The following is a 51,241-nucleotide window of genomic DNA, read 5'->3' on the forward strand; positions in this document are numbered from 1 at the left end:
TATCGCTATATACAGGCTTAAATATCTTAAACAGAGAAGATACCAACATTTCCACCGCCGAAGACCCTGTGGAAATTAACTTAGAAGGCATCAATCAGGTTAACGTCAACAATAAAGTAGGCTTAACCTTCGCTGCCGCCCTGAAATCTTTCTTACGTCAAGACCCTGATATTGTCATGGTGGGTGAGATTCGTGATCTTGAAACTGCAGAAATTGCAATTAAAGCTGCCCAAACAGGTCACATGGTTTTATCTACCCTACACACCAACAGTGCGCCAGAAACTTTAACGCGTTTACGCAACATGGGCGTTCCTTCCTTTAACATCGCAACTTCGGTAAACCTCGTCATTGCACAGCGTTTGGCACGACGCCTATGCCCGCATTGCAAAGCTCCTTCCGATATTCCAAAACAAAGCTTATTGGAAATGGGCTTTACTGAAGCCGATTTGAGCAATCCAGAATTTCAGGTCTATCAACCTGTAGGCTGTTCTGAATGCCGTGAAGGTTATAAAGGACGTGTTGGTGTTTATGAAGTGATGAAAGTCACACCAGAAATTTCTAGAATTATTATGGAGGATGGTAATGCCATCCAAATTGCTGATGCGTCAGCAAAATCGGGGTTTAACAATCTGCGTCGTTCGGGGTTACTTAAGGTCATGCAGGGGGTGACTTCATTGCAAGAAGTCAATCGTGTGACCAGTGAATAGTTGTAAAATTTAAAATAAGGATAAATACGCATGGCTGTCAAAAAAGCACAGATGATGCCCACCTTCGTTTATGAAGGGATTGACCGCAAAGGGGCTAAGTTAAAAGGGGAAATTCCAGCGCGTAATATGGCCTTGGCAAAGGTCACATTGCGTAAACAAGGGATTACCATCAAGACGATTCGCCAAAAGAAAAAGAATATTCTTGAAGGCTTAATGAAAAAACGGGTGTCGACATTAGACATCACTATTTTCACGCGTCAGCTTGCCACTATGATGAAAGCAGGTGTGCCTTTGGTACAAAGCTTTGAGATTGTTGCCGAAGGTCTTGAAAACCCCGCCATGCGTGAAGTGGTTTTAGGCATTAAAGGTGAAGTGGAAGGCGGGAATACCTTTGCTGGCGCATTGCGTAAATATCCTCAATATTTTGACAATCTGTTCTGCTCTTTGGTTGAATCTGGTGAACAATCGGGTGCACTAGAAACCATGCTGGATCGTGTTGCGATCTATAAAGAAAAGAGTGAGTTACTCAAACAAAAAATTAAAAAAGCCATGAAATACCCTGCAACGGTCATCGTGGTGGCTGTGATTGTGACCATTATTTTGATGGTAAAAGTTGTACCTGTATTTGAAGAGTTGTTTAGCTCTTTTGGTGCAGACTTGCCTGCCTTCACTAAAATGGTGGTCAACATGTCACAATGGATGCAGAAATACTGGTTTATTCTGATTATTGTGATTGGGGTCATGATTGCAGGTTTCTTGGAAACTAAAAAACGCAGTAAAAAATTCCGTGACTTCTTAGACAAAGCGGCACTGAAAGCGCCTATTTTTGGTGACTTGGTCTATAAAGCCATTATCGCGCGTTATAGCCGTACTTTAGCCACTACTTTTGCTGCTGGTGTACCCTTAATTGATGCTTTGGAATCGACCGCTGGGGCAACCAATAACGTGGTCTATGAAGAAGCGGTGATGAAAATACGTGATGATGTCGCGACAGGACAGCAGCTACAATTCGCCATGCGTGTCACCAATAAATTCCCTTCTATGGCGGTGCAAATGGTCGCCATTGGTGAAGAATCAGGTGCGCTAGATGCCATGCTGGATAAAGTCGCAACCCACTATGAAAACGAAGTCGACAACGCAGTAGATGGCTTAACCTCAATGATGGAGCCGTTGATTATGTCTGTCTTGGGTATTTTAGTGGGTGGTTTAGTTGTCGCCATGTACCTTCCAATCTTCCAAATGGGTTCTGTGGTTTAATGCAAGAATTAATCGCGTATTTGATCCAAAATCCAACTGCGCTCTATATCGCAGTTGGACTTTTTAGTTTATGTATTGGCAGTTTTTTGAATGTGGTGATTTATCGCACCCCAAAAATGATGGAACAGGAGTGGCGTAACGACTGCCAAATGTTGTTACATCCTGAACAAGCCATTATTGATGAAAGTAAAATCACCCTCAGCAAACCTGCATCGACCTGTCCCAAATGTCACAACCCAATTCGTTGGTATCAAAATATTCCTGTGCTGAGTTGGTTGGTATTACGCGGTAAATGTGGCAACTGCCAAAACCCGATCAGTATACGTTATCCACTGATTGAGGTATTAACTGCTATTTGCGCTCTGATTGTGCTTGCGGTATTTGGCCCAACCGTACAAATGCTATTTGGCTTGCTACTCACTTATACCTTGATTGCGCTCACCTTCATTGATTTCGATACACAACTCTTGCCAGACCGTTATACCCTGCCTTTGGCTGCACTGGGTTTGGCCGTCAACAGCTATGCCATCTATACCTCACCAACCTCGGCAATTTGGGGCTATGTGATTGGCTTCCTATGTCTATGGGTGGTGTATTACCTATTTAAAATCGTCACAGGCAAAGAAGGCATGGGCTATGGCGACTTCAAGCTCCTTGCCGCTTTAGGTGCATGGATGGGGCCGATGATGTTACCCCTGATTGTGCTGCTATCGTCCTTAGTTGGGGCGATTATTGGCATTATTCTGTTAAAAGTACGTAAAGAAAATCAACCCTTTGCGTTTGGTCCGTATATCGCCATTGCGGGCTGGATTGCCTTTTTATGGGGCGAGCCAATCATGAAAGTATATTTGGGACAATAAGGACAGCACATGCGTTTTGTTTTGGGTCTAACAGGAGGAATTGGCAGTGGCAAGTCTGCAGCCAGTGCGTGGTTTGAGACCCAAGGCATTGTTGTGGTCGATGCAGATGTGGTTGCACGTGAAGTAGTCGAAAAAGGACAGCCTGCCTTAAAGCAAATTCGACAACACTTTGGCGATTGGGTTTTACTTGAGAATGGTGAGCTTGATCGTCGTGCCTTACGTGAACACATTTTCAAAGAACCAAGTGCACGACAAGCACTTGAAAAAATCACCCACCCTGCAATTCGTGAATCGATTATTCAACAATTAAATGCTGCCAATAGCCCCTACGTGGTTTTGGTTTCACCACTCTTGTTTGAAACCAATCAACATCAATTGACCCAACATACATTATTGATTGATGCTACTGAAGCACTACAAATTCACCGTGCCTCACAACGTGATGGTCAAACGGTTGAGCAAATTCATAAAATTATTCAAGCACAAATGCCACGTGCTGAAAAACAACGCCTAGCCGATGACATTGTGCTGAACGATGGGCATTTAGATCATTTGTATAGCAAACTTGAAGTATTGCATCAGCAGTATTTAAAGCGAGCGATGCAGTAAGCAAATTAATCTGACTGTTTTTTTTGCTGTTCAAGTTGGGCTTTTAAGCTGTCAGGTCGTGCCCACCAACGCCAAGGTTGCAAAGCGCCAATCCCCATACCCATCAAGCCACATAAAATTGCCAGACTCAACGGCTCGCCCAATAAAGGGACAGCAAGAATCGCAGCAATAAACGGCGCCAAGGTCACAATACTACCAGTTTTGAATGCCCCCAAACGCTTAATTGCCTCGACATAGCTAAGTGTTGCGATGATTACCACAAATACCCCATGAAAAACAGTTTGCAGCAATAAATGAATCGGTTCGGGTGCGGTGAGTTGTTTCGGGAAAAACAGTACGTAAATCGGGACATAGACGATTGCCGACCAAATTGCGACACCTGCCATAGCATGCCAAGCGGAGAGCTTCCATTGTCTTAATAAAACCGTAAACACACCCCACCAAATAGCGCTGATAAAAAACAGTCCATCCCCAAGTCCAAAGGCAACACCTGTTTCTTGATACATCAGCGCACTCATACCCGCAATGGCGGTCAGCATAATTACAATACTGATCCATGTATGGCGGTCAAAAGGCACTCGAAATAACATCCAAGCAGCAATGGCGGTACAAACAGGAATACAGCCATTCAAAAAAATGGCAGCATGCGCAGCAGGTACATAATGAAAAGCACTATACGCAGTCAGGCAATAGCCCACTCCACCAATCATTGCCAAAATAAAAGGCTCTTTTTTCCATAAAAATGCCGTATCTTTTTTCCAGATAAGAATCGGCATTAAAATACAAAAAGCCAAAGCAAAGCGTAAGGCGGTAATATCCCAAGCACTGATCTGCCATTGTGCATTCAGCCGAGCAGTTAGGGTAAAACCACCCCAAATGCACATGGTAACAAGCACCAAAGCATAACCTTGCTTTTGGGGAGATAGACGAATCACGGTGTTGAAAGCATCAATAAAATAGCAAATACAAAATCAGCAATTAAGCCTGACGCTGACGACAAGCTTCATACAAGGCCATACCTGTTGCAACACTGACATTCAGACTTTGCAGATTTCCTGCCATTGGAATAAATACGGTTTGATCACATTGTGACTGGGTAATTGGGCGTAAACCTGTATCTTCTGCGCCCATCACCACGCATACTGCTGTGCCTGTAAAGTCAAATTGCTGAATTGGCAAAGCTTTTTCATCCAGCATCGTACCCACCACGCGCACATTAAACTCTTGTTTCAAATGCGCCAAAGTACGTGCCAAATTGGTCACTTGGATAAATTTGACTTTTTCTGCACCACCTGCAGCTACTTTGCGTGCAGTTGGGGTCAAACTTGCTGAACGATCACGCGGCACAATCACGGCAGTAACCCCCATCGCAGCGGCAGTACGGATACACGCACCCAAGTTATGCGGGTCGGTGACTTGGTCGAGCGCCAAAAGTAAAGGCTTGCTATCAGCCTGCAACAAGGCATCCAAGTCTTTTTCATTCAGAGTTGGATGTGGGCGTACTGCAGCCACCACTCCTTGGTGAAAAGGCAAACCTGCCAGTTTTTCCAAGCTGTCACGGCTGGCTTTTTGCACACTAATGCCAAATGGTTCGGCAAGTTCTAAAATCTTTTGTAAACGCTGATCATCACGCCCTTTTAAGGTAAAAAGAGTTAAGACGCGCTCTGGCTCAAGCTCCAATAATGACTCCACCGAGTGAACGCCATAATAATATTCAGGTTTTGCCATGAACGACCTCTAATTAATGCACCAATAAACCAGCGAAAACGAAAAATCCTGCAAAGCTGACTTTACAGGATTTCAATAAGATCTAGTTTAACCGATTCGGGTGAAAATTTCTTGATTCAATTCCGCTTGATTGGGTGCTCAAGCAGGAGAAAAATGAAATCTTAATTCAATACCCTATTATCGGCTGATTAGCCTTCTAAGTGGCACACGTAATCGAGCACTTCATCGGTTTCGATGCTGAAACGGCTATTGCCAGGCACATAGAACGATTGACCCGCGCGGAATAATTCACTTTCTTCGCTATCGGCAATTTTGACACGACATTCACCTGAAATAATTTCCATACGTTCAGGTACATGCGTTTCGAAAGTCAAGGCTTGTTCAGTCGGTAAAATTACCCCTAAGGTTTTTTTGGTACCGTCTTCAAATTGCACCGTGTGACTGATGCATTGCCCACCAAAATAGACATTCGACTTTTTCACAACTGATACATGATCAAACTGAGCTGACATGCGTATTCTCCAGGTAACGCGTTTTTATATTTTTGACTGATGTAGTTTAATTCTGTCCTCAGAACTAATCAATCTGTGTTTACAGTGGGCTTTGCGTAAATTGAACAATGTTTCAATACGCAGCATGCAACACGCTGACAGCACAGTCTAAGCCAATGCCAGAGGCATGCAAAGTACTCTGCTCTAGATTCTTCCCCACTAAAGTGCTAAATCTGAATGTGAAACAGATCACGAATAGTATCTATATCGTTTAAGTTCCACCATATCAAGCAGCACCGAAAACTCCCCAAGTGAATATACTGCAATTTAATGACCATCCAATGAAATGATCAAATGATCATGTGTTTTATATATGATGCTTATCGGGTACATTTTTTGTTGTTTGCGCTGCAATTTAAGCTAGAATTAAATAGAAGAAAATAACAGCCTTGTTATGGCATTTCCAAAACTTGACTCTCTTTCACTGACACTTTTCGCAGCTTGGATGCGTTTATGCTGACTCATTTAACACTGATTAACTTTGCCCTTGCCGACCACTTAGCACTGGATATTGAAACAGGTTTTAACGTTCTGACAGGGGAAACAGGTGCAGGTAAATCCTTACTTTTAGATGCGCTCTCTGCCTGTTTAGGTGAACGTACCGATACCAATTATGTACGTTTTGGCTCAGATAAAGCCGATGTGACCGCGAGTTTCAGTTATCAGGACAATAGCCCTGAAGCACAATGGCTAAAAGAACATGAATTAGATGATGAGTCTGGTGAAATCCATTTACGTCGGGTAATTTTTGCCACAGGGCGCAGCAAAGCATGGATTAATGGTCGTCCAAGCAGTTTGGCAGAGCTGAAAGAAATTGGACGCTTACTGGTACAGTTATACAGTCAGCACAGTCAGCAACAATTGCTCGAACCGCCTTATCCAAAGCACTGGCTTGATCGTTATTATAATTTTTATACCCCTGCCCAAGCAGTACGTGATGCTTATAGTACCTGGCAAAAAAATATCCGACAGCATCAGGCGGCGCTGGATGCACAGGCAACTCGCAAGCAGCGCATCGAAACTCTAAACTTACAGCTCGAAGAACTCGAAGAACTGGTACAAATCGATTATAAGGAGATTGAACAAGAGTTTGATCGCCTAAGCCATCATGAACATATCATGCAGGATTGCAGTTATAGCTTAAATGCCTTAGACGAAGCCGAGCAAAACATCACTCAGGAAATTGCTTCGATTATTCGCCGCTTGGAATCGCATGCGGGGCGCAGTGAGCAATTATCGGAAATTTATAATTCATTGTTAAATGCGCAAAGTGAATTAGATGATGCGACAGCCAATTTACGTCAGTTTATTGATCGTCAAAGCTTTGATCCAGAGCGCATGGAAGAACTGAATCAGAAGCTGGAAGTTTTTCATCGTTTGGCACGTAAATACCGCACTCAGCCTGAATTACTGAAACAAGAGTTCGATACTTGGCAAGCCGAACTCACGGCTTTACATGAACTGGAAGATCCTGAAACTTTGGCAGAACAAGTAGAAGTGGCACATCAGGACTTCTTAGCCAAAGCACAACATTTAGATGATATCCGTCGTGAAGCAGCTGCACCGCTCGCTAAACAACTAACCGAGCAAGTTAAACAATTGGCACTGCCTGAGGCACATTTTGAATTTAAATTTGAACCTTTAGAACAAGTTTCTGCGGAAGGGTTAAGTTTTATTCAATTATTGTTTACCGCCAACAAAGGTATTCCTGCACAGCCATTGGCACGCGTGGCTTCTGGTGGTGAATTATCGCGGATTGCCTTGGTTATGCAAGTCATGAATGCCGAAAAAACCGAAGCCGAAGTCTTGGTTTTTGATGAAATTGATGTCGGGATTAGTGGTGGTACCGCAGAAATTGTGGGGCGCTTACTCGCAGGTTTGGCGCAACACGTTCAAATTTTATGTATTACCCACCAAGCACAAGTGGCAGCACAGTCTGATCAACACCTTTTAGTGAAAAAGCGTCAGACCGACCCTGCCAGCAGCACCATTGTTGAATTAGAAGAAGATGCGCGTATTTTAGAATTGGCACGCATGACAGGCGGCGTTGAAATTAATGACACCACCCTGCAACACGCCAAACAATTACGCCAATTGAAGTTTCAACAGGCTTAAAAACCAACGCTGTCACAAAAAGAGCTTGGTGAAATCACAAAGCTCAAGTAACGTGTATCCTAAAGGAATAGGTTTTTCTAGAAGCAACTGTTTTTAAGGAGAATTGCTTAGGTGACTAAACAATATCTGACGCATCGCTGTCTCATAGCCCCGCCCGATATGAATGATGAGTTTTTTGCAAACACCGTCATCTATTTGGCACGTCATGATGAAGACGGTGCGCAAGGCATTATTATCAACCGTCCATCGGGTATCCAAATCAAAGAATTACTCAATGATTTAGATATAGACGCAGATAATGTGCATCCTCACGAAGTTCTACAAGGTGGTCCATTACGACCTGAGGCAGGTTTTGTTTTACACACAGGGCAGCCAACTTGGCATTCATCTATCGCTGTTGGTGAAAATGTCTGTATCACCACCTCTAAAGATATTTTAGATGCAATTGCCCACAATGAAGGCGTTGGACGCTACCAAATTGCCTTAGGCTATGCCAGCTGGGGCAAACAACAACTCGAACAGGAAATTGCTCGGGGCGATTGGCTGATTTGCGAATCCGACATGGACTTAATTTTTAATTTACCTTATGACGATCGTTGGGATGCCGCTTATCGTAAAATGGGCGTAGATCCAACATGGTTATCTTCAGAGATTGGTCATGCCTGAAACAACACAAGCCCAAACCATTATGGCATTTGACTTCGGTACGCAAAAAATGGGCATGGCTGTGGGGCAGGCACTAATTGAAAGTGCGACCCCACTCGCCCTCTTCCCCATGAAAGATGGCATTCCACAATGGGAAAACTTGCTGAAAATCATCAAGCAACATCAGCCACAATTATTTCTAGTGGGCTTACCTTTAAATATGGATGATAGCGAGTCGGAACTGTCTACCCGTGCACGTAAGTTTGCCAGACGCTTACGCCATCAAAGCAATATCAACACCCTAATGGTCGATGAACGCCTAACCACACGTGAAGCACGTGATGAGCTTGATCATTATCAAGCCCAAGGGCTTGGCAAAAAGCTCGCAGCCGACAGTCTTGCCGCAGCACTATTGATTGAAAGCTGGTATCGTGAGCCTCACGGCATTCAGCCTTAAATCCTGTTTCTGAATAGATAACAACGACAAACGAAAGAATTGGGATATTGATCGTTAGAATGCCTAAGACCATCTTTAAAAAGTCTATTGGTCTGGCGATTTTTTGATATAAAGTGACACCATCCTTTTGGTGTGAATGGGTAAATCCGCATGGCACTGTCTAGCTTTGGCAAGATTCTCACAGTCTTAGACTTATTTTCAACCGCACGTCCTGTCATTAATGTAGATACCATTAGTGAGGAACTTGGTTTATCTAAGCCTACCAGTTACCGCTATTTAAAAGAGTTGGTTTCAGCAGAGTTGTTGCAGCGCATGAGTGGCACATCGGGAGATTACACCCTTGGGCCAAAAATTGCGGTATTGGATTTTATCTCTCGCACGACCGATCCTTTGGTCACCATCAGTATTCCGTTTATGAAAAAAATTGCGGAACGTACAGAATTTTGCTGTTTATTGACCCAACTCAATCAAGATTCCTGCATTGATGTGCATCACGAAATCTTTAAAGATACGCCTTTGCTGTCTTATGGTCGCGGCTGCCCACGTCCTGTTTATGTCGGCTCATCGCCAAAAATTATTATGGCGCATCTGCCTAAAGCTAAAATTTTAGACTATTACCAGCGTTTTTCTACCGAATTGGCACAAGTCAATTTTGCACAAGATGAAGATGACTTTTTGCAGCAAATGCGCAAAATCAAAAAACAAGGCTATTATTTTTCTAACGGCGAACTTGATGCAGAAATTGCAGGTTTATCTGTACCGATTCGTTTTTCATCTAAAGATGCACCTTATGCATTGACGCTGCTGGCATCTAAAAACCGTTTTGAATTTGTCAATTTGCAAAAACTGATTGAAATTTTGCAGGACAATGCAGAACAAATTGAAAAACAGGTGGAAGTACTGAATACCAGTTTTAGTATAGAACTCACTTAAAGATTTAGGTTGTTGATACCTTAAAGCACTGAATTTAAATACAATTAAAATTTATTCCTGAATAAGGATTTAGAGTGCTAAATCAAGTTTTATTCAATAGCCGTGTGAAAATAGCGAAAGGTCAGATTAATTCTGGGTTGTATAATTTTATTGGACTTCATTAAGGCATGTTTCCAATAGTGTTGTGTCGTGCCACGCATGACCAACAACTGACCGCTGTGCAACAGTAGCTCAACCTTGTTGGCGCGGTGTTTATGCTGAAAACAAAATTTACGGGTTGCCCCCAAACTCAAAGATGCAATGACAGCGTGTCTGCCTAAATTCGGCTCATCATCACTGTGCCAACCCAAGCCCTGCGTACCATCTTGATATAAATTGGCCAAACATGAATTAAAGGGATGCCCGACCCATTGTTCAATTTGCTGTTTCAATCGCCACAAAGCAGGCTGCCATAGCAGTGCCTGCTTAACTGCTCCCGAATAACGATATTGATACTGCTCATCGCCATACCATGCCACTTGGCGCTGTGTCCGATAATACTGACCAAAGAGCAGACCTTCATCAGGCTGCCATGCCAAATGTTGCAGAAAATACTGCAAATAACGCTCACTATGCTCCGCACTCAGCACCAAACCATAGTCCTGCACAATGCCGTCATAAGGCAGTACGTTGTCACAACGCACAGGTGCAAACAATTCTAGATTCATGGTCATTCCTATGCTGAATAGCTTATTGTTTAATCTAAAACAAGGATCAGGACTGCTCACAAAATGACACAGCTTTTTGGCTTGTGAGTCGTGAAGTTCATCCTTAGACTTAAAATCATCGTTCTTATAACAATAATAGCTTATGAATTTATGGCATTTATTTCAAAAATTGCGTCCCTTCGTTCGACCTTATCGGCTCTTGGTGATTGCCACCTTAGTTTTAACGCTCATCGGCTCGTTAACAGCTCAAGTCAATGCACTGACTTTACAATACGCTGTTGACCGTATTAACGCCTTAATTGAGGCAGGACAGGGGCTGTCTGCAGGCTGGCACATTTTAATCACCATTTCAGCCATTTTGCTGGGTAAAGAAATCATCAATGCTTTTGTGCAGTTTGGACAGAAGTTTTATGGTGAAAAACTACGCATTTTTGTGTCACAAGATTTGGCACAGGGCATTATTGAGAAATTTTTACGTTACAGACTGGCCTTTTTTAATCAGGACAACAACCAAGCAGGTAAATTACAAACACGTATAGATCGTGGCATTGGTTCGCTCACCCGCTTAGTGCAAATTTTCTTTATTGATATTTTGCCACTCTTTACCAGTGCAATTGTGGCTTTGGGCTTAATGTATTATGCCAATTTTTATGTGGGCTTGGTCGCGACACTCATTGTGCCTATTTATTTTTGGCTGACCTATCAGCAGGCACAAAAACTAGGAAGCTGGCGACGTAATTTACGTGATGGACGTGAGAAAAAAAGCCAAGGGATTCTCAGCATCATCAACTCAATTACCGTGATTAAATCATTTAACAGAGAAAGCATCGAAGCAGAAAAACAACTCACCCTGCAGAAAAAACTGACCCACAATCAAATGCAGACCCGCCAAACCAGTTTTTTATTTGATGGTTTAAAAAGCTTTATTGAACAAATTGGCGTGGTGCTGATTATTATTTTAACTGCTTATTTTGTGTTAGATGGACAAATGAGCATCGGCATGATCATGTATCACGTGTTGCTGTTTGGCAATGTTTCTGCCCCAATTCGCTCATTACATCGTATTTATGATGAAGTCAATGATGCAATGATCTATTCAGAAAGCTTCTTTCAAATTTTGGAAGCCGAGCATGAAATTGAGCCAAGTGGTACGCTTAAACCAGTTATTCGAGGGCAGTTTGATCTGCAACAGGTAAACTTTTTTTATCCGAATGGACATCATGCACTCAAAGACATTCAAATGCAGATTCAGCCCAATAAAATTACCGCATTGGTGGGATTGTCGGGAGCAGGAAAATCTACCCTGATCAGTTTATTAGATAAATTCTATGAACCACAACAGGGAACAATTCAGCTCGATGGGATTGATATTAACCACATCGACACTCAATATTTGCGTGACCATATCGGCTTGGTTTTGCAAAAAAATCATATTTTCCAAGGCTCTATTTTTGAAAATATTCGTTATGGCAAAACTGATGCAAGCTTGGAAGATGTGATTCTGGCAGCCCAAAAAGCCTCTATTCACGAACAAATTTTGCAATTGCCTCAGGCTTATGACGCAGATGCCCTCATGCTTTCAGGCGGTCAACAACAACGGATTGCCCTTGCACGTATGTTCCTGAAAAATCCACCTATTATTTTTTTAGATGAACCGACTGCTAGTCTGGATGCCATTGCAACCGAACAAATCAAACAAAGCCTCGATGAAATTAAACAAGGGCGTACGGTCATCATCATTTCACATAGCTTATCGCAAATTATTGATGCCGATTACACCTATGTCATGAAAGATGGCAGGATTGCGGAACATGGCGAACATGATGCGCTTTATCATCAAAATGGGGTTTATAAAGAAATTTTTGATGCGATGGCAAAAAGTTTAAATATTGAAAAAATTGCCAAAACTTATGAGGATGATGCCGAGGAAGAAACCCATAGTTAATCAAAAAGTGCTTCAATCAGAAGCACTTTTTAATGAAGAATCACGATATTTAAGGTTGTTTCAAATATGGCCATGCCGCTTTTAAATAAATAAACATCGACCAAAGCGTTAGAATTACAGCAGTATAGAGCAACAAATAAGCCACCATTTCCAATGGTTGCCAGTTCAATAAGAACACTGAAATCGCAATCATTTGGAATGCTGTTTTATATTTCCCCACTGTAGACACCGCCACACTGGTACGTGCGCCGAGTTCAGCCATCCACTCTCGTAAGGCAGATACGGTAATTTCACGGGAAATAATTACAATCGCGGCAAAAGCCATAGAAATAGTCGGTTGCCATTGCACTAAAACAATCAATGCCGCAGCGACCATAAGTTTATCGGCCACAGGGTCTAAAAAGCGCCCAAATGCAGAGGTCTGATTCAAAGTACGTGCCAAATAGCCATCAAACCAGTCGGTCACAGCAGCAATCACAAAAATAGACGTCAAAATAATATGACGCGTCATGCCACCATCATAACCATTTACGCCCATTGCAGGCGGCCAATACGCCACCAACAAAAAAACAGGAATCAAGGCGATTCGAGCCAAAGTTAATATATTTGGAATGTTCAGGATACGACCTGTTGTCATAGACACCGCCAATGTTTCCCCTCTTTACGCTGCATATTCACAAGTTTTTTGAGGATTTGTCATCGTGAATAGGCTTCACTTTATACGAAATGCTAGTAGGTGTCACTAGGCAAACACGGTGATGGTCTGTCGGGCAATCGCTATTAGCCGATCCTGATCATCCCATAAGTGCGCATATTCTGTGGCATAACCACCGCTAGCATGATCGGTAAAAACTTTATATTTCATCCAATCTTGCAGCTGATTTTGCAAAGGATTGACATAGGTCACATGCCAAGTCAGTGAACTGGCAGGAGCGAGCTGCTCAAACATCGGCAGTACTCCAGGCGGCCACATATCAAAAGCCACCATCAAATCGGCAATGGTCATGGCACGATTCGTATGCTGTTTTGGGTTAAAACGCATCCAGCCTGCAAAATCAGGTTTATGACTAGCAGTAAACGGATATTGTCCTTCAGACCAAACCAAATCCATCTGCTGAAAACATTCAGGTGCTAAAGGATGATGCTGTGTAACAGGCAATTCCGTTGCAGGTGGAAAATTGGGCGCAGTACGTTCTTGTTGCACCACAATGCTGGATTCACGTGCCGCACCAAAACTGGCAATTAAAATGCTTTGTACTGCATCATCCTGCCATAAACGAACTTCGACACTGGTCACAGATTTGCCTTCACGCAGAATTTCCGCCGTGAGCCGTGCCCGACCTTGTTGCACAGGTCCGACAAACGTGACACTGCTGCTTAGCAAGCGCTTTTTCGGATCGGCAATACAAAGCTGGGCTTTTTGCATCATCAAACCTGCCACCAATCCACCATAAATAGTGCGCCCCTGTAACCACCCAAGCGGGATGTCTATCCATTCTTGCTCGGCAATGGCTTGATAGGTCTGTAGCAACGACATAGCTTTTCCTTAAACAATGTTGTGGTTGATATTACAGGGTTTCGATCTGATGTGAATGTTCAATGACGACAGAGTCAATGCACTTTTTTGCTATTTACCTTTGTAGAAAATACTGCTTTTTATGCAGTAAATAGGGTCTGTTGACAATTCGTCTATGTTTGCGACGTGAGAGATATATCTCGCAAGATTTTTAGCTAATATAAGGCATGAGGCAGGAAATTTAGTCATTCATGCAGCACTTTATAAATCGTACGCGCCATTACTTCACCCAGTCCGGGTACTAAAGTCAACTCTTTTTCAGAAGCTTTCAGGACACCTTGTATGCCACCAAAATGGGTGAGTAAATCACGACGACGTTTTGGCCCTAAGCCCGGAATCACTTCAAGTATTGATGAGCCACGTTTTTTATCGCGCTTGGCACGGTGCTTGGTAATTGCAAATCGGTGTGCTTCATCACGTACCTGCTGAATCAAATGCAGCGCCTTATGATCTTCAGGCAGCTGAATTTTGCTGCCATCGGTAAAATGTAGCGTTTCTAGACCAGGTTTGCGTCCTTCGCCTTTGGACACCCCAATCATAAAGGCATCCAATCCTAACTCCTGCATGACCTCCATCGCCATATTCAACTGCCCTTTACCGCCATCAATCAGCAATAAATCGGGCAGCATGGCTTTTTTATAACGGCGCGTTAAAGCTTGGCGCATGGCAGCATAGTCATCTCCAGCCTGAATATCCTGAATTGAAAATTGTCGATAATCACGTTTGCGAATACCACCACTGTCAAATACCACGCAAGATGCCACAGTGTCTTCGCCCATAGTGTGCGAAATATCAAAACATTCAATCCGATCAATCGGGCGTCCAACCACTTGCTCTAACTGATGAAAACGCTCATTTAATTCAAAGTGATTGGCGAGTTTACCTTTAATGGCATGCTGCACATTCATTTGTGCCAATTCTTGCCACTCGGCACGGGTTTCACGCACTTTATGTTTAATTTGAATTTTTTTATCGAAGTGTTGCTGTAAGGCTTGTTCCAACTCTTTGCAATCTGCCACTTCCACATTAACAATCAATTCCGCTGGAATTTCATCGGCCACCTGAAAGTAAAAGTTGGCAATAAAATCGGCCAACATTTGCCCCAAATCATCGCCCAACATATCAGGAAAATAGCTTTTACCGCCCAGCATTTTGCCATTGCGCACATGCATAATTTGCACACAGGTCACACCTGCCTGATAAGCAATTGCGATAATATCGGCTTCGCCTTTGAGTTTATAAATGGCTTGCTGTGCCTGCACATCACGCAACAAAGCCATACGGTCACGGTAAAAGACTGCTTTTTCAAATTCCAACGCTTCGGCTGCAGCTTCCATTTTAGCAATCAATTGCTGATTCAGTTCTTTACTATCGCCCTGTAAAAATCGAATCGAATTATTAACATCTTCTTTATATTCTTCGGGCGAAATCAATCCTACACACGGTGCCGAACAGCGTTTGATCTGATATTGCAAACACGGACGCTGCCGTTGAGCAAAATAACTGTTTTCACACTGCCGCACATTAAACAGTTTTTGTAACACCACCAAAGTATCGCGGGCATTGTACGCACTCGGATAAGGCCCAAAAAACTTGCCTATCTGATGCTTGCCTTTGCCGCGTCCACTGGCAATACGCGGATAAGGCTGATCTGCCGACACAAAAATATAAACATAGGACTTATCATCGCGCAGCATAATATTGTACGGTGGACGATGCAGCTTAATCAGATTTTGTTCAAGCAATAACGCTTCAGTTTCGGAACGCACCACCAAAGTTTCAATATCATAAATACGCGCCACTAAAGCCTGCGTTTTAGGATGCTCGATGGTTTTGACAAAATAACTCGACACTCGGTTTTTTAAATTTTTGGCTTTGCCGACATATAACAACTCCCCGTCTTTACCCAACATACGGTAAACCCCTGGCAATTGGGTCATATTTGCCAAAATTTTCTCGATATGCTCACCTGCGTTTGGGTTCACGAGTCATCCTATTCTTGCTACATTCTTTACATGATGTGCTGCTTTATCTGATTTTTTCAAGCTTTATCCTGTGGCATAGCGCATGATCTATCCACTAAAACGATCAGCTCAGTGCTAAAAACGATCAGTCGGCAACACAAGATTTGCTATGCTCAGGCATCTTGTCAGCAGAAGGAAAGTGCAGGATGACGACCGCACCACACGGCATACCGACCATTCAATCCGCAACGTCCCAGCCGATCAGTACACATCAGTATGTATCCGCCAAAGACCGTTTGATTGGCAAGCCGCGCTTTCATTTTGAACCTACACAAGTCATGCAATTGTTACGTCAACGGATTATTGGACAAGATGCAGCGCTGAATGAAATCGAAAAAATGCTGTATGTGGTCAAGGCCGATTTCTCCAGCACAGAGCGACCACTTTCAGTGACTTTAATGCTTGGCCCGACAGGTGTTGGCAAGACCGAAACGGTGCGCCTGATTGCCGAAGCCATTTATGGTCGCCCCGATGCCTTCTGCCGCATTGATATGAATACCTTGGCGCAGGAACACTATGCGGCTGCACTCACAGGCGCGCCTCCTGGCTATGTCGGCTCTAAAGAAGGCCATAGTTTATTTGATGAAACTGCGATTGCAGGTTCGCACACCCGCCCAGGCATTATGCTGTTTGATGAACTGGAAAAAGCCTCAAGCGAAGTGATACGTGGCTTAATGAATGTGCTAGATACAGGCAAACTGACCCTGACTGCAGGCACCAAAACCATCGACTTTCGCAATTGCATGATTTTTATGACCAGCAATGTGGGTGCTCAAGCCGCACAACAATACTTAGATAAATTGAATCTGTTGCCGCAAAAAGTACAACAACTGTGCTTAAAACGCATGCCCACACAACGGATCATTGAAAAAGTCATGCAGCGTAAATTTGACCCTGAATTTTTAAATCGGATTGACCGTAGTTTGCATTATCAAGCGGTATCTGCTGATGCCCTGCCGCAATTGGTTGAAATTGAATTGGAAAAGTTAAACCATCGCCTGCAGCATCAACAACGCCAAGTCCAACTGACTGCAGCAGCTAAAGCCTATTTTTATCAGGGGCATGATATTCGTTACGGCGCACGGCATTTGGGGCGCAAAATTCGTACCGAACTTGAGCCTATTTTAGCTTTGTATTTTTTAAGTCATCCTGAAAAATCGGAAATATGGGTAGATTGCAGTGCAAATCAATTGCACCTCAAAATAGAATAAAGCCGCGACTTATACTGCGTGAATCTTGAGAATGCCACTCTGCTCATCCTCAAAGTTTTGATGCTTATTTTTGCTTAAAAAGCCTAGGGTCTGTTGACAATTCGTCTATGTTTGCGACGATGCATATTTTTTAGCTGATATAAGGCATGAGGCAGGAAATTTAGTCATTCTAAATGACTGACTCATAACGCAATAGCAGCAAAAAATATGCTCGTCCTGAAAGGCTGTGGCTAAAACTTTCTCAGATTGCGTTATGAAACTTGGCAATAGTCTCGCTATTCCCTGCGTTTCATGCCTGATCTGCTCAGTTTTAGCCTACAGCGCAAGCCATTTATGAAATGTCAACAGACCCTAGGGATTAGTCGGTAATTTCCATTCCCAAGGCTTGACTAAATTTGGTCTGATCTTTAGGTGAAACCAATACAAATTTTGGCTGCCCCGCTAGAAGATAATCAATTTTTAAACGCTTCAGCGACAAAGCAGGTGACGCTACCGAATTATTGGTTTTAGATATTTTTTGAATACTGTCGCGTGGAATGTCCCATTTTAAAAACATGCAACGGATCTGCAAGCGTTCTGCATCGACCTGATAGCGCGTATTGAACACAGGCCACCACAACACAAAAATGGTAATGAAATACACCCCTGTGTGCACAGGAAATGCTGGCATCGTGCCTTTGGCGTACATGGTCAGCAATAACTGAATCAATAGACCAGACATACAAATCACAAAAGCCAAAACCCACCAATCTTTTTTAGAACGAAACGTTTGCATAAAAATTCCCCTATTTACTTCATTCTATACATAAAAGTAGGTCTGGATTAAAGCTCGTTGCTGAAATTGCTCAAAAATGTCATAAAAAAACGCCCCGAAAGGCGTTGTGATACTCTAAAACACATAAGGGCGAATAAAAATTAAGAAGAAAATCCCGAGCATTAAAAACCATTTTAAGAAATAGTACACACGACTATTTTTAGCTTTTAAAGCCTTGGCTTTTAAACGCACTTGATAGACATAGCCAAAGACTTTATTTAAGCCACCCGTCTGATCGCCTGCTTCATTCGGAGAGCTTGCTGCGGTCATCACATTTTTGCCAAACCAGTGATTAAACTTTTGCATCCAGCGAGATTTTAACGGACGCTCGACATCGGCAAAGAAAATAATACGGTTTTGAGAAGTGCCATTTTCAGCATAGTGAATATAGGTTTCATCAAACACCACACTTTCACCATCACGCCATGAATACCGCTCACCATCGACATCAATAAAACAACGGTCATCATTTGGTGTCATCAATCCCAAGTGGTAACGCAATGAACCTGCATACGGGTCGCGATGACGCACTAAACGACTGTCGGGCGCTAGTTCAGTAAACATCGCCGCCTTAATGCTAGGCAAAGTTTTTAATAATGCTGTGGTTTTTGGACATAATTCTGCTGCTGATGGATGCGCGGAGTCATACCATTTTAAGTAAAAGCGCTTCCAGCCTGTTTTAAAGAATGAGTTAAAACCCAAATCATCGTAAGTACTTGAAGCTTTAATACCACCCTGTTCATATAAAGCTTTGGCTTCATCACGAATCATTTCCCAATTGTCATCCAAAACCTTTAAATCTTGAAAGTGCTGGGTGTCGATATACGGTTGATTTGGTACTTTAGAGAACAAATACATTAAATAGTTGATCGGTGCGAGGATGGTAGAATGGTCAAAAAACTGACGATAAAAACTATGACGCACCTTGCCGCGCTGTTGAATATACAGCGCTGAAGCGATAAAAATCGCCAAAATAATCCACTTCAACATAGAACAACCTAAATTGCTGAAAACAGCTAAAATTCAAAATGTCGCATATTCTACTCAATTTCAGCGCATGAGGTCATAGCAGAAAATAGAACACAGCATTGCAAATCGCTATCCCCCCTATCCAGCTTCACGCTTTAAAACATCACCATCCAAACGATGGATTTACTTTTCTGTCCAAAACAACCCACTGATAACATCTATTTATCAAGCTTTTCTAAATCGAAAATGCAATACAACCTGATTAAAAATAAAAGAGAAAACAATCACTTTCATCTTGCTTTAAACATAGGATTTTAAAATCGGGTCAAAAAGCAATTCCGCGCTATGAGAAAAATCATGACCCTTGCGTCACGGCTTGATACAACTTGCTATATTTTTTTTCGATATAGTTATCGTAAGATTACCGAGGCATATATGTGTGCAGGACTATCGCACACGCTTCATAACATCAACTTAGAAGTCCTCCAAAATAAAGGAGATCAGGCATGATCCACGCTGGCAATGCCATTACCGTCCAAATGCTTTCGGACGGAATTGCAGAATTCCGCTTTGACTTACAAGGTGAGTCGGTCAACAAATTTAACCGTGCAACGATTGAAGACTTTAAAGCTGCGATTGAGGCTGTTAAAGCAAACAATGAAGTGAAAGGTTTAATCGTCACTTCTGCGAAATCAACCTTTATCGTGGGTGCAGACATCACCGAATTTGGCGCAAACTTCGCTCAAGGCGAACAAGCCATTGTGGATTGGGCATTGCCTGTTCACGACATCTTCAATGCTTTTGAAGATTTAGAAATTCCTAAAGTTGCTGCAATCAATGGTATGGCATTGGGCGGTGGCTTTGAAATGTGTTTGGTATGTGACTACCGTGTCATGTCAGACCAAGCACAAGTGGGCTTACCAGAAATCAAACTCGGTATTTTCCCAGGCTTTGGTGGTACGGTTCGTTTAAGCCGCGTTATTGGTATCGACAATGCGGTTGAATGGATGGCAATGGCCAACCCTAAACGTCCTGATGCTGCACTTAAAGACGGTGCTGTAGATGCTGTAGTTGCTGCAGATCAATTACAAGCGGCTGCGCTTGATTTGGTTAAACAAGCCATTGCAGGTCGTTTGGACTGGAAAGCAAAACGCCAAGAAAAATTAGACCCAGTGAAATTGAACCCACTTGAACAAATGATGGCGTTCAACACTGCAAAAGGTGCGGTATTAGCCAAAGCGAATCCTGCACAATACCCTGCACCAAAACTCATGCTTGATTCTTTACAAGCAGGTGCAAGCTTGCCACGTAATGACGCACTCAAAGCGGAAGCGGAAGGCTTTGCTAAAGCTGCGGTAACGCCACAAGCAGGCGCGTTGATTGGCTTGTTCATCAACGACCAAGTGGTGAAGAAAACTTCTAAGAAATATGAAAAAGGTGCACACCCTGTCAACCAAGCGGCTGTTCTAGGCGCAGGTATCATGGGTGGTGGTATTGCTTACCAAGCGGCAAGCAAAGGCACACCAATCATCATGAAAGACATTGGTAATCCGCAACTTGCTTTGGGTATGAAAGAAGCCAATGGCTTATTGACCAAACAAGTTGAACGCAAAAAGTTAACCCCTGCAAAAATGGGTGAAACTTTGGCACGCATCCGCCCAACTTTAAGCTACGACGAGTTTAAAGAAGTAGATATCGTGATTGAAGCCGTGACTGAAAATCCGAAAGTCAAAGGCATTGTGTTGGCTGAAACTGAAAAATCAGTACGTGAAAACACCATTATCGCGTCAAATACATCTACCATTTCGATTACACGTTTGGCAGAAAACCTACAACGTCCAGAAAACTTTGTCGGCATGCACTTCTTTAACCCAGTGCACATGATGCCATTGGTGGAAGTGATTCGTGGTGAAAAAACTTCACCTGAAGCAATTGCGACCACTGTGGTGCTTGCTCAGAAAATGGGTAAAACACCAATCGTAGTGAACGACTGCCCAGGCTTCTTGGTGAACCGCGTATTGTTCCCTTACTTTGGTGCATTTGACCTTCTATTGAAAGACGGTGCTGACTTCCAACAAGTCGACAAAGTCATGGAAAAATTCGGCTGGCCTATGGGTCCTGCTTACCTAATCGACGTTGTTGGTATCGACACGGGCGTTCACGGTGCAGAAGTCATGGCAGAAGGTTTCCCAGACCGCATGAAGCCAGACTACAAAGGCTCAATCCAAGTCATGTACGAAAACAAACGTCTTGGTCAAAAGAATGACGTAGGTTTCTACAAATATGAATTGGATCGCAAAGGCAAGAAAGCCAAAGTGGTTGATCCAACTGCATACGAGCTTGTAGCATCTGTGGCAACATCTGAAAAACGCGAATTTGATGCACAAGAAATCATTGACCGTATGATGCTAGCGTTCTGCAACGAAACTGTACGTTGCTTAGAAGACAACATTGTGGCAACACCATCTGAAGCAGATATGGCGATGATTATGGGTGTAGGATTCCCTCCATTCCGTGGTGGCCCATGCCGTTACATCGACCAAACAGGTGTTGCTGAATACGTTGCGCTTTGCGACAAGTATGCACACTTAGGAAAAGCTTATGAAGCGCCACAAATGTTGCGTGACATGGCTGCTAACAACAAAAAATTCTACGGTTAAGGAGCAACGTGAATGGCTACTTTAAATCCACGTGACGTTGTCATCGTTGATGGCGTACGTTCTGCAATGGGTAAAACCAAAAACGGTATGTTCCGCAATGTACGTGCTGACAGTCTATCGGCTGAATTGGTTCGTGCTTTAGTTGCTCGTAACCAGTTCGATGTCAACGAAGTTGAAGATGTGATCTGGGGCTGTGTGAATCAAACCCTAGAACAAGGCATGAACATTGGTCGTAATATTGCATTATTGGCTGATCTTCCAAAAACAGTTGCAGGTCAAACTGTAAACCGTCTGTGTGGTTCTTCAATGCAAGCTATCCACACGGCTGCGGCACAAATTGCAACCAATCAGGGTGATATTTTCATCATTGGTGGTGTAGAGCACATGGGCCATGTGGGCATGATGCACGGCATCGACATCAACCCTGCTGCATCTAAGCACTATGCCAAAGCATCAAACATGATGGGCTTAACTGCTGAAATGTTGGGTCGCATGAACGGTATTTCTCGTGAAGAGCAAGATGCTTTTGGTGTGGAATCACACCGTCGTGCATGGGCTGCAACGCAAGAAGGTCGTTTTAAGAACGAAATCATTGGCATTGAAGGTCATGATGCAAATGGCTTTAAACAGCTGTGCGACATCGACGAAGTGATTCGTCCAGATGCTAACCTTGAAGCATTCCAAGCTTTACGTCCTGTATTTGATCCGAAAGGCGGTACCGTAACTGCGGCGACATCTTCAGCATTGTCTGATGGTGCTTCTGCTATGTTGCTTATGTCTGCTGAACGTGCACAAGCATTAGGTTTGAAACCACGTGCGGTGATTCGCTCTATGGCCGTTGCAGGCTGTGATGCAGCAATCATGGGTTATGGCCCAGTACCTGCAACGCAAAAAGCACTTAAACGTGCGGGCTTGTCAATTGCAGACATTCAAACCTTTGAATTAAACGAAGCGTTTGCTGCACAAGGTCTATCTGTTCTAAAAGGCTTAGGCATTTATGATCAGCAAGATCGTGTGAACTTGAACGGTGGTGCAATTGCACTCGGTCACCCATTGGGTTGTTCAGGTGCGCGTATCACCACCACGTTATTGAACGTGATGGAACAACAAGACACGCAAATTGGTCTTGCGACCATGTGTATCGGTCTTGGTCAAGGTATCGCGACAATTATTGAGCGTGTGTAAAAAGTCTTCGTAATAAAAAAATCCTCGCATCATGCGGGGATTTTTTATTTTGTTGTTTTGAGCTGTTCTAATTTTTAAATTTTATTCTTTTGCATTGTTATCTTGAAGACTAGATGGCTGATCAGTTGTGATTTACCTGCACGGCTTAAACCAACAACTCCCCCATCAACCATGTCATATAGCGTTCTTTATCCATAAAGTCTGGGGCGCTGCCTGTATCCAAGCAATAATATTGTTGATTAAATTCAATCACAATTTGTTCAGTCTGATGCCAATCTTCAACCAAACGAAAGTGCTGATTAAAGAAGTAACGGTTCTTGCCCCAATTATTTAAATTTTCGAGTTTCGGGTAGTTTTTATTTTCTAAGAATTGCAAATACAGTTGTTGAATATCATCAAAGACTTGAATGCTGTTCATATTGGACCTGCCTAGCTGAGCAATTAAATCAACAGGCACAGTTTAGGCAAGAGATTTGAACGGCAGATGACATTCTTTTGACAATTTGATGTAAGGATTTGCCAGACCTTACAACTTGCTTTCCAGTGCCCGCTGATGCTGCTGAGTGATCTCTTGCATTTGCGTATTGAGCTGCACCATCTCTTGATATACCGCATTAAATTCTTTCAAGGCTGCATCTTCATAGAACATGAAGGTATTGTTTTTGAGCTCCCATTTATTGTTTTTTAAAATTGCAAACAACACATACGCCTTACCCAAATTTTTCTTTTCCAATTCAAATAATGCGTGTCCTTGGTCATTATGGCGGCTTTCTAGCAAAGATTCTGCTAAATGACGGCGCAAATTATGATTGATTTCAAGATTCTCAATCTGCTCCAAAGCCATCGCTTCATGCTGTTCTAAATGTTCCTGATACAGCTCTACCATGGCACGTACTTGCACCAACATGGCTTCGGTATCGGCATAGTCTTGTTTTTTATCTGCAGCAAGTCGTTGAGGATCTAAAAACTGATCCCAATTCAAGGCTTTTAATTCACGTAAATAGCTATTGCGCGCTTCGGCACTTTGCACCATGTGACTCAAGACAAAACTCGCCATAATTTGATAGTCGCCATCTAAACGATTATCTTTTAAGTCAATTTGAATCGGCTTAGACCAATCCTGTGCCTGTACAAAAATTTGTTCGGCTTTTTCATAAATCACATTTTGATAAGCATGCAATTGAGTGACTTGTTTTTGCTGCTGTTGATATTGATAAAATATCCCGCCAAAAATCAGCAGCGTTGCACATCCTATAATTAGCACTATACGTCGCATGCGTGCCCTCTTATTTTTTAGTATTTGCAATATCTTAGCGTGAAGCCTGTCACATTTGTATAGCATTTTATGCTTATTTTCTAATGCAGCCATTAGAATATAGTGAAATAAATCAATTCATTTATGCCTTTATATGATTCTGTATCCATGACGCTATTTGATCAGATGCTCAAAAATAAGTTTAGCATCGCTTTATGCTTTAAATTTTATGTAACATCCCCATCTTAGTAAAAAACAGAATTTGAGATTGTTCATGCGCGTTGATATTTGGTCAGATATTGTTTGCCCGTTTTGCTATATCGGCAAAAAACGTTTAGAGGCTGCTGCTGAAGAAGCAGGTGTAGAATTAGAAGTGCATTGGCACAGTTTTGAACTCGATCCAGATGCGCCACCGCGTCAGGAAGTGTCCAATTCAGAGCGTTTGGCACAAAAATATGGGCGCAGCCTTGCCGAAGTAGAAGACATGCAGCGTAATATTGCCGAAATGGCAAAAGCTGAAGGCATTGACTTTCAATGGGAAAATGCCAATTCAGGCAATACCTTTAATGCCCATCGTTTGGTGCATTTGGCGCAAAGTAAAGGCTTGGGCAGCGAAGCCAAAGAAGCTTTTTTCTATAGCTATATGACTCAAGGTTTGGCAATTGGCGAGCGTGAAACACTAGAAGATGTTGCATCACGTATTGGGCTGAACCCTGTAGAAGTGGATGATGTTTTGGATTCTGACGAATATGCCGACTTTGTAAAATTTGACCAAGAAGTTGCACGTGAACAATTAAACGTCACTGGCGTACCGTTCTTCGTATTTGATCAGCGTATTGCTTTAGCAGGTGCGCAGCCACGCGAAGTTTTTGTGCAAGTTCTGCAAAAAGCCCTTGAAACAGCAAGCGAGCTAGAGCTTGAAGATGCAGCAAGCTGCGATGCAGAACAATGCGATGTATCTGAACCTAAAGCTTAAGATTGAAATACAGACAAGGCTGAATAGTGTTCTTCCGGCTGATTAGACGCACAAAAAAATCCCATTACGGGATTTTTTTGTGCTTTTAAAATGGGTCAAAGTTCCAGCTTTGCCCCGCAACCACGCTTCGGTTAGTTGTCATCTTACTATGCTTCGTTAATGAAGCGAGGTGTTATTCAACCAAGAAGCTGATTTTTAAATTGACCCGATACTCCGTGATTTGATTGTCTTTAACCACCACTTTTTGTTCGTTAATCCACGCCCCTTGGACATTTTTAATTGTTTCTGTCACTTTAGCGATTCCAGTCTGAATCGCGTCTTCAAAACTTTTTGTACTGCTTGAATTAACTTCAACTACTTTTGCAATTGCCATGATTTTCTCACTGTCCTTTATCGTTATTGGAATTCCATCATAGATTAAAAAAACCGCATTTTTAGACTGTTTAACCAATCACAGCCAAAACATTACATGATTTCACACTGTCAAAAACTGTCACCATTCACCCGCATTTCAGACTTATCTAAATACAAATTTTGCAGACATCTCAACCATTTAAGCCTACACAAAAAACTAGAGCTAAAACTCTAATATATTGTTTTATATTGCTATTTTTAAAATAATTGCCGAAATGATCATTTTGTAAATTTTAAACTTTGTTATGATTCATGTGAATTTTTTATTTCGTTTGATCTCCCTACGATGTCTATTCTTCTGCCTAGACATTAACACTTTGGATGGATATTCCCATGAATATGTTTAAATCTGTTTTGATGGTTTCACTTTTAGCAATTGCTGCAAATGTATCTGCTCAAATTGTGCATGTACCTGATTTTCCAACTCAAAAAGTGAATACAGAATCGGCTGCATCTGAAGCTGTTGTAAATGAACCAACTTCGCAAAAGGCAGCTTAAGTTACGCGTTTTATCCACTAATTTTAGCTGTATTAATCTCTCCCATTTCTCTCCCCAAACAGCAGTCTAAAGCAGGCTACTGTTTGTTTTTCTAATGCTAAATTTGCTTTAAATCGTCCATGCAACATCTAAAAACTGTGTTCTACCCAATTGCTAATACTTTTTTGGCACTGCGATTTAAATTTTTTTGATTATTTTTCATATAAAAAGCGCATTTTTTGTCAATAATGTCTAAAAAAGCACAAAAGCTGACAATTTTTAGCATGTATTTTTTAATTAAATCCATATAATTAAAGTGATTTTTTTTCATTGCTATAGCAGATGCCTATGCAACAACTTCAAGCACTTATACAAAGAAAAATTCCACCTCAAGCGATTGAGGTCAACCATTTAATCGAATTAGCCAAACGCTATCCTCAACCACAATCGGCAGAATATAAATTGATTGAATTGGCTCTGAATATTGTCTTGGCAGATTATTTGGAAAAAGCACAACAACATATTTAAGTATGCATCAATGAATACACTAGAAAAATCACTGTTGATTAAAGAATTACGCGACTTAATTGATGCTTTAACGCATAAAAGACTCAGTCTGTATGAAACAGCCAAAGCCAAAGCACGCATTAAAGAAATTTTTATGCTGTGCGATAAACCGATTTTTCAAAAACAGTTGCTCACATTTAAAGCCTCACAAAATCCAATTCAAACTGCGGTAACTTTTGCAGAACAAAGTTTATATGCACAATCTTTTCGTGGCGTATTTACACAACTTGAAGCACTTGAAACAGCACTTTATCAACAGCCTGAAGCAGGTTGGGCGATTTTGTATCAACCGAGAGCAGGTTGGCAAATTTGGTTAATTCCTGCTGCAGACCGCACTGCTCTGCTAAGCGAATTTCAAGATTTAGAGCAGGTCTATCGCTGGATGTTGGAACAGCAGCAACAGTATCACTGCCTTCAAACCGATGCAGAACTGAAACAAGCTGCTGTGCTAGAAGCTGCTCAAACTGTAACGATAGAAGCAGCACAAACTCAACCAATTTTTGCCACTGTAGACCCAGAAGAAAATAAAGCTGTAGATTCGCCAATTCAATTTGAATTCATTACAGACCACATCGCTACAGAAGAAGTTGCCTCGTCTGATACTCAAGTTGTGGACGTGGCTAAAGATGAACTTACAATTGAACCGACAGCAGACCAAACGATCATTTCCAACGCAATACTGAATACAACTCAGCCTGATGCAACGACAATAGATACTGCCCAGATGACGGCTGGCACGCAAAAACCAAGCGTCAACCCAGCTTATAATCTATTGTTAAGCCAATATAGTTGCCCCATTTCTGCGCTCAATCTTAGCCAAAATGAGTCAGCACAGTTGTATCGGGTCTTTTTGCCTGAAGCGCCAGAAGTCACGCAATATGCCGATGTATTGGTGCATTTGTCTGATCCCGAAGAAGATCAGCAACAGGTGTTGGCGCGTGCGGTATATTTGGCAGAACAAACCAATACGCAAGGACGCTTTATTAAATATGTGGTACTGCTTGGCGCATTAGATCAAATGCAAGCGATTCGTTTGACTCAAAACTTTTGCCAACAGTTTGAACATGAAATTGCAGCAATACGTGAAATTTCTTGGGAAAAATTACAAGAACATTTATTTGATTTCGATCAGCTTTTTCAATGCTATAGTCATGATGCTCAAATCGTGTGGCAGCAAGAGCATTATTTTCCTTTCATTCCGATACAGCACATTCAAACTACTAAGTTTATTCAGTTTGAAGAAAGTGAAGCACAGAGTCATACCCCTTTGATTTTACTGAAAGAACGACAAAAAATTCGTGTGATTCATGGTCAAAAGCGCTTACAACTGTCCCGTACTGAACAAGCTATACCGCACATTTTATTAGATCGACAACAAGGTATTAGTTGGCAAATGATTCAAAAAGTCATCTCCCAATTACAGCAACCGATTGATGCTTTGCAGTTATGCCAAGCACTTCAAATGTATCAAGAAAAAGAGGTTTCTGCCTAAAAACTGCCGTTTATATTATGATTTTGTAGCCAAGTCTTGCTTTTATCTCATAGATTTTCAACACTAACAAAAATGGCTTAAAGATCAGTAAATAATGTCAAGAATAAAGCACACATCGCCTTTTATATTAAGCTGTCTCTTAAGTGGGGTCGCAGGCATCACTTTTGCACAAGAATCAACTCAAGCAGTGGATCAAGCCCATACGCCACTGCCACCTTATGAATTGCCTGTCGCTCCGCCAAGTGCAGCAGATAAAAACGGTTTTTATTACACGATTCCACGTTGGATTGATGCCACACCGACGGTGTTACCCGAACAATCCAATGAATCCATTGTACCTGCCACCGCAGAAACGGAACATTTAACTTGGTTCGATCAACGTCAAAAAAATATTCGCAATTGGGCAGATAAAACAGCACATAAACTGGATAACTGGTTTGGTGAACCAAGTCCTGAACAGCCTGCCTCAGCCACTTTGCGGGTTTTGGTCGATAGCAGTTGGGATAAGCATAATGAATATGAAGTCAAACCTCGTATTCGCGGGAAAATCAAACTGCCTACGCTTGAAAATAAACTCAGTGTGGTCTTTGGTGATGACTCGCTCGATAACGAATTGCAAAATAACGTCGCCATTACCAACGAAAACCCAGCGCATGATGCAGACAAAACTGTAGACAGCAAACGTAGCCGTGAAGACAACAGTTCTCTGGCATTACGTTGGTCGAACTTTGCCGAGCGTCTACCTTTTGAAACAGATGTCGATTTAGGGGTACGTTCTGGCGATGATATTTATCTGCGTTTAAAAGCCTCTAAAGACTGGACTTTGGAAAATGATTTCTCTTTTCATGCCGAACAAATTTATCGTTATGGCATCGACAGTGAAAATTATCTCAGAACCAACTTGGAGCTCACGCACGCACGCCCCAATCAGGCTTTCTTGTCCAATCAATTTAGCCTGACCTATGCCGATGAACAAGATGATGATTTGGTTTGGGACAACTACACCTTTAGACAACATCAATTCTTTGCAGGCAACCGCTTTAACTATGGCATTTATACAGGCGGTTATTATCACGATGATGACTTACGTTTAAATCGTTGGGGGCCATTTGTCTCTTGGCGTCAACCATTTTTACGTGAATGGTTCTTTATTCAGGGCGATGTCAATTATTTAAATGATGATCGCGCAGATCGTAATCATTATCTCGGTGCTTTAGTGCGTTTAGAAGCCATTTTCTAAACAGGTAACATCTACAATCAAGCCAAATTAAAAAACCAAGTCTTGCGAACAGGACTTGGTTTTTTTGCAAGATGATCTTGCAAGATGACGATGCATTATTTGTACAACGCATCATCGATCATGTTCATGCGAAAGCAGACTTACTTTAACAGTAAGCTATTAATACGTTTCACATATTCCGCTGGGTCTTCAGGCAAGCCACCTTCAGCAATCACAGCTTGATCAAAAATCACATGCGCCAAATCATCAAATTGATTGGAGTCCTGTAATTTTTTCACCAAAGGATGCTCTGGGTTGATTTCCAAAATTGGCTTCATATCAGGTACAGCTTGCCCTGCATCCTTCAACATACGAATCAATTGTGGTGACAGTTCACCTTCACCTGTTACCAAACAAGCAGGGGAATCAACCAAACGTGTAGTCACACGCACTTCTTTGGTTTTACCGCTTAAAGATGCAGACAATTGCTCAACCACAGGTTTAAATTGTTCTGCAGCCGCGTCTAAAGCTTTCTTCTCTTCAGCATCTTGTAGATCGCCTAAATCAACCGCACCTTTAGATACGTTTTGCATTGGCGTGCCATCAAACTCCTGCACAAAGTTCATCGCCCACTCGTCTACGCGTTCTGCCATCAACAACACTTCAATGCCTTTTTTCTTAAACAACTCCAACTGTGGAGAATGCTTTGCTGCGTTCAAGTTGTCTGCCGTAACGTAGTAAATGGCTTTCTGACCTTCTTTCATTCGCGCTTTATAGTCCGCCAATGAGGTACTGATGTCATCATTACTTGAAGTAGCGTAGCGTAATAATTTCAGGATACGTTCACGGTTGCCAAAGTCTTCGCCTAAGCCTTCTTTTAAAACTGAACCAAATTCTTGATAGAATTGCTTAAATTTTTCTTGGTCTTTTTCATCTTCAGACTTGGCTAAATTGTCCAACATGGTCAACACACGACGGGTATTGCCTTCGCGGATGGTTTTCACATCACGGCTTTCTTGCAATAACTCACGGCTCACGTTCAATGGCAAATCGGCGCTGTCCACCACACCTTGTACAAAACGTAGATAGTTCGGGATCAGGTTGTCTGCCTCATCCATAATAAATACGCGCTTCACATACAATTTAATCCCCGCTTTGGCTTCACGAGTAAAAATGTTGTGCGGTGCTTTACTTGGCACATACAACAACTGAGTGTATTCAGTACTGCCTTCAACACGGTTATGCGCCCATGCCAATGGTGCGTCAAAATCGTGGCTGAGGTTTTTATAAAACTCAATGTACTGTTCTGCACTAATTTCGTTTTTATTGCGCGTCCACAACGCACTGGCCGAGTTAATTGCTTCCCACTCATCAGTTTTCACATACTGACCTGCTTTCGGTGTTTCACCTTCAGCTGCTTCTTCTTGCTGCCATACTTCTTTCTGCATTTGAATTGGCAAACTGATGTGATCAGAGTATTTATTGATGATCTGCTTAACTTTGTAGCTTTCTAAATAATCCAGCGCATCTTCACGCAAGTGCAGAATAATATCGGTACCCCGTTCTGCTTTGTGAATTTGCTCGACATCAAACTCGCCAGTACCCGCACTGCTCCAACGCACGGCTTCATCTGCAGCCAATCCTGCACGGCGTGATTCCACAGTAATTTTATCTGCCACGATAAAACCTGAATAGAAACCCACACCAAATTGACCAATCAATTGCGCATCGGCTTTTTGATCGCCTGTCAATTTCGACATAAAATCTTTGGTGCCCGATTTGGCAATGGTACCCAAATGTTCAATCGCTTCCTGTTGGCTTAAACCAATGCCGTTATCTGAAATGGTTATGGTTTTTTGATCTTGATCTAAACGAATACGCACACGTAAATCAGGATCATTTTCATAATATTCAGGATGATTGATACCCTCAAAACGTAATTTGTCGCAGGCATCTGATGCGTTAGAAATCAGTTCACGCAAGAAAATTTCAGGGTTGGAATAAAGAGAATGGGTCACCAAATGTAATAACTGCGCCACTTCGGCTTGGAAACTGTGTTTTTGGCTTTGCTCGCTCATTCATCACTCCTTAAATTCATAAACATGGTTATTGTTGGATGTGTTAATGAATTGGAGTGATTGCCTGATTTTTCAAGCCTAAACCTAGAAAAATTTAAAAAGGTGCACGTTGATAAACCTGATTTAAATGATCCTCCAATTTCTGCTGACGCAAATTATACACTTGGGTTAAACAATCGACGGAAGCGCCACAACGATCACGCAACTCTAACCAGCGAAATTGTTCATCACGAATTTGTGAGCGCGTCCCCATAGCGACCAAACGGCTGACGATACGATAGGTGGTGGCCATTTTCACATCGGCATCATTGACCGCACGATGTTCACAAATGGCATGTTCTGTTGGTGTTCTGGCTTTCTCACAAGAAAAACTCGCCGCATGCCCCGCGACACTCAGCATTAAACCAACACATATAGGCCAACCGTATTTTATCAACATGAATTAATTCCTTCTTTATCGTTCTTTACTTTATCTTTCAGACTGTAAATGAACATGGCACATGCACTCAATTTTTTCATTCGATACATTTGTTATTTTTTGCAATAAAAAACCCCATCAAAAAGATGGGGTTGCGCTGATTTTTATTATTATAAAGAGCTACTTTTTATGATTAGAATTTGTAGCTATAACCGATGGTGTACACCATTGGGTCGATGTCTAGATCAAATGGTTTTAAACCTTCGATTTCAACTTCTGGGCTTAATTGTGCATAACGTGCATCAAAGAATACGCCCCAGTTTTTTGCATCGGCTGGCTGGAAGTTAAAACCGATTTGACCTGCAAAACCAAAGTCTTCTTTTACCTTAACTTTACCTAAATCAGATTTTTCATCCCATGCAACAAATGCAGTACCACCGACACCAATGTATGGTGTGAAACGGGTTGAATTTTTAAAATTATATTTAGCAGTCAATGTTGGTGGTAAATGCTTAATCTTAACAGCAGAATCACCATTCACTAACACATCGTGGCTAATTGGCGTAGCCAACAATAATTCTGCAGAGATATTATCATTAAAGAAATATTCTACTGAAGGTGTAAATGCATATTCATGATCAGCCTCAACATTAGCTGCACCACCTAGAATATCTGTATCTTGTGTTGGAGAAATTACAGAACCACCAACTTTAACTTGCCATTGACCTGCCATAGCAGAAGCAGACATTCCCATTAATGCAATTAGAGCAACTTGCTTTAACATTTCAAAACCACCTTTAGAATAAAAATCTTAACGCTTAATTAATATTAAACACGACCACTATTAATATGCAACACATATTAAACATAATATTTTAATTATTTTATAAGCTATTAATTATTATATAAATTTATTTTAAATAGACCAAATTACTTGGTTTTAAAATCCGAGTTAATTAATAGAGTTTATATTATTATTTCCCGACTATATTACTCAATTTTATTTTAAAAATATATTAAAAGATTTATTTAAAATACATCTTATATTTATTTAAAAACTAACACAAATTTATTTTAAATAGATTAATTCACTCAGACTTTCTATTTTTAAATCATAGAAAATCAATAAAATTATCCAAATTAAATAAAGAGAATTAAAATCATCTTCATTCTAATATTAGAAGTTAATTACAACGAAAAATGGATCATTTTGTTAGAGAGTTTGAATTTTGTATTGGGTTTCAATAGGCAGATTTGAGGATGAATTTGAGGAAGATTCTTCTTGTCGTTTTAGCACGATGCTGCAACGTGCCCAGTCTATTCTGAACACGTGCGCTTAAAAATTTTGGTGATAATTTACAGCACCATCGCTGCAATCCAGCCAAAAATCATCAATGGAATATTAAAGTGAATAAAAGTCGGTACCACACTGTCCTTCATGTGGTCGTGCTGCCCATCCATATTTAAACCCGAAGTTGGCCCCAAGGTTGAATCCGATGCTGGAGAACCCGCATCTCCTAAGGCTGCTGCTGTACCAATAATCGCAATGGTTGCTGCAGGGCTAAAACCGAACTGCAAACATAAAGGCACATAAATAATCGCTAAAATAGGCACGGTAGAGAAAGATGAGCCAATCCCCAAGGTGATTAACAAACCAATCAATAACATTAAAAATGCAGCCAAAGCTTTGCTATTGCCAATCCATTCCACCGACGCTTCTACCAAAGCAGGCACTTGATTAGTAGCTTCAATCACTGAAGCGAAACCTTGTGCAGCAATCATAATAAAGCCGATGAGTGCCATCATACGCATACCTGTAATGATCACATCATCTGCTTCTTTCCATTTGAAAATTCCCGCACAGCTTAAAATGGCAACACCCACCAAACCTGCCAGAATCATCGAATCTGAATACAATTGCACCGCCAAGGTTGCAATAATCGCAAACACTGCCATCCACAAGGTAAATTTTGCAATCTGAGGCGCTTGTAGGGTTGGCGCGGCGGTATTTGCATTGAGCTCACTCGAAATGCTTTGGGTACGCTCTACCTGCACATCTTGATAATGTCGAGGCTTACGATAGCTCACAAACAACGCGATCAATAGCCCAATAAACATCCCAAACACAGGAATAAACATGGCAGCAGGAATATCTTCATTTTGAATGGCAAAACCATACGGAGCACCAAAGGTGTTGATATTGTGCGCCAAAATATCATTCAGAAAGATTGCACCGAAACCCACAGGAACAAACATATAGGTGGCAACCAAACCAAAAGTCAGCAAACAAACCACTGCACGACGGTCTAGGTTTAAATGATTGAAAACACTTAATAAAGGTGGAATCAATACAGGAATAAATGCAATATGTACAGGGATTAAGTTTTGTGAAAATACCGCTGCCAAAGCCACAGTAAAATAAATCAGATATTTAACGCGGTTCTGTACCTTAGTATTACTGCCACCTGTTAAAGTGCGAATCAGCTTATACGCCAATAAGTCTGGCAAACCTGAACGTGCCAAAGCCAAAGCAAATGCACCTAAAATACCGTAAGCAAGAGCAATTTTAGCGCCACCACCTAAACCATTATTAAACGCATCTAAAGTGCCTTGTAAGCCTAAACCAGCCAGTAAACCACCTGAGACTGCACCAATAACCAAGGCAAAAACCACAGGCACACGAGCCAACGACAATCCGAACATGATTGCAATGGCAGCAAGAATTGCGAACATAAGAGATGAAAATTCAAAAAAGAAGCTATTTTATCAGAGATTATGCAGATTGGAGTTGACCAAACATTCAACTCCGACAAGCGTTTCTGATTTAAATTGCTGCAGCATGTGAATTTGCATGACCTAAAGCAAAATCACGGATGGCAGTAGCAACTGCTTGCGGCTGACTAAGAATCGCCCAGTGATTAGCTGCCAATTCCACACGTTGAAAATCATCTACCCAAAGCGACATTTCATCAATCAATTCAGCACCCACAAATTGATCATATTTCAAGACAATAGCTTGCACAGGACAAATTGCATAACGTTGACGCGGCTTTAATAAACGTGGGATAAAATTGGCACGATATAAATTGACGCCATAGCGCCCATCTTTGCGGATATTAGGATTGATCGCAATATCTTGATCGCGTTCTAAGCGCATCACTACCTGACGCCATTGTTCAGGTTGAAAGAACTGCCAAACTGTAGGCGCAAGTGCAGGAAGTTGAAAGGCAGCAATATACCAAGATTTACGCATTTGTTTGAAAAATTTAATTTTATTTTCAGAAAACTGCTTACGCATCCAGAACGCTGCATGATCCAAACATGGGCCTGAAATACTGCTGTACGATAAAATTCGTCCCTTTAATTCTGGATCCGTCACTGCTTCCCAAGACTGAATTGAACCCCAGTCATGAGCTGCCAAGTGAAATGCACGCTGCCCCAAAACGGCATTAGCAACAGCCATTAAATCTGCAGCCAATTGAGCCAAGCTATAGGCACGAATGGATTTAGGAATGGAGGATTGTCCCGCACCGCGCACATCATAACTCACCACATAAAAATCTTGCACCAACACGGCAATCACCCGTTCCCAGACTTCTTGGTTATCTGGATAGCCATGCACCAAAATCAGTGCAGGTGCTTTTTTTTCGCCCCAAGTTTTGACATAGAGCTGTTGATAATCTGAGGTTTCAATCCATTGCGTTTGTGCTTGCATAAACATCCTGTTGTTTATTGTTGACATGATTGCTCTTGAGAATAACAAAATATGCCATTGGCTTGCTCAAATTTCATACTAATATAAGAAAAATCTACTTAAGGCTCTATAAAATTTCCCATGAACCTCATCAAAAAATTGCAGCAACTTCCTATCGTTTCTAAATACTTTTTAAATCGGTACCCACCCTATCGGGGTGCAGGTATTGAAATTGATCAAATCGATTTAGCCAACCACCATGTCCGTGTCAAAATGCCACTCACTCGCAAAAATCAAAATATTGTCGGCGTACATTTTGGCGGCAGCCTCTATTCCATGGTAGATCCATTTTATATGTTAATTCTGATGCATCACTTGGGTTCAACATATATTGTTTGGGATAAAGCGGCAACGATTCATTTCCTCGCCCCAGGACGCAGTACGGTGTATGCCGATATTCGCCTGAGTGCCGCTGAAGTCGAGGAAATCAAACAGATCGCAGAAGACTATGCTCCTCTGACACGTCAATATACGCTCAATATTATCGATGAATCAGGTGTACGAATTGCAGAAGTGCATAAAACGTTATATATCCGACGTAAAAAGCCCAAAGCCGTAGCAACGTAATTTTTAGCTCACATAAAAACGCAGAATCTAATGATTCTGCGTTGTTGGTAATATTATTTTAATCAAAAGACAAAAAGATCAATGTCACCGACAAACTTCTCTACTCTTTTTGAGCAGGTATGAATTAATTAACGTATTACTGTTGATACATCAGTGGATCATAAAAATTATAAACATTGATAGTATTTAAAATTAAAGGATCATTAAAATGAAAAAAAATCTTGTGCCAATCTTTTCCCTACTTTGTTTCTATTCATCGACATCCCTCCATGCTTTGGTGCCGAATACATTTACCAAAGTCCAGACTTTGAAAAATGTGGCTTATGGATCTCATCCTCAACAAGTGATGGATGTCTATTTCCCTGCCAAAGTACTCACAGATCAAACACCAGCCCCGCTCATGATGATGGTCCATGGCGGTGCTTGGAAAATGGGTGATAAAAATCATGCTGCTGTGGTCAAAAATAAGCTGAGTTACTGGACCAAGCAAAACTGGATTTTTGTGTCTATCAACTATAGATTAGTTCCAGATGTGACCGTACAGCAGCAAACTCAGGATATCGCCCAAGCGCTTATTTATATCCAAAATCAGGCACCGCATTGGCATGCTGACTCAAAACGCTTGGTGCTGATGGGACATTCTGCGGGCGCACACCTGGTCAGTCTATTAACCGTTCGCCCCCATTGGCTGGCACCCCAGCCACAGCCTTGGCGTGCTACAGTTGCTTTAGATAGCGCGGCTTATGATATAGAAAAGATAATGCAAACACGTCATGCACGTTTTTATGATCAAGCCTTTGGTGATCAACCTTCCAACTGGAAAGCCCTTTCTCCGATAGCTCAGCTACATCAAGCTTTACCTGCATTTCTCGCGGTGTGCTCAACCATCCGTGCAGATCAACCCTGTACTCAAGCTCGACAATTTATTCAACAAGCACAGAAATTCGGAACTCAAACCCAGTTATTGCCTGTCCGACTTTCACATGCTGAAATCAACAAGTCATTGGGACAAAATAATGCTTATACTCAAGCAGTCAATCAATTTATCCAAACGCATTAATTTTTCAGCTAGCGCATAAAAAACGCAGAATCATAAGACTCTGCGTTGGATGTACTGAAATATAAATACTTCAGTAGGATGGCATGGCTGTTCGTATTCAGATTAACGCTTTTGCTCGATGGCTGCACCAGCACCACCACCAACAGCACCACCGATTGCAGCGCCTGCATTACCACCTATCACTTCTTTACCTAAAATTGAACCAATCGCACCGCCAATTCCACTATAGGTTGCGTTACGGTTAGAACCATCTTGGGTTTTACTTCCAACTGCTGCACCTGCACCTGCGCCTGCTGCTGCACCAACACTACCACCTACGCTGTTACCCGCTGCGCCACCAACGGCACCGCCTAATGCTGCAGCACCAATACGTTGGTCATTAGAACTCATGCTTTCACAACCCGCCATAAGCATGGTCGATACTGTGGCAATTGCCAATACACTCAATACTTTTTTCATGGTGATCACTCCCCCTCGGTCTATTCGCTCTCAGCTTAGTGCATATTGCGGTAACAACTTTGAAAAAACTGTTACCAAGCACAGCAAGATGAAGGTATTTCTGTAAAAGACTTAAGGCTGAATAGATGATTCAGCAACATCTTCTTCCAAAAGCACGACATCTCTTGTGGTTTGTCCATCTTCAGTAAACACAGCATGAGAAACTGTTTCTTTGCTTTCAGGCGTTTTGACCCGATCCAGTTTTAATGTGCGATGAATTGGCGCCTGCCCCTGCTTATATTCCATGCCTTCTGCATCAATCGTTTTCACTTCAGAAATGACTTTACCATCCTGCTTTAGGGTTTTATTCAACTCAATTTTTGAGGTTGGTACAATCACCCCACCTTTTTGAATCACAGGAATACCCAATTGTTTCTCTGAAAACTGTGCTTGATCATCATCAAAAACAACTTCCTTTGCCACAATATCTTTACCCTGATTGCTCACTTCAAAAATCGTGGCTTCTACATGGCGTATAGGCTTTTCACCTGTCACTGTACGAATCACTTCAGTTTTTAGAATAGGCACAATGGCTTTGTCTTTCACCACAATGCTGTTTGGCATTGGTGCAGCCGAAACAGACACACTCAGTAGCATTGCCGATAAACACAGTGTCAGTCCTCTAAATTGCATAAGCTATCCCCTTAGTTTTCTTGATATTTTTAAATTGTTCTTAATTCACTATATGCAATATTGCGGCTTTATTAAAGCAAAATATGCAACTAAAACGTTGGCAAAAAAAAGACGCCTCGAAAGGCGTCTTTAAATGATGCTTTAAAACGAATTAGAGATCGTTAAATTCATCGCTAAATGCTTGGCTTAATGCTTGATCTACATCAGAGAAATCATTCACTAATGCCAATTCAGCAGCTTCAGCTTCTTGACGACGACGCTCTAAGTGGTAAGCAAGACCCGTACCTGCTGGGATCAAACGACCCACAACAACGTTCTCTTTCAAGCCACGTAAATCATCTTCTTTACCTGTTACAGCCGCTTCAGTTAACACACGTGTAGTTTCCTGGAACGATGCAGCAGAAATGAACGAGTCTGTTGAAAGCGATGCTTTGGTGATACCCATCAATTGACGTTCAAACTTCGCTGGGAACTTGTTTTGTGCAAGTACAGCTTGGTTTTCTTGTACCACGCGAATGTAATCCACTTGTTCGCCTTTGATGAAGCTCGTATCGCCACCATCGGTGATTTCAACTTTACGCAACATTTGACGCACGATGACTTCAATGTGCTTATCGTTAATTTTTACACCTTGTAAGCGGTAAACGTCTTGAACTTCGTTCACGATGTAGTTGGTTAATGCCACTTCACCTTTCAAGCGTAAGATGTCATGTGGGTTTTGTGGACCATCAGAAATGGTTTCACCACGGTTCACATGCTCACCTTCAAACACGTTGATGTTACGCCATTTTGGAATCAACTCTTCGTAAATCTCAGAGCCATCATCTGGTGTAATCACTAAACGGTTCTTACCTTTGGTTTCTTTACCAAAGCTCACGATACCTGACACTTCTGCAAGAATCGCATGCTCTTTTGGTTTACGTGCTTCAAATAAGTCTGCAACGCGTGGTAAACCACCGGTAATATCACGAGTACGTGAAGATTCTTGTGGTACACGACCAATAACGTCACCCACACCGATATTTTCGCCATCACGGACAGAAAGAATCGTGTTCTGTGGCAAGAAGTAGAACTGTTCGCCACCATCCACAGTGTCTAATACCACAGCAGGACGTAAGTCTTTACCTGACGCAGGACGTGAAGTCACTGGCAAGATTTCAACTGTGGTCATACCTGTTGCATCATCAGTTTTCGAGGTTGCAGTCACGCCATCAGCAATTTGGCTGAAACGGATTTTACCCGCAACTTCGGTCACAAGTGGATGCGTGTGTGGATCCCAAGTCGCCACAATACCGCCAGCTTCTACCGCTTCGCCATCTTTGAGCAAGATTGACGCACCGTATGGCAGTTTATAACGCTCACGCTCACGACCTAACTCATCTGCAATACCAATTTCACCTGAACGTGAAACAGATACCAAGTGACCTTTAGCGTGTTGTACAGTTTTCACGTTATGGAAACGTACTGAACCTTTGTTACGCACTTGTACGCTATTGGCTGCAGAAGTTCGGCTTGCCGCACCACCCACGTGGAATGTACGCATGGTTAACTGTGTACCTGGCTCACCAATCGATTGAGCAGCCATTACACCCACAGATTCACCTGGATTCACCAAGTGACCACGTGCTAGGTCACGACCATAACACTTCGCACATACACCAAAGGTCGATTCACAAGATACCACTGAACGTACTTTTACTTCATCGACACCTTGCTCTTCTAAGAAGTTAGCAAGTTTTTCATCAATGAGTGTGTTACGTGGCAGAATAACTTCGTCTGAACCCGCTTTCTTCACATCTTCTGCAGTTACACGACCTAATACACGCGTACCAAGGTTTTCAATGACATCACCACCTTGAATGAATGGTGTCATCACTAAACCGCCATAAGTACCGCAATCTGGCTCAGTAATTACCAAGTCTTGTGCAACGTCAACCAAACGACGTGTCAAGTAACCTGAGTTCGCTGTTTTCAATGCGGTATCGGCCAAACCTTTACGCGCACCGTGAGTTGAAATGAAGTACTGAAGTACCGTCAAACCTTCACGGAAGTTCGCTTTAATTGGCGTTTCAATGATCGAACCATCTGGTTTCGCCATCAAACCACGCATACCCGCCAACTGACGAATCTGTGCCGCACTACCACGCGCACCTGAATCCGACATCATGTAGATCGAGTTGAATGATTTTTGCTTCTCGTCTTCACCCTGTTTGTTTTTCACAGTTGTGAATGACAAGTTGTCCATCATCGCTTTAGCAACTTGGTCGTTGGTACGTGCCCAAATATCGACCACTTTGTTATAACGCTCACCCGCAGTTACGAAGCCTTGCTCGAACTGTTGTTCAATTTCACGAACTTCAGTTTCTGCTTTTTCAATAATTGCTTGTTTTTGTGGTGGAATAACCATGTCTTCCATACCCACAGAAACACCTGAACGTGTCGCTTGACGGAAGCCCAAGTACATCAATTGGTCTGCAAAAATAACCGTGTCTTTTAGACCTAATTTACGGTAGCAAGAGTTGATTAACTTTGAGATGTTCTTTTTGTTCATCTCTAGGTTAATTTGCTCGAAGCTTAAACCTTCAGGCACAACTTCCCAAAGCAAGCAGCGACCTGGTGTCGTATCTACAACAATAGTTTGTTGCTCACGCTCACCATTTTCATTGATTACGGTTTGGTGTACACGTGCTTTTACGCGAGCGTGTAAGTCAACTTGACCCGTTGCAAGTGCACGGTTTACTTCGTGCGTATCTGCAAACACCATGCCTTCACCTTTGGCATTGATTGCATCACGCGTGATGTAATACAAGCCCAACACCACGTCCTGAGATGGTACGATGATTGGTTCACCGTTCGCAGGAGACAAGATGTTGTTGGTGGACATCATTAACGCACGCGCTTCTAATTGCGCTTCAAGCGTTAATGGTACGTGTACCGCCATTTGGTCACCGTCGAAGTCGGCGTTAAACGCAGCACAAACGAGTGGGTGTAGACGGATGGCTTTACCTTCAATCAGGATCGGTTCAAATGCTTGAAGACCCAAACGGTGAAGTGTAGGCGCACGGTTCAACATCACTGGGTGTTGACGAATCACAGAGGCAAGTACGTCCCAAACTTCTGGGGTTTCGCGCTCAACCATTTTCTTCGCAGCTTTAATGGTGGTAGCTTGACCTGAAGCTTGTAGTTTCGCAAAGATGAATGGCTTGAACAGTTCAAGTGCCATTTTCTTCGGAAGACCGCACTGGTGTAAACGTAGGTTTGGACCAACGGTAATCACCGAACGACCTGAATAGTCAACACGCTTACCAAGTAAGTTTTGACGGAAACGACCTTGCTTACCTTTGATCATATCTGCCAAAGATTTAAGCGGACGCTTGTTTGAACCTGTGATTGCACGACCACGACGACCGTTATCTAACAAGGCATCAACAGACTCTTGTAACATACGTTTTTCGTTACGTACGATGATGTCTGGCGCTGCAAGGTCAAGAAGACGCTTCAAACGGTTGTTACGGTTAATCACACGACGATAAAGATCGTTCAAGTCAGACGTCGCAAAACGACCACCTTCAAGTGGAACCAACGGACGAAGATCTGGTGGAAGTACAGGCAGTACATTCATCACCATCCATTCTGGCTTGTTGTTCGACTCTTTGAACGCTTCCATCAACTTCAAACGCTTAGACGCTTTTTTCAGCTTAGTTTCTGAAGTTGTTTGTGGAATTTCTTCACGTAAACGAGCAATTTCAGCTTCAAGATCGATGTCTTTTAACAAGTCTTGAACTGCTTCAGCACCCATTTTCGCAGTGAATTCATCACCATGCTCTTCTAGAGCATTGAAGTATTCTTCGTCATTGAGAAGTTGATATTTCTCAAATGGCGTCATACCTGGGTCAGTAACCACATAAGATTCGAAATACAATACGCGCTCGATATCACGTAAAGTCATATCAAGTAATAAACCAATACGGCTTGGTAATGATTTCAAGAACCAAATGTGTGCAACTGGAGAAGCGAGTTCGATGTGACCCATACGCTCACGACGAACTTTTGCAGTCGTTACTTCAACGCCACATTTTTCACAAATGACGCCTTTGTATTTCATACGCTTGTATTTACCACACAAGCATTCGTAATCTTTTACTGGACCAAAAATTTTGGCACAGAATAAACCATCACGTTCAGGCTTAAACGTACGATAGTTAATGGTTTCTGGCTTTTTAACTTCACCGTGAGACCATGACTTAATCATTTCTGGTGACGCAAGACCAATACGGATGCGGTCAAACTCTACTGGAGCATGACCGTCTGAATCCGTCTTTTTGCGCATGATATCGAGCAAGTCTTTCAATTTTTTTCTCCGTGTGCTGGGAGGCTGTTTTCACATCCCAACTGGGTCACAAATATTGTTTTTTAACTGAGTTTTAATCCCCCTTAATCCCCCTTTTTCAAAGGGGGAAAAGTCCCTCTTTTATAAAGAGGGATCTAGGGAGATTTAATGGAGATGCTTAGTCACCATTTTTCAGTTCAATGTTGATACCTAAAGAACGGATCTCTTTGGTCAATACGTTAAACGATTCAGGCATACCTGGGTCCATATAATGGTTACCATCTACAATGTTCTTATAGATACGGGTACGACCTTCAACGTCATCCGACTTCACAGTGAGCATTTCTTGAAGTGTGTATGCAGCACCGTATGCTTCAAGTGCCCAGACTTCCATCTCACCGAAACGCTGACCACCGAATTGTGCCTTCCCACCCAACGGCTGTTGCGTTACAAGTGAGTAAGAACCTGTAGAACGCGCGTGCATCTTGTCATCCACTAAGTGGTTGAGTTTGAGCATGTACATATAACCTACAGTCACTGGACGGTCGAATTTCTCGCCTGTACGACCATCGTACAACACGGTTTGACCTGAACGTGGTAATTCAGCCAGTTCAAGTAATTCTTTAATTTGACCTTCTTCTGCACCATCAAATACAGGAGTAGCCAACGGAACACCTGCACGTAAGTTGCCAGCCAATACCAAGATTTCATCATCAGTTAAGCTGTCAAGATCTTCTTGCTCGCCACCAACTTTGTTATAAATCTTGTCTAGGAACTCACGTAGTTCAGCAATTTCACGTTGTTGTTTGAGCATTTTATCAATTTGCTCACCCAAACCTTTGGCTGCCATACCCAAGTGTGTTTCAAGAATCTGACCCACGTTCATACGCGATGGTACGCCTAGTGGGTTCAATACGATATCTACTGGTACACCGTTAGCATCGTGCGGCATGTCTTCTACAGGCAAGATGTTTGATACAACACCTTTGTTACCGTGACGACCCGCCATCTTGTCACCCGGTTGGATGCGACGCTTAACAGCAAGATAAACTTTAACAACTTTCAACACGCCCGTAGTGAGTTCATCGCCTGTAGAAAGCTTACGTTTCTTCTCAGCGAATTTCTCATCAATTTCAAAGCTCTTCTCTTTCAAGAAAGTTTGAATTTGAGTTAAACGCTCAGCAATTGCTTCATCACTTGGTTGAATTTCAAGTAGATCAACTAACTCTAAACCAGACAACACATCTTCAGAAAGTTTGTCGCCACGTTTAGTTGTACCGCCACCGTTAGATTCTTGACCTTTTAATAAGCGGATAATACGTTCACGCGCTGCTTCTTCAAAGATTTTGTATTCTTCTTTCAAGTCTTTGCGGTATGCATCAAGTTGTGCTTTTTCAATCGCTTGTGCACGTTCGTCTTTTTCTAGACCATCACGGGTAAAGACTTGAACGTCAATCACAGTACCTTTAGTACCTGATGGAACGCGCAATGATGAATCTTTCACATCTGCTGCTTTTTCACCGAAGATTGCACGAAGCAATTTTTCTTCAGGCGTTAACTGAGTTTCACCCTTAGGCGTTACTTTACCAACAAGAATGTCGCCTGCAGTCACTTCAGCACCAATGTAAACGATACCAGACTCGTCTAGTTTAGACAGTGCAGCTTCGCCTACGTTTGGAATATCAGCTGTGATTTCTTCCGCACCCAATTTGGTATCACGTGCAACACATGACAATTCTTGAATGTGAATCGAAGTTAAACGGTCTTCTTGAAGTACACGCTCAGAAAGCAAGATCGAGTCTTCGTAGTTATAGCCATTCCAAGTCATGAACGCGACACGCATGTTCTGACCGAGTGCAAGCTCACCGCCATCTGTAGATGGACCGTCAGCCAATACATCACCACGACCTACCTTATCACCCATCTTCACCAAAACTTTTTGGTTAATACAAGTGTTTTGGTTTGAACGTGTGTATTTGATCAGGTTGTAGATATCTACACCTGCTTCACCCGCGATCATTTCTTCTTCGTTCACACGAATGACTACACGTGAAGCATCGACATATTCAATACGACCACCACGGTTTGCAATCACACATACACCTGAGTCATGTGCTACGTTCGCTTCCATCCCTGTACCCACAAGTGGTTTATCAGCGATAAGCGTCGGAACAGCCTGACGTTGCATGTTCGATCCCATCAAGGCACGGTTGGCGTCATCGTGCTCAAGGAATGGAATCAGTGATGCTGCTACAGATACAACCTGCTGTGCAGAAACGTCCATGTGCGTCACGCGCTCTGGCGGCATACGCACGAAGTCACCTTGGTGACGTACAGATACGAATTCTTCTGTTAAATTGCCATCTTGGTCTACGCTTGAGTCCGCTTGCGCAATGATCGTGCCCACTTCTTCAATTGCAGATAAATACTCAACCTCATCGGTTACACGACCATCAACCACTTTACGGTATGGCGTTTCCAAGAAGCCAAAATTATTACATTTTGCATAAACAGAAAGCGAGTTGATCAAACCAATGTTTGGACCTTCAGGCGTTTCAATTGGACACACACGACCATAGTGAGTTTGGTGTACGTCACGTACCTCAAAGCCTGCACGTTCACGTGTCAAACCACCTGGACCAAGCGCAGATACGCGACGCTTGTGGGTAATTTCAGACAACGGGTTGTTTTGGTCCATGAACTGAGACAATTGGCTTGAACCAAAGAATTCTTTGATTGCAGCAGCCACTGGCTTCGCATTGATTAAATCTTGCGGAGACAGGTTGTCTGTTTCAGCTTGTGACAAACGCTCTTTTACAGCACGCTCAACACGTACCAAACCAACACGGAATTGGTTTTCAGTCATCTCGCCCACTGAACGTACGCGACGGTTACCCAAGTGGTCGATATCGTCGACTTCACCTTTACCGTTACGGATTTCGATCAATGTTTTAAGTACATCGGTAATGTCTTCGTTAGACAAAATACCTTCAACTTCACGTGATTTCTGATCTGTACCCACTTCGTAAGGACGACCCAAACGACGGTTGAACTTCATACGACCTACTGGCGATAAATCATAACGCTCAGAAGAGAAGAACAAGTTATTGAACAGATTTTCAGCGGCTTCTTTCGTCGGTGGCTCACCTGGACGCATCACTTTGTAGATTTCTACCAAAGCATCTTCACGACCAACAGTTGTATCTGCACGTAAGGTGTCCGCAATGAACGAACCACGGTCGATGTCATTGGTGAATAGGATGTTAAATTGTTTAACACCACCTTCTGCAAGTTTCACCATGATTTCATGGCTTAACAAGGTGTTTGCAGCAATCACATCGCCATCTTTTAGCTGGATGTCTTCTGCAGTAATACGTTCGTACAAGTACTCATCAGGAACTGAAAGCTTCTCAAGACCAGCTGCTTCCATTTGACGTACGTGACGCGCATTAATGCGTTTACCTTGCTCAACAATCACTTTGCCGTCAGTATCAGTGATGTCAAATTGTGCCATTTCGCCACGTAAGCGTTCTGGGACAAGGTCAATTTGGTAGCTACCCATGTCTAAATAGACAGGTACTTTCTCAAAGAACAAGTCTAGGATTTGTTCATTGCTATAGCCCAATGCACGCAACACTACAGTCGCAAGCAATTTACGACGACGGTCAATACGCACATAAACGAGGTCTTTGGCATCGAATTCAAAGTCTAACCATGAGCCACGGTAAGGAATAATGCGTGCTGAATACAACACTTTACCGCTCGAGTGGGTCTTACCTTTATCGTGGTCAAAGAACACGCCTGGTGAACGGTGTAATTGAGAAACAATTACACGCTCAGTACCGTTAATCACAAAGGTACCGTTATCCGTCATCAATGGCATTTCGCCCATGTAGACTTCTTGCTCACGCACATCTTTGATTGATTTCGTTTCACGATCTTTAATGATCAAACGAATTTTTACGCGCATTGGTGCCGCATAAGTTGAGCCGCGAAGAATACACTCACGTACATCAAACTCAGGCTTACCAAGACTATACTCAACAAATTCTAAAGCAGCATTGCCAGAATAACTTTCTATAGGAAAAACTGAACGAAATGCGGCTTGGAGACCGATATCTTCGCGGCTTTTTGGAGTTTTGCCATCTTGAAGGAAAGTACGGTACGAGTCGACTTGAATCGAAAGCAAGTACGGTGCATCCATTACTTGGGGCAATTTACCAAAATTCTTACGGATCCGTTTCTTTTCGGTATATGAGTATGCCATCTGGAGTCCTCGGAAAGTAAACTAAACCCGCCTGCAGAACGAGTTTAGAAGGAATTACGCAGGCCGATATGGCCACCACTCTTTACAAATGCTGCAATTTTTAGTGGTATTAAAACGCTTAACAATATTTTTAAATGTGGAAAAATATTGGTAAGCGTTTGATTTTATTGATTTATATTGTTTTCGATGGTTTTCCCATCATTCAAACAAAAATCGAGCCGATAATTGTAACGCAAAAAGGCTGATGACCCAAGAGCCATCAGCCATTTTTTGGAGTCGATTATAAAAAAATCGACTCCCCTTAAGATTACTTAAGTGTAACTGTAGCACCAGCTTCTTCAAGTTTCTTCTTAAGCTCTTCACCTTCTTCTTTAGAAACAGCTTCTTTGATCACTGAAGGAGCGCCTTCAACGATGTCTTTAGCTTCTTTAAGACCAAGGCCAGTAGCTTCACGAACTGCTTTAATTACAGCAACTTTGTTCGCACCGAAAGAAGTCAACTCAACGTTGAATTCAGATTGCTCTTCTGCAGCAGCAGCGCCAGCGCCTGGAGCAGCAGCAACAGCAACAGCAGCAGCTGATACATTGAATTTCTCTTCAAAAGCAGAGATAAGTTCAACAAGTTCAAGAACAGTTTTTTCAGCAACTGCGTTTAAGATTTCTTCGTTAGTTAAAGCCATGAGAATAACTCCAAATGGAAATTGAATGGTGTGGAAATAAATTTAAGCTTATGCAGCTTCTGACTCGTTTTTCTCTTTGAGCGCAGTAATAAGGCGACCCAATTTCGAAATAGGAGCTTGAAGAACGTTTGCAAGCATAGTAAGCGCTTTTTCTTGGTTCGGAAGATTCGCAATTACGCTAACTTCAGCACCTTTATAAAGTTTGCCGTCAAATGCAGCAGCTTTAAGTTCAAATGCTTTATTCGTTTTAGCGAATTCTTCGAACAAGCGTGCAGCTGCACCCATGTCGTCTTCAGAAGTTGAGAAAGCTAAAATTGTTGGGCCAACAAGGTTGTCGTTCAAGATCGTGAATTGCGTATCTTGAAAAGCACGTTTAGCCAAAGTATTACGTACAACACGTGTAGTAACACCTAATTTACGCGCTTCAACACGTAGAGCCGTTAATTGCTCAACGCTCATACCTTGATAGTCAGCAACAACAGCAGAGAACGCTTTAGAAGCAACTTCGTTAACTTCTGCTACGATCTGTTTTTTGTCTTCGATAAGAAGAGCCATTGTAAAACCTCCTAACGGTGATTTATGTGCTTACGTGAAGCACACTCCCAATTCGTAAATTCATTGCTGAACTTACACGCGGAGGAGGAATAAATCACACCACCGCGTCTACCCAGGCTGGAAGATTAAGAAAGCAGCATAAAACTACTCTCGCCTGAGGTCTTTGACGCTGATAAATTCTCATTTACCAATTCAAAGTCCGCCTGAATGTCCCCCTCTCCTGCTAGGAGAGGGTTAGGGAGAGGTTTAACCCTCATCCCGACCTTCTCCCAGAGGGAGAAGGAGACTTTTCAGGACTTTAAAATTCTTTCTAAGTCAGACTTAGTTAGAAACGTTCTGTACATCAATAACAAGACCAGGACCCATAGTAGAGCTCAAAGTGATCTTTTTGATGTATACGCCTTTAGAAGTTGCAGGCTTTAACTTTTTCAAGTCAGCAACTAAGGTTTCAACGTTTGAACGAACTGCTTCAGCAGTAAAGCCAACTTGACCAATCGCAGCGTGGATAATACCCGCTTTGTCTACACGGTAACGCGCTTGACCTGCTTTTGCATTTTTAACTGCAGTCGCAACGTCAGGAGTTACAGTACCCACTTTAGGGTTTGGCATTAAGCCACGTGGACCAAGAATCGTACCCAACTTACCTACTACGCGCATTGCATCCGGAGCTGCAATCACAACGTCAAAGTCAAGGTTACCCGCTTGAATGCTTTCAGCTAAGTCGTCGAAACCAACTACGTCTGCGCCTTCAGCTTTAGCAGCTTCTGCAGCAGCACCTTGAGCGAAAACAGCTACACGTACAGTTTTACCAGTACCTGCAGGAAGTGTAGTCGCACCACGAACAACCTGATCAGATTTACGTGGGTCAACACCTAGGTTTACCGCAACATCCAAAGATTCTTTGAATTTAGCAGCAGGAAGGTTGTTTAGAACTTCAACTGCTTCTTCCAAAGTGTAAACTTTGTTTGCTTCTACAGCAGCAGCAATGGCTTTTTGACGTTTAGTTAACTTTGCCATGTCTTATAGCTCCACATCCAAGCCCATAGAACGTGCAGAACCAGCAATGGTACGCACACGTGCTTCTAAATCAGCACCAGTTAAATCTGGTTCTTTAGTAGTCGCGATTTCTTCTAATTGAGCACGAGTCAACTTACCAACTTTGTTTTTGTTAGGTACAGCTGAACCCTTTTGAATGCCTGCAGCTTTCTTAAGAAGAATTGCAGCAGGAGGAGTTTTCATGATGAATGTGAACGACTTGTCGTTGTACACAGTGATCACTACAGGAATTGGCAAACCTGGTTCAACTTTTTGTGTAGCAGCATTGAATTCTTTACAGAATGCCATGATGTTAACACCACGTTGACCTAATGCAGGACCAATTGGTGGAGATGGATTCGCTTTACCAGCTGGAACTTGCAGCTTGATATAGCCGTCAATCTTCTTAGCCATTTCAAATTACCTCTGGGTACAAACGCCGCTAGGCTCCCCAATATTTTAAGTAACGATACCGTTACAACAACAATGCCCGATTCATCATAAATCGGGCGTTTTCCAACCACTCAAACTTAAACGGATTTTTCGACTTGACGAAATTCCAGCTCAACCTGAGTAGGTCGATTAAATACATTAATTGTCAACGTTAAACGTGACTTCTCGTATTGAACTTCTTCCACCACGCCTTTAAAGTCGGTGAATGGACCATCAATCACAAGTAATTCTTCGCCTGGTTCAAACATCGTCTTCGGACGAGGTGCTTCACCAGTATTGCGTACACGTGCAAGAATCGCGTCAGCTTCTTTTTGCGTAATTGGGGCAGGCTTTTCTGCTGTACCACCAATAAAACCTAAAACTTTTGGACACTCTTTAACAATGTGCCAAGTTTCATCGTTCATTTCCATTTCAACCAATACATAGCCTGGAAAGAACTTACGCTCTGACTTACGTTTCTTACCATCCTTCATTTCTACCACTTCTTCGGTAGGAACAAGGACTTCACCAAAGCTATCGGCAACAGCGCTACGCTGGATTCGATCATTAAGCGAACGCATCACTTGTTTTTCATAACCTGAGTAGGCATGAATAATGTACCAACGTTTCATAGCTCTTTTACCCGATAATTAACTTGATTGCCCAGCCTAACAAATAGTCAAAACACCACAATACAATTGAAGTGACTACAACAACAATCAATACATGCCATGACGTTGTTACAGTTTCCTGTTTAGTAGGCCAAGTGACTCGACGTAACTCAATACGTGAATCTTTAAGCAAACGAACAAAGCCTTTGCCTTGATGGGTGGCGTATAATAAACCTAAAGCCACAACGATACAAGCCAAAATTACCCCAACACGCACCCAAATATCATTGGCTGGTGCCCAATACGCAGGAAGATGCTGATTCACCATCATCGAAGCAATGAATAAAATCAAAGCGATACCCCACAACACGTAGTCTAATGGAGAACTCGATTGAACAACTTCAGCAGAATTATTTCTTTGAGGGATTGGCGCGTCGCTTAATGCGTCACGCGATTTATCATTCGACATTTTTGTACTCGTCGTAGAATTCGCGACTTATTATATGACTAGATTAGCCGACATCAAGCTTTTTTAAAAAAAGTGGCAGGCCAGGAGGGACTCGAACCCCCAACATTCGGTTTTGGAGACCGACGCTCTACCAATTGAACTACTGACCTACAAAACAGAACGAGAGCCAAAGCTCTCGACCTGTTTAACACATTCTATAATTATGCTGTTACTTTAGCAACAACACCCGCACCTACAGTACGACCACCTTCACGGATCGCAAAACGTAGACCTGGGTCCATTGCGATTGGGTGGATTAATTCTACTGACATTTCAACGTTGTCACCTGGCATTACCATTTCAACGCCTTCTTTCAACTGGATTGCACCAGTTACATCAGTTGTACGGAAATAGAATTGTGGACGGTAACCGTTAAGGAATGGAGTGTGACGACCACCCTCTTCTTTAGAAAGTACGTATACTTCCGCATCGAATTTAGTGTGTGGCTTGATTGTACCTGGCT

Annotated in this window: 46 protein-coding genes, 1 tRNA gene and 1 pseudogene (1 of these 48 only partly in view); 19 read left to right on the forward strand and 29 right to left on the reverse strand. The window is 42.3% G+C overall.

The genetic code is table 11. The features are described from left to right. The 4 genes in view from pilB to coaE are tightly spaced (at most 30 nt apart) and all read left to right on the forward strand, a layout consistent with a single transcriptional unit that may run on beyond the window. Positions 1-707 carry the 3' portion of a type IV-A pilus assembly ATPase PilB gene (gene pilB / locus FTT71_RS04660; RefSeq protein WP_179996326.1) on the forward strand. The gene continues 1,006 nt to the left of window position 1, outside the view, so 707 of the gene's 1,713 nt are visible here — the last part of the coding sequence; its start codon lies off the left edge, out of view; the stop codon is at positions 705-707. Between the two features lie 30 nt (positions 708-737). Continuing rightward, entirely contained in the window at positions 738-1,964 is a 1,227-nt protein-coding gene (locus tag FTT71_RS04665) for a type II secretion system F family protein (RefSeq protein WP_179997302.1), read from the forward strand. Continuing rightward, a complete protein-coding gene (locus tag FTT71_RS04670) occupies positions 1,964-2,824 on the forward strand; it encodes an A24 family peptidase (RefSeq protein WP_180043886.1) in 861 nt (286 codons plus the stop codon). Before FTT71_RS04665 ends, FTT71_RS04670 begins: the two co-directional genes overlap by 1 nt. Positions 2,825-2,833: 9 nt before the next feature. Beyond that, on the forward strand, positions 2,834-3,433 hold the full coding sequence (gene coaE / locus FTT71_RS04675; protein WP_179997300.1) for a dephospho-CoA kinase: 600 nt from the start codon (positions 2,834-2,836) through the stop codon (positions 3,431-3,433). Between the two features lie 5 nt (positions 3,434-3,438). Here the strand turns inward: coaE and FTT71_RS04680 are convergent, their stop codons facing one another. The 3 genes from FTT71_RS04680 to FTT71_RS04690 all read right to left on the reverse strand — a co-directional run bounded on the left by FTT71_RS04680 (position 3,439) and on the right by FTT71_RS04690 (position 5,673). Beyond that, entirely contained in the window at positions 3,439-4,368 is a 930-nt protein-coding gene (locus FTT71_RS04680; protein WP_179988499.1) for a DMT family transporter, read from the reverse strand. 43 nt (positions 4,369-4,411) lie between these two features. Next, positions 4,412-5,161: a 23S rRNA (guanosine(2251)-2'-O)-methyltransferase RlmB gene (gene rlmB, locus FTT71_RS04685; RefSeq protein ID WP_004975856.1), complete on the reverse strand. Its 750-nt coding sequence runs from the start codon at positions 5,159-5,161 to the stop codon at positions 4,412-4,414. A gap of 188 nt (positions 5,162-5,349) precedes the next feature. Beyond that, complete coding sequence (locus tag FTT71_RS04690; protein ID WP_004975854.1) at positions 5,350-5,673, reverse strand: pyrimidine/purine nucleoside phosphorylase; 324 nt, start codon at positions 5,671-5,673, stop codon at positions 5,350-5,352. 492 nt (positions 5,674-6,165) lie between these two features. Between FTT71_RS04690 and recN the strand changes: the two genes are divergently transcribed. The 4 genes from recN to FTT71_RS04710 all read left to right on the forward strand — a co-directional run bounded on the left by recN (position 6,166) and on the right by FTT71_RS04710 (position 9,862). Next, positions 6,166-7,827 (forward strand): DNA repair protein RecN, encoded by a 1,662-nt coding sequence (gene recN, locus FTT71_RS04695; protein ID WP_180072341.1) that lies wholly within the window; start codon positions 6,166-6,168, stop codon positions 7,825-7,827. A gap of 111 nt (positions 7,828-7,938) precedes the next feature. Beyond that, a complete protein-coding gene (locus FTT71_RS04700) occupies positions 7,939-8,493 on the forward strand; it encodes a YqgE/AlgH family protein (RefSeq protein ID WP_004975844.1) in 555 nt (184 codons plus the stop codon). Further along, positions 8,486-8,929, forward strand: coding sequence for a Holliday junction resolvase RuvX (ruvX, locus tag FTT71_RS04705; RefSeq protein WP_180158803.1), 444 nt, complete (start codon positions 8,486-8,488; stop codon positions 8,927-8,929). The genes FTT71_RS04700 and ruvX overlap by 8 nt, the downstream gene beginning before the upstream one ends. A gap of 150 nt (positions 8,930-9,079) precedes the next feature. After that, the gene (locus FTT71_RS04710; protein WP_167845729.1) at positions 9,080-9,862 is read left to right on the forward strand and encodes an IclR family transcriptional regulator; all 783 of its coding nucleotides are present in this window, start codon (positions 9,080-9,082) and stop codon (positions 9,860-9,862) included. Between the two features lie 89 nt (positions 9,863-9,951). On the opposite strand, the gene FTT71_RS04715 is transcribed toward FTT71_RS04710, so the two are convergent. Beyond that, complete coding sequence (locus FTT71_RS04715) at positions 9,952-10,569, reverse strand: alpha-ketoglutarate-dependent dioxygenase AlkB (protein ID WP_180160734.1); 618 nt, start codon at positions 10,567-10,569, stop codon at positions 9,952-9,954. 142 nt (positions 10,570-10,711) lie between these two features. On the opposite strand from FTT71_RS04715, the gene FTT71_RS04720 reads away from it, so the two are divergent. Next, entirely contained in the window at positions 10,712-12,514 is a 1,803-nt protein-coding gene (locus FTT71_RS04720) for an ABC transporter ATP-binding protein (RefSeq protein WP_180160735.1), read from the forward strand. A gap of 49 nt (positions 12,515-12,563) precedes the next feature. On the opposite strand, the gene pgsA is transcribed toward FTT71_RS04720, so the two are convergent. From pgsA to uvrC, 3 genes are all read right to left on the reverse strand, one after another. Continuing rightward, the gene (gene pgsA / locus FTT71_RS04725; protein WP_004975835.1) at positions 12,564-13,151 is read right to left on the reverse strand and encodes a CDP-diacylglycerol--glycerol-3-phosphate 3-phosphatidyltransferase; all 588 of its coding nucleotides are present in this window, start codon (positions 13,149-13,151) and stop codon (positions 12,564-12,566) included. Between the two features lie 105 nt (positions 13,152-13,256). Continuing rightward, positions 13,257-14,051: a thioesterase family protein gene (locus tag FTT71_RS04730; RefSeq protein ID WP_096901351.1), complete on the reverse strand. Its 795-nt coding sequence runs from the start codon at positions 14,049-14,051 to the stop codon at positions 13,257-13,259. Positions 14,052-14,275: 224 nt separating this feature from the next. After that, a complete protein-coding gene (uvrC, locus tag FTT71_RS04735) occupies positions 14,276-16,075 on the reverse strand; it encodes an excinuclease ABC subunit UvrC (protein ID WP_004975832.1) in 1,800 nt (599 codons plus the stop codon). Between the two features lie 185 nt (positions 16,076-16,260). On the opposite strand from uvrC, the gene FTT71_RS04740 reads away from it, so the two are divergent. Next, the gene (locus FTT71_RS04740; protein ID WP_180072335.1) at positions 16,261-17,325 is read left to right on the forward strand and encodes an AAA family ATPase; all 1,065 of its coding nucleotides are present in this window, start codon (positions 16,261-16,263) and stop codon (positions 17,323-17,325) included. Positions 17,326-17,683: 358 nt separating this feature from the next. Here FTT71_RS04740 and FTT71_RS04745 read toward each other — a convergent pair whose 3' ends face one another. Together FTT71_RS04745 and lpxO are read right to left on the reverse strand one after the other, a co-directional pair. Then, positions 17,684-18,100, reverse strand: coding sequence for a PH domain-containing protein (locus FTT71_RS04745; RefSeq protein WP_131260939.1), 417 nt, complete (start codon positions 18,098-18,100; stop codon positions 17,684-17,686). Positions 18,101-18,214: 114 nt separating this feature from the next. After that, the gene (lpxO, locus tag FTT71_RS04750; protein ID WP_178318334.1) at positions 18,215-19,129 is read right to left on the reverse strand and encodes a lipid A hydroxylase LpxO; all 915 of its coding nucleotides are present in this window, start codon (positions 19,127-19,129) and stop codon (positions 18,215-18,217) included. Positions 19,130-19,614: 485 nt separating this feature from the next. Here lpxO and fadB point away from each other — a divergent pair, with 485 nt between their 5' ends. Both fadB and fadA read left to right on the forward strand, forming a co-directional pair. Next, positions 19,615-21,768, forward strand: a complete 2,154-nt coding sequence (fadB, locus tag FTT71_RS04755; protein ID WP_180160736.1) for a fatty acid oxidation complex subunit alpha FadB — start codon at positions 19,615-19,617, stop codon at positions 21,766-21,768. Between the two features lie 12 nt (positions 21,769-21,780). Further along, positions 21,781-22,953: an acetyl-CoA C-acyltransferase FadA gene (gene fadA / locus FTT71_RS04760; protein ID WP_004975824.1), complete on the forward strand. Its 1,173-nt coding sequence runs from the start codon at positions 21,781-21,783 to the stop codon at positions 22,951-22,953. 145 nt (positions 22,954-23,098) lie between these two features. On the opposite strand, the gene FTT71_RS04765 is transcribed toward fadA, so the two are convergent. Beyond that, positions 23,099-23,371, reverse strand: coding sequence for a hypothetical protein (locus FTT71_RS04765; RefSeq protein ID WP_004975814.1), 273 nt, complete (start codon positions 23,369-23,371; stop codon positions 23,099-23,101). Positions 23,372-23,479: 108 nt separating this feature from the next. Continuing rightward, positions 23,480-24,229, reverse strand: a complete 750-nt coding sequence (locus FTT71_RS04770; RefSeq protein ID WP_180160737.1) for a hypothetical protein — start codon at positions 24,227-24,229, stop codon at positions 23,480-23,482. Positions 24,230-24,482: 253 nt separating this feature from the next. On the opposite strand from FTT71_RS04770, the gene FTT71_RS04775 reads away from it, so the two are divergent. Beyond that, positions 24,483-25,184, forward strand: a complete 702-nt coding sequence (locus FTT71_RS04775) for a DsbA family protein (protein ID WP_004975810.1) — start codon at positions 24,483-24,485, stop codon at positions 25,182-25,184. A 172-nt stretch (positions 25,185-25,356) separates the two neighbouring features. Here the strand turns inward: FTT71_RS04775 and FTT71_RS04780 are convergent, their stop codons facing one another. Then, positions 25,357-25,557: a dodecin family protein gene (locus FTT71_RS04780; protein ID WP_004975809.1), complete on the reverse strand. Its 201-nt coding sequence runs from the start codon at positions 25,555-25,557 to the stop codon at positions 25,357-25,359. Positions 25,558-25,931: 374 nt separating this feature from the next. On the opposite strand from FTT71_RS04780, the gene FTT71_RS04785 reads away from it, so the two are divergent. The 4 genes from FTT71_RS04785 to FTT71_RS04800 all read left to right on the forward strand — a co-directional run bounded on the left by FTT71_RS04785 (position 25,932) and on the right by FTT71_RS04800 (position 29,374). Beyond that, on the forward strand, positions 25,932-26,096 hold the full coding sequence (locus FTT71_RS04785; protein ID WP_019836107.1) for a hypothetical protein: 165 nt from the start codon (positions 25,932-25,934) through the stop codon (positions 26,094-26,096). 327 nt (positions 26,097-26,423) lie between these two features. After that, positions 26,424-26,603 carry a hypothetical protein gene (locus tag FTT71_RS04790; RefSeq protein ID WP_019836108.1) on the forward strand — a complete coding sequence of 60 codons (180 nt, stop codon included), beginning with the start codon at positions 26,424-26,426 and terminating at the stop codon, positions 26,601-26,603. Between the two features lie 10 nt (positions 26,604-26,613). After that, the gene (locus FTT71_RS04795) at positions 26,614-28,134 is read left to right on the forward strand and encodes a hypothetical protein (protein ID WP_180160738.1); all 1,521 of its coding nucleotides are present in this window, start codon (positions 26,614-26,616) and stop codon (positions 28,132-28,134) included. Positions 28,135-28,228: 94 nt separating this feature from the next. Further along, the gene (locus tag FTT71_RS04800; protein ID WP_179994912.1) at positions 28,229-29,374 is read left to right on the forward strand and encodes a hypothetical protein; all 1,146 of its coding nucleotides are present in this window, start codon (positions 28,229-28,231) and stop codon (positions 29,372-29,374) included. A gap of 140 nt (positions 29,375-29,514) precedes the next feature. On the opposite strand, the gene htpG is transcribed toward FTT71_RS04800, so the two are convergent. The 5 genes from htpG to FTT71_RS04825 form a co-directional block, all read right to left on the reverse strand. Further along, positions 29,515-31,431 (reverse strand): molecular chaperone HtpG, encoded by a 1,917-nt coding sequence (gene htpG, locus FTT71_RS04805; RefSeq protein ID WP_180160739.1) that lies wholly within the window; start codon positions 31,429-31,431, stop codon positions 29,515-29,517. A gap of 94 nt (positions 31,432-31,525) precedes the next feature. Then, positions 31,526-31,870, reverse strand: a complete 345-nt coding sequence (locus tag FTT71_RS04810) for a lysozyme inhibitor LprI family protein (RefSeq protein ID WP_178865975.1) — start codon at positions 31,868-31,870, stop codon at positions 31,526-31,528. Between the two features lie 172 nt (positions 31,871-32,042). Beyond that, complete coding sequence (locus FTT71_RS04815) at positions 32,043-32,633, reverse strand: OmpW family protein (RefSeq protein ID WP_180043869.1); 591 nt, start codon at positions 32,631-32,633, stop codon at positions 32,043-32,045. A gap of 572 nt (positions 32,634-33,205) precedes the next feature. Next, a complete protein-coding gene (locus tag FTT71_RS04820) occupies positions 33,206-34,582 on the reverse strand; it encodes a Na+/H+ antiporter family protein (protein ID WP_180050052.1) in 1,377 nt (458 codons plus the stop codon). Between the two features lie 91 nt (positions 34,583-34,673). After that, the gene (locus FTT71_RS04825) at positions 34,674-35,564 is read right to left on the reverse strand and encodes an alpha/beta fold hydrolase (protein WP_154321287.1); all 891 of its coding nucleotides are present in this window, start codon (positions 35,562-35,564) and stop codon (positions 34,674-34,676) included. A 120-nt stretch (positions 35,565-35,684) separates the two neighbouring features. Here FTT71_RS04825 and FTT71_RS04830 point away from each other — a divergent pair, with 120 nt between their 5' ends. Further along, positions 35,685-36,170, forward strand: a complete 486-nt coding sequence (locus tag FTT71_RS04830) for a DUF4442 domain-containing protein (protein ID WP_131260963.1) — start codon at positions 35,685-35,687, stop codon at positions 36,168-36,170. A gap of 208 nt (positions 36,171-36,378) precedes the next feature. Beyond that, positions 36,379-37,230: an alpha/beta hydrolase gene (locus tag FTT71_RS04835; RefSeq protein ID WP_096902328.1), complete on the forward strand. Its 852-nt coding sequence runs from the start codon at positions 36,379-36,381 to the stop codon at positions 37,228-37,230. 102 nt (positions 37,231-37,332) lie between these two features. Here the strand turns inward: FTT71_RS04835 and FTT71_RS04840 are convergent, their stop codons facing one another. From FTT71_RS04840 to FTT71_RS04895, 12 genes and pseudogenes are all read right to left on the reverse strand, one after another. Further along, positions 37,333-37,689 (reverse strand): hypothetical protein, encoded by a 357-nt coding sequence (locus tag FTT71_RS04840; protein WP_004975789.1) that lies wholly within the window; start codon positions 37,687-37,689, stop codon positions 37,333-37,335. 111 nt (positions 37,690-37,800) lie between these two features. After that, on the reverse strand, positions 37,801-38,361 hold the full coding sequence (locus FTT71_RS04845; protein ID WP_179989537.1) for a hypothetical protein: 561 nt from the start codon (positions 38,359-38,361) through the stop codon (positions 37,801-37,803). A gap of 151 nt (positions 38,362-38,512) precedes the next feature. Continuing rightward, entirely contained in the window at positions 38,513-42,712 is a 4,200-nt protein-coding gene (gene rpoC / locus FTT71_RS04850) for a DNA-directed RNA polymerase subunit beta' (protein WP_096902331.1), read from the reverse strand. Positions 42,713-42,869: 157 nt separating this feature from the next. Further along, entirely contained in the window at positions 42,870-46,958 is a 4,089-nt protein-coding gene (rpoB, locus tag FTT71_RS04855) for a DNA-directed RNA polymerase subunit beta (protein WP_131260966.1), read from the reverse strand. 307 nt (positions 46,959-47,265) lie between these two features. Next, positions 47,266-47,637 (reverse strand): 50S ribosomal protein L7/L12, encoded by a 372-nt coding sequence (gene rplL, locus FTT71_RS04860; protein WP_004975779.1) that lies wholly within the window; start codon positions 47,635-47,637, stop codon positions 47,266-47,268. A gap of 48 nt (positions 47,638-47,685) precedes the next feature. After that, positions 47,686-48,192, reverse strand: coding sequence for a 50S ribosomal protein L10 (gene rplJ / locus FTT71_RS04865; protein ID WP_004975777.1), 507 nt, complete (start codon positions 48,190-48,192; stop codon positions 47,686-47,688). Between the two features lie 321 nt (positions 48,193-48,513). Further along, complete coding sequence (rplA, locus tag FTT71_RS04870) at positions 48,514-49,209, reverse strand: 50S ribosomal protein L1 (RefSeq protein ID WP_004975774.1); 696 nt, start codon at positions 49,207-49,209, stop codon at positions 48,514-48,516. A gap of 3 nt (positions 49,210-49,212) precedes the next feature. Further along, positions 49,213-49,641 carry a 50S ribosomal protein L11 gene (gene rplK / locus FTT71_RS04875; RefSeq protein WP_004975771.1) on the reverse strand — a complete coding sequence of 143 codons (429 nt, stop codon included), beginning with the start codon at positions 49,639-49,641 and terminating at the stop codon, positions 49,213-49,215. Positions 49,642-49,757: 116 nt separating this feature from the next. Next, positions 49,758-50,291: a transcription termination/antitermination protein NusG gene (nusG, locus tag FTT71_RS04880; RefSeq protein ID WP_004975770.1), complete on the reverse strand. Its 534-nt coding sequence runs from the start codon at positions 50,289-50,291 to the stop codon at positions 49,758-49,760. A 7-nt stretch (positions 50,292-50,298) separates the two neighbouring features. After that, positions 50,299-50,739 carry a preprotein translocase subunit SecE gene (gene secE, locus FTT71_RS04885; RefSeq protein ID WP_004975769.1) on the reverse strand — a complete coding sequence of 147 codons (441 nt, stop codon included), beginning with the start codon at positions 50,737-50,739 and terminating at the stop codon, positions 50,299-50,301. Positions 50,740-50,812: 73 nt separating this feature from the next. Further along, positions 50,813-50,888: transfer RNA gene (locus FTT71_RS04890), tRNA-Trp, on the reverse strand. A gap of 51 nt (positions 50,889-50,939) precedes the next feature. Then, a pseudogene (locus tag FTT71_RS04895) lies at positions 50,940-51,241 on the reverse strand (elongation factor Tu); the annotation flags it as partial.

Origin of the sequence: Acinetobacter sp. YH01004 (assembly GCF_013420455.1) — a bacterium.
GTDB classification, from domain to species: Bacteria; Pseudomonadota; Gammaproteobacteria; order Pseudomonadales; family Moraxellaceae; genus Acinetobacter; species Acinetobacter towneri.

Coding starts and splice junctions, on each gene's coding strand:
- FTT71_RS04665 (WP_179997302.1), top strand. CDS start 738: ATGGCTGTCAAAAAAGCACAGATGATGCCCACCTTCGTTTATGAAGGG.
- FTT71_RS04670 (WP_180043886.1), top strand. CDS start 1,964: ATGCAAGAATTAATCGCGTATTTGATCCAAAATCCAACTGCGCTCTAT.
- coaE (WP_179997300.1), top strand. CDS start 2,834: ATGCGTTTTGTTTTGGGTCTAACAGGAGGAATTGGCAGTGGCAAGTCT.
- rlmB (WP_004975856.1), bottom strand. CDS start 5,161: ATGGCAAAACCTGAATATTATTATGGCGTTCACTCGGTGGAGTCATTA.
- FTT71_RS04690 (WP_004975854.1), bottom strand. CDS start 5,673: ATGTCAGCTCAGTTTGATCATGTATCAGTTGTGAAAAAGTCGAATGTC.
- recN (WP_180072341.1), top strand. CDS start 6,166: ATGCTGACTCATTTAACACTGATTAACTTTGCCCTTGCCGACCACTTA.
- ruvX (WP_180158803.1), top strand. CDS start 8,486: ATGCCTGAAACAACACAAGCCCAAACCATTATGGCATTTGACTTCGGT.
- FTT71_RS04710 (WP_167845729.1), top strand. CDS start 9,080: ATGGCACTGTCTAGCTTTGGCAAGATTCTCACAGTCTTAGACTTATTT.
- FTT71_RS04715 (WP_180160734.1), bottom strand. CDS start 10,569: ATGAATCTAGAATTGTTTGCACCTGTGCGTTGTGACAACGTACTGCCT.
- FTT71_RS04720 (WP_180160735.1), top strand. CDS start 10,712: ATGAATTTATGGCATTTATTTCAAAAATTGCGTCCCTTCGTTCGACCT.
- pgsA (WP_004975835.1), bottom strand. CDS start 13,151: ATGACAACAGGTCGTATCCTGAACATTCCAAATATATTAACTTTGGCT.
- FTT71_RS04730 (WP_096901351.1), bottom strand. CDS start 14,051: ATGTCGTTGCTACAGACCTATCAAGCCATTGCCGAGCAAGAATGGATA.
- FTT71_RS04740 (WP_180072335.1), top strand. CDS start 16,261: ATGACGACCGCACCACACGGCATACCGACCATTCAATCCGCAACGTCC.
- FTT71_RS04745 (WP_131260939.1), bottom strand. CDS start 18,100: ATGCAAACGTTTCGTTCTAAAAAAGATTGGTGGGTTTTGGCTTTTGTG.
- lpxO (WP_178318334.1), bottom strand. CDS start 19,129: ATGTTGAAGTGGATTATTTTGGCGATTTTTATCGCTTCAGCGCTGTAT.
- fadB (WP_180160736.1), top strand. CDS start 19,615: ATGATCCACGCTGGCAATGCCATTACCGTCCAAATGCTTTCGGACGGA.
- fadA (WP_004975824.1), top strand. CDS start 21,781: ATGGCTACTTTAAATCCACGTGACGTTGTCATCGTTGATGGCGTACGT.
- FTT71_RS04765 (WP_004975814.1), bottom strand. CDS start 23,371: ATGAACAGCATTCAAGTCTTTGATGATATTCAACAACTGTATTTGCAA.
- FTT71_RS04770 (WP_180160737.1), bottom strand. CDS start 24,229: ATGCGACGTATAGTGCTAATTATAGGATGTGCAACGCTGCTGATTTTT.
- FTT71_RS04775 (WP_004975810.1), top strand. CDS start 24,483: ATGCGCGTTGATATTTGGTCAGATATTGTTTGCCCGTTTTGCTATATC.
- FTT71_RS04780 (WP_004975809.1), bottom strand. CDS start 25,557: ATGGCAATTGCAAAAGTAGTTGAAGTTAATTCAAGCAGTACAAAAAGT.
- FTT71_RS04785 (WP_019836107.1), top strand. CDS start 25,932: ATGAATATGTTTAAATCTGTTTTGATGGTTTCACTTTTAGCAATTGCT.
- FTT71_RS04790 (WP_019836108.1), top strand. CDS start 26,424: ATGCAACAACTTCAAGCACTTATACAAAGAAAAATTCCACCTCAAGCG.
- FTT71_RS04795 (WP_180160738.1), top strand. CDS start 26,614: ATGAATACACTAGAAAAATCACTGTTGATTAAAGAATTACGCGACTTA.
- FTT71_RS04800 (WP_179994912.1), top strand. CDS start 28,229: ATGTCAAGAATAAAGCACACATCGCCTTTTATATTAAGCTGTCTCTTA.
- htpG (WP_180160739.1), bottom strand. CDS start 31,431: ATGAGCGAGCAAAGCCAAAAACACAGTTTCCAAGCCGAAGTGGCGCAG.
- FTT71_RS04810 (WP_178865975.1), bottom strand. CDS start 31,870: ATGTTGATAAAATACGGTTGGCCTATATGTGTTGGTTTAATGCTGAGT.
- FTT71_RS04815 (WP_180043869.1), bottom strand. CDS start 32,633: ATGTTAAAGCAAGTTGCTCTAATTGCATTAATGGGAATGTCTGCTTCT.
- FTT71_RS04820 (WP_180050052.1), bottom strand. CDS start 34,582: ATGTTCGCAATTCTTGCTGCCATTGCAATCATGTTCGGATTGTCGTTG.
- FTT71_RS04825 (WP_154321287.1), bottom strand. CDS start 35,564: ATGCAAGCACAAACGCAATGGATTGAAACCTCAGATTATCAACAGCTC.
- FTT71_RS04830 (WP_131260963.1), top strand. CDS start 35,685: ATGAACCTCATCAAAAAATTGCAGCAACTTCCTATCGTTTCTAAATAC.
- FTT71_RS04835 (WP_096902328.1), top strand. CDS start 36,379: ATGAAAAAAAATCTTGTGCCAATCTTTTCCCTACTTTGTTTCTATTCA.
- FTT71_RS04840 (WP_004975789.1), bottom strand. CDS start 37,689: ATGAAAAAAGTATTGAGTGTATTGGCAATTGCCACAGTATCGACCATG.
- FTT71_RS04845 (WP_179989537.1), bottom strand. CDS start 38,361: ATGCAATTTAGAGGACTGACACTGTGTTTATCGGCAATGCTACTGAGT.
- rpoB (WP_131260966.1), bottom strand. CDS start 46,958: ATGGCATACTCATATACCGAAAAGAAACGGATCCGTAAGAATTTTGGT.
- rplL (WP_004975779.1), bottom strand. CDS start 47,637: ATGGCTTTAACTAACGAAGAAATCTTAAACGCAGTTGCTGAAAAAACT.
- rplJ (WP_004975777.1), bottom strand. CDS start 48,192: ATGGCTCTTCTTATCGAAGACAAAAAACAGATCGTAGCAGAAGTTAAC.
- rplA (WP_004975774.1), bottom strand. CDS start 49,209: ATGGCAAAGTTAACTAAACGTCAAAAAGCCATTGCTGCTGCTGTAGAA.
- rplK (WP_004975771.1), bottom strand. CDS start 49,641: ATGGCTAAGAAGATTGACGGCTATATCAAGCTGCAAGTTCCAGCTGGT.
- nusG (WP_004975770.1), bottom strand. CDS start 50,291: ATGAAACGTTGGTACATTATTCATGCCTACTCAGGTTATGAAAAACAA.
- secE (WP_004975769.1), bottom strand. CDS start 50,739: ATGTCGAATGATAAATCGCGTGACGCATTAAGCGACGCGCCAATCCCT.